This is a genomic window from Bacillus sp. FSL R5-0654, from assembly GCF_038008745.1.
Classification (GTDB): Bacteria; Bacillota; Bacilli; order Bacillales; family Bacillaceae; genus Bacillus; species Bacillus safensis.
Genome location: NZ_JBBOZV010000002.1, coordinates 1 through 42,163 on the forward strand (window position 1 = coordinate 1; position 42,163 = coordinate 42,163).

Consider the following 42,163-nt stretch of genomic DNA (forward strand, 5'->3'; position numbering starts at 1 on the left):
AGATGACCGCAGCTGAAGCAAGTACCAGGGCAGCACGTGGCCGGAAAAGATGACCGCAGCTGAAGCAAGTACCAGGGCAGCACGTGGCCGGAAAAGATGGCCGCAGCTGAAGCAAGTACCAGGGCGCAGCACGTGGCCTTAAAAAGTGGCTGTAACTAGCTGTGTGAACATAAAAAAATTCTATCCATTTTTAATGAACAGAATTTAATGTCTATTTTCTTGTATCCAATCAGCATCATATGAATTATCACGTTTTGCAAAACGATGAACATATTTCAGAACATTTTCTAAGTCTTGAATAGAAGTATCTTTATCATTTATGGCTTTTTCAACATACTGACTATCATATAAGTCATCACGTTTAGCGAAACGATGTGCGTACTTTATTTTGTCTATTAAAGCATTATTCATCCTTATGTTCCTCTTTTCTTAACTCATCTAACTGATAATTAAAGAACTCTCTTTCTTTTTCGCTTAATTTATTTGTTACATAAAAATCGAGAAGAATCTCGATCAACTCATATTGTTTAACATCCTTCACCTTCATCAAAGCCTTCAGTTTGTTAAAGATGGGTTCAGTTAATTTTATATTTTTTCTGAAATCGTTTTTTTTCATAAAATTCAACTCCTTCTAATCAGCAAAAATATTATATCACATCCCACTTACCCAAAAAAGGGATAAGTGGGATAATTTATTTTTTTAAAAATTTTTACCCTGGATGTAGTCGGCTGCTTTTTGTGCATGTTGTGCAGCTTGTACGATTAGGGTGTGATCATTTTCTAAAGCACTCAACCATGATTTTATGTATGCGGCATTGTTGTCTATGGTGTGGTTTTCTATTTCAGTTAACCCACATAACATTGCTGCCCCTAGCTCTGCTATTAGTTCCTCTTTGCTGTAACTTTCTGTACCAAAACCGTTTGTCTCTAAGTTTACAATGCCTGGCCTATTTAATCGGTCTTTATGTCCTGTGCTGTGTATCAGTTCATGAAAGAACACCGAGTAATAATGATGTATGTTGTCAAAGTCTTTCATTGGTGGCACATTGACAACATCGGAATTTTTTCTATAATAGGCTCGTCTGCTGTCGTGTGTGACAGTAGGAGGATTGTTGTATCCTTTAATGATTGCTTCAGCCTGTTCTATTGGGTTCAGTTCACTTTCTTTTTTTAGAATCCGTTTAGGCCTTATTCCTTCTGTTTGTTCTCCTACCTTAAATACTTTGTAGTATCTAAGTAGGGGGATTTTTTTCTTGTTTTCTTGGTTTTCTTGATCCTCTTCAACAAACTCTAATATCTTCCAAAATACTACGAACTTCCCTTTTGCACCTTTCTTAACAGATCCGCCAGCATCTTGTATTTGCTTATAAGTCGCATATTCGCCACTTTCTAGAAGCAATAGGTTAATGCCTCTATATGGTTTTTGAGTAAGCCAGTTTACAGGGAAACCGTTGGTAAATGGATTTCTCCAGGGGATTGTCCCCTGTTCAAGCTTTTGGATGATTTGGTTTGTAATCATTGCGTAAATTTTTTTGCTCATTTTGTTCCCTTCCTCTCATGTGTTAGAATGAAGGGGCAAAGGGTGTCGAAGTTCTTTGCCCTGGGGTCGATTGTTGGTAGCAATCGGCCTTTCCTTTATACTCTAATTATAACATTTTATCCCCTTTAAGTAAAGGGATAAATGGGATAAAAAATAGAGACGGGTTGATTTAAAGTCAATATGAATATATACTGAATGTACATAGAATAACTATCCACTTTGAAGTATATAATAAAAAAGTCGGTAGATGCGCCAACATCATACCGACAAACAATAGCATAGCTCCTTCTTAGGAGTCAGCTTCACAGCTTATAACGAGTTAAACGAGTAAGATCGCCTTAGTTTCCAAGCCGAGGACGGTCTTACTTTTTTTTGTTTGATGACATGATCGCCACAATAAGAATGCCAAACGTTAGCATTAGTTGAAGTGCGCTTTCTACTGCCATGCTCTCACCTCCTCTCTATAAGAAGGTGAGCCGACCGCCCTGAAGAAGCTGATTCTATTGTCATTAATAACCTTACCTAAAGTCTTCAAAAAAAACAAGATTATTAGGGTTTAAAAACCACAAACTTTGTCCATCCTTTAACCAGGAGGGATATTATATGAATTGTAAGCATTGTAAAAAGAATGTGAGATCGAAAGTTAAATATTATGAGCAACAAAAGATGTGTAGCAGCTGTTTTAAAGCATTCAAAAAAATTGGGGAGACTTGGGGTAACTAGTACATAATACGGCCTTGAATTTTGACCGGGATCACTCTGTAGTTGTCGTTGGTATTGTATTTTGATTGAAACCAGTTAATAACGGATTCATTGTTTAAGGCCATCTCAATAATTTCGGCAGCTAGCATCGTTTTAGTCATTTCACATGAGACGGCCAACTTTTTCAGTTTTTCATGAGTGTCATAATCAACTGAAGGATTAACACGAGTTTTTTTATCAGATCGTACTTTTCGGTTTGGTTGTTTGATTTTCATTGACTCTACTCCCCTTTTTGCGGTTTCCTTATCAAATTAAGCGCATTTAGCTCACTAACACTGTTAAGCTGTTACGGTGCTACATTGTTAAACTGTTACTATGTTACGCTGTTAATAGTGCTTATATGAATAAAAAAAGAGACAGCACATTCTAGCTGTCTCTTTTGTGTTTATGAAATTCCTTTTAATATACCTATCTCTATAATCTGATCGTTATTGAATGTTCTATAACTATCCCAAGACCACCGATCCTGAATAACTAAGTGGTTAGAAGAAACAGAATGTACATAACCCTCATACGTGATATTATCTGCATAGACGATACTTACTTTGTCTTTAAGGTGCAGACTATTAATGATCTTCTTCACATCCATTGTTTTCCCCCCTCAACTGTTAGAAATCAACGTCATAATCTTCCTCAATGCTTCCGATGACTTCTTCATCTGCTAATATTCCTTCTTTAATTTCTCGTGGGGTGCTGTCATTGGTGTGACCATGAGATAGATCAGAAGAAATCAACGTTTTCTGATCCACCTTTTTTCTTAAATCTCTAAACTCTCGCTTCATTTCGATCTGAAGTTCATGAACCAGGTCAAGAACATGCTTGTCCTTCTCTTTATCTTCAAGACTTTTTTGTTTGTCCATCATGTCTTTTTGGATCAACTCAAATGCATATTCCCGGAAAGTTTTTGATTCGGTTTCATCTATTCTTTGCACAACATGATTATACATTTCATCCGTCATTTTATCGGTCCGTACGTTTAATATCGGCTTTTTCATGACATCACCCTATTTTTTTTCTGCTTCTCTTTTCTTTTGCTCGGCCCTGCTTAATACTTCCAAGCCAAACAAATTCAACAGCCTAGCATCATCGGCCACAATATGATTAGATTCGGCGATTTCTCGTCCAAATTTTTCTTCTGCGACAATGCCAATCATTTCACTCAATACTTCCCCTACACCGCCAAAGTATACATATTTATAGCTTGTGTCTTTCGGTGGTGTAAATGCTTGTACACACTGGGAGATTTTGATTTCCGTAAATTCTTTCAGTGATTTCCGTATGATGTTAGTGAGATCGAATTTCTCCCCAGTGTTACCGTCTCTACGTTCTAGTTTTGACTTAGCGATGTTGGAGTAGATGAATTTTTCTAAATCCCTTACGTTGTCAAAGTGTTCTAGTAGTTTATCTTTTCTAAGGTTCTCTAAATGCAGTAAGAATGGCGCTTCTGTGTTCGCTACGAAGGACTCTCTGCTCTTTGGAGCTTTTAATCCTTCTGGCAAGAGTACCAGGTCATCAGTTCCGCCGCCTAAGTCACAAAGCACGACTTCGGAGTTTTGGAATTGTTTAGCCATTTCATTATCTGTTAATTCAAATGTTTTCTTAATGCCCCATCTTGCGACTTCTGATTCGATCCGGCAGGCCGCATCAAGTACATTGATTGTTAAGTCTTTTTCCATTCCGAAAGTGAGTACCTTCACGTGATGGGTTCCTTTAAATTTATTAGCCATCTGTTCTTGCATTTCACTGAACTTGTTAGTCTTTTTAAGCAGCCATATAGGCAGCATTGTTTGGAAGTAATCTATTTGCAATTCATTTTCTTCTTTTTCAACATTTTGAGGGTTTAAGGCATGATAGTAAGCTGTTGCAGCCAGGAACATGACTAAAGGAATATGAGAATCCACTTTATTATGTAATCTTCTAATGTGGTTATTCCCTAGAACTTCTTTCTGTGCAATTTCCCCAACTAAAAAGAAGCGGTTTTCGCCGTCTATTTCTGTGGAGATCATAAGGCGATCTTTTAAATCGTTTGGATCTTCTATGCTACTAGCAAACTTCCCTTCAGCAACATCTTCCTTTATTTCCACTACATTAGTAGGCATTTCAAAGAAATACCCATCCACCAAGTTCATGTACATGCTGTTGCCAAAATCGATGTTCATGCGAGAAATTTTCATTTTATTAACTCTCCTTTGTTTTCACTTTGTTACAATGTACCTCATTTTCAATAATAAATCAACTGTTTGTTTACAAAAAATAAATCAGTATTATCAAGGGTTTATAACGTTTAGTTGTTTTTCGTGTAAACAATGTAAACAAGAATTTTCTTGTTTTCAAGGGGGGGACTTTACTATGAAAAAAAAATCATGTATATTAAATTCAAAGAGTCAAACAGAAAGATTTGACAGCATTTTTTGACTCTAGTATTCTTGCATAGAAAAATCCCCGTTGTTTGCAGACAACGAGGATCGAAGAGTATTACATAAAATTGTGAAAATTCAATCATATAAAAAATGACATAAAAAAAGTGCCGATGTTGCAGCATCAACACTTTTACCTGTAAGCTCCTACACTTACAATCAATTATTAGCTGATTTCATTTTACCGAAAATACGTGTATACGTCAATAGTTTTCGGTTTCTTTCTGACGACAGTAAATGATTGTTTTGTGTAGCAGCAGACAATCATGTGCTGTCGTTTTTTGTATGCACCCAGCTGCCGTTAAGGGGTGTAAAAATAAACTGACGTCAGGAGTTGCCCCGTCCAACGCAAAAATACGGGGATATACCACAATAAGCGTTCCTTGCTGCGCTTGTGGTGAATGGCGGGAACGGCCATTAACGGTTCGGCAAACGTGTATATCACAAGGTTGGCTCGGCGCATTACGGTGCGGGTATCTTTGATCAACAATCCTTATTACAAGCAATAATAAAGTTGTCTTGTGTGAGAGAACACTAAACAAACTCTAAGGATTAGCATATTGGACGGGCATGATATGTAAAAAGATCAAAGCAAACGGAAGTTTGACGATAGCAAGGCACTACTGGAAACCTCAGACGTCTCTATGACGCTAGTAAGATCGGATACTTGTCACAGTCGTTTTTTATTTTTAGCGTCTGTGACAAGGTATCCGAATTTCGCCCCCTGTTTCCTAGAGCATCAGCTATTCTGCTAGTCAAAGGGCGTTAAAAGTCAAGTGAAAACTATTAATATAGCGAAATTCTTTAAAAACCATCAGGTTTTTAATTACCTTTTTGAAGGCCGTTTTATATAAAGAACGTTATTTAGTTTATTAGTATAGCTTTAAGGGTTGTTCAGATATTTGGTTAACTTCCTGTGAAGTTATTCTTTAAAGTGTGTGTGAACTGACGATAATATACCGGGGCGCAGATGTGGCCGGAAAAAGTGGCCGGGATCGATGCAAAGTACCAGGGCAGCACGTGGCCGGAAAAAGTGGCCGGGATCGATGCAAAGTACCAGGGCAGCACGTGGCCGGAAAATTGATATTATTCAGTTTACTTACTTTTCTATTTATGCAATACTTTTGTTGTGTATTGGAATGATTGTATATGGTTTACAAAAGGTCAGATATAGCTTAGTTGTTGCCAGGTCTTATTGTATTTTTTATCTCTAATTAGGAGGGGCAGGACTCATGGTAACCAAGAATAAAATAAGTTCACCAGAAATGGGGAACTTGCTAAATAAATGGCGAGATAGGATCAGAAGCGGTAATAAATTAACGTCTGAAGAGTTAAAAACGAAGGTTACTAGAGTACTGTCAGAATTGAAACCTAAAAGTGATTTTACTACAGAGTTAAGTAATTATTATCTTCTTTTGGACTATTGTCATTCTTTGATGAAGGGTGAAAACCCTGATAATAAAGAAGTTGTAGACATGATAAGTAAAGGCGATATTAATGCTACCGTTGATTATTACTATTACTTTTTTTCAGGCCATTATGAATTTTTTAGAAAGCAGTATGTTGCAGCCATTGCTTATTATCAAAAAGCAGAAAAGTTACTGTCTTTAATTTCTACTGGTGACGACACTTTTTTCGCAGAGTTTTGTTATGAATTAGCCCATGCGTATTATCGTATTGATCAACACTTATTTTCGATCAGTTATACCACGATGGCCCGACAGATTTTTCATTCTACACCTAATTATCAAAAAGAGGCTGTAGAATGTGGAATCTTATTAGGAGCTAATATGTATGATATGGATTTGAATTCTAAGGCCAAAGATTACTATATTGATGCATTAGAAGAAGCAACTAAACAAGGCTACACTAGGTTGTTGTCTAAGATTCATCATAACTTGGGTTTGATTTACTGGAAGATGGAGGAGTATGAAAAGGCAGAAGAATTTCTTATCAAAGCATATAATGATAAGAGTCATATGTCCTCACCTTATAGTGTTAATACTCCGTATATGTTGGCCTTAATTCAATACGAAACATCAGGTGAAAAAGCGGATGAGTGGTATGAAATTGCGTTAAAATACGCTAATGATAATAACGATGATGAATACAAAATCAAAGTGTCATTACTTTATCATGTGTATCAAAAGTTTGATGTTGATAAGATCAATCATGATCTTATAGAATTAGAGAGAATGAATCTGTGGCCAGATGTATATGCTATAACAAAAAGGATTTCAAAATTTCTAGAGGATGCAGGGGATATAAATTCTAGTTTTAGTTTCCTGAAAAGGGCATTAGAGGCCAAAGAGCAAATACCGAAAATATTGGAGGCGTTGAAATGATGAAAAAACTAATCTTGGCAAGTTTGATTTTGTTTACAGCTGTAACCGTAGGAGCTGCTGTCGGATCGGAACCAGTGCAAGTTGCTGAAAAGGCAATCATCTAAATAGACTGCCTTTACAAACCTTTATACAATCCTCGACTAATCACAATTGATTAGTCTTTTTTTTGTTTATATTTGTTTTTGATCTTCAGTAATTCAATATATTCCTCTATTTTGTGTATATCTTCATCTGTTAATTCAGTAATATCAAATTCTTTTGTCATCGCATTCGGGTTTTGTTTACTGTGAGGGGAACTGTCATCCTTTTTTTGCAGTTTGGCAATGTATTCGATGAGATTCATATATTCTTGGTGAGTAAATCTTAGTGGCTTGGCAAGTTTTTTTATAGTTGCAGCACTTGGTTTCCTTTCCTTTTTCTCTAAAAGAGAGATATAGGCAGGGGTTAAGCCGGTTTCCAGGGCAACTTCTTTTTGAGTCATATTTAAAGCGCGCCTTTTTTGTATCAAAAAATTGGCGAGATCAAAATTCTCAATCAAGCTAAACACCTCATATCGTCATTGGTTGTGGGATTAACTCGTTAATTCTGGTTAATTTAGCAAAAAAATTAACAAAAGTTGATTTTTGTTGTTTACTTCTGTTAATTTCAGTGCTACTATAATAATTGAAATTGCTTATTCAATAGACTTTATGCGATTTAGAATTAACAAATACATATTAACAATAGTTAATTATTTAAGGGCTATCATTTTTTTGGATGATTTGGTTTACATTAATAGAACGTTATTAGTGTAATCTTGTCCATGTTGTAAAGGTATACAACATTTAAACTATAAATTTCTTTCTTTGTATTGTAAAGAAATTTATAGTGTTGTATTTACAAAAAATGGTGGTGTCTATAATATGATACCACCATTTTTTTATAGAAAGGAGATTTTTTAGAGTGAAAAGATCAAAAAGAGTAAAATTACTTAACGTTGAGATGACCACCTATGATATTCGTTCTTTAGGATCTTCTGTGAAGATGTTTAATGGCAGCACATATGAAGTAATTGATTCAAGGTTATTCAATCCAATATCAAAGACGTTTATACGGATTGATGACCACAAGCGTAATATTAGGAATGTAAAAAATTCCAAAGGTCAAATTATTGCTAAAAGAACAAACGTAGGGTCTAAGTTGCTGCTTACATCAGCGGCATTCCTACGATCAGAAAACAATGCTTCCTGTGTTAGCAATCAAAACAGACCTTCTAAAGCAGCACCGAAGGCGTATCGCCCTGCAAAGTCAGGAAGAGCAAAAGAAGTAGGGGTTCTTTTGTCCGACACGAAAATGAGTGTTGACGAGTGCAAAGAAAAGTTGCTGAACAATGGGGCAAAGCAAGTTTATTTTTACGAAACGAAAGCAGGCACTGTTGTTGTATCTTCCCCATATAAAGTGTTGCATGATTTATTAGGCTAGTTAAAGTTTTATTTAGGGTTTGCATGTTTGTTAATGAAGCTCATTAACAAAATAAAAGAATATTAGGGTGCTCCCCCTCCAAAGGTATAACGGGCCATGTAATATCTTTGGGTGAAAATTCTTCTTGGTGCGAGATAGTAGACAGCAAGTTTGGCCTAGCATTGTCAGATTCATTATATGAATACTTGGCTGACATAGAGTTTGTGAGTGAACAACTGCTAAAAACTCACGATTAAGGAGATATTAGATTCGTTAGTAAACATGTAAACCCTAACGATGTATCCTTTTTTTAGCACTGGATGTAAAATATTATTAAAAAAGGTGTGAATAGGATGAAAAAGAAAAAGTGGGTAACAGTTATTGTGGCAGGGACGATTTTAATTGGTGGCGCAGGTGCGGCTTATTCTTTCCAGGCGAATGCTTCTGAAAAAGGGCGGGTAGATCGAGCTGAAAATGCTGTAACTGCAATCTACACTTCGCCTGAAGACTTGAATAAGAAAAATTACAAAGAAGCTGAATCATTTGTTAAAAAGATTAGTGATGATGAAAAGCGGGCGCAGCTGACGAAAAAACTATCTAATGCCTATACCATGCATAAAGCGATTCAGATGGTTGAGGGTGATATTCAAGATGGAGTGATAGTAGACGGGCTGAAAGCGCAGGAAGTAGAAGTCACCAAACAATATATTGAAAAAGTTAAGCCAATTGATTTAAGGCTATACAAGACCCTCTCAAAGAAAGCCGATAAGGCTTTAAAGCAGGTTATACAAATTGAAAAAACCAAGCAACTTTTCAGCAGATTAAATGATAGTCATGACTGGAAAACCTTTAAAAAGATAGAACGAGAAGCAAGAAAAGTATTAAATGAAAAAGAAAGCCGGAAGTTCCAAAAACAACTAGATCAGATGGAAAAACGCATTGAACAGAGTGAAAAAAGAAAAGAGAATATCAAGAGAGAAACCCAAGAATTAAGCAAAAACAATAATGATTCGAATACATCAAAGTCAAACAACACAGATACCAAAGCATCATCACCATCGACAGCAGCACCACAGGAAAAGAAACAACAAAACGTGTATACATCACCCAAGAAATATGTTCAGAAACAGCCGAATGGTTCAGGAAGCCAATCTAAACCGTCTAAAAGGCCGTCACAGCCTAGTAAGCCTTCAAAGCCAACTACACCACCGAAACAGTCACAGCCTTCTAAAAAGCCTTCTAAACCGTCAGGAAACAAGGATTTAGATGCTATTGGTAAGGATTTAGAGAATAAAGACTGGAACAGAACGGGTTCAGGTGAAATTGATAAGGGCGGTAATAGTTGGGAGTCATGGGATTAATGGATAGCGAAGATGTATTGAAATATATTGGGGTTTTTATGTTATCAGTAATCGTGCTTTCAATCGGGGTTTATGTTCACTATTTGTACTTTTTCTTTGATATTTGGTTAGCACCTACTATTTTTTGGGTGATTTTCTTTTCTGCTTTAATTGCTTATTCTGCTGTTAATGATTGATTATTTTTTTTAATCTCTATGTATACAAAAATACGCCTGAAAGGGAATTTAAACTATGAGTAATCACATGAGTATGATGATTTTTGTGATATGTAGTGCTTGGATAATTGTTATTTGTACATTAGATGCCCGCATTAGAAAAATGGTGTTGTTTTTTTTATTACCTTGCATCGTATTTAGCGCCGCATCTTTCATCGTAGTACCACATGTAATTAAAGGTTTTATGGACATTCTAAGAAACATACTCTCATGAAGATTTGATATGAAGAAGGTTAATCCAACCTTCTTTTTAATTTGAAGAAAAGGAGTGGTTTATCTTGAAAAGTTATTACCTGATCAATGAAACTCAATTTATTCGCAGCTTGAGGCATTTGGGATGTATGCACTTGTTAGATACATTTCGTGCTAATTTGGATGCGAAAATTCAGGAAGTATGGGTTTTTGAGGGGAATATATTTGAAGTGGCCGCACCTTTTCAGTATGTAGGAATGTTGGTAATAGCATCCTTTGAAGTTGTTAGATCGGACACTGCAACGATTGAAATAGAATTTAAAGATTTTATGTTTGTAAATGTGAAACGATCTGATTTAATGAGTGAGAGGATGTCAGAAATTTATGTTTAGCTTTTGGGATGTAAGCGTAATGTTATTAAAGTTTTTAATTTTAATTGGCTTATTTATAGGTGAAATCCACTTGTTACTTTATTTAATTGATATAGGACATATTCTAAGTTATATTGCAGTAGGGATAATTTCCTTTTTTACATTAGCCTTATTACTATGGATATTTCAAAGAACTATTTGATATTTAAAGTCACTTCTTAACGGAAGTGGCTTTTTTCTTTGGAGGGAACGTGTTGAAGCGAGCTGAGAACATTTTTAAAGCTGTATCTAAATGGTACTTGATAGGGATTCTTTTTGTATCTTATTCATTAGCGATTTTTCTGGTTATTAAAGAATACCAGGTAATTATTGATGATTATCGGAACGTGTTAAAGCCCTTTGCCATGACACTTTTACCATTTTTAGTTCTAGGCTTTATGCTCTGTTGGGGGATAAGTGAACTATCTGTTTTTGATAGTTTAAAAAAGGGATTCCTGGTAGGGTTATCTTTTTTTGTGTACTTGATGTCGTTTTTTGTAGTTAGTGAGTATTTCAATCAATACTTTCACCTGGCTTGTGTGGTAATGCTAATAATTCCTGTTTACTGGTTATGCTCGGTGTGGCTCATAATGTTGGGTAGATTAGTTATTAAATTAATACGTGTTTTTAAATAATGAGGTGTTTTGTAGATGTCTTTCAAAAGGGCTTTGCTGAAAGCTACATATGATTTTGCTAAAGCATTTGGAATACTATGCTTATGCTTATTATGTATTTGTTTAATTTTTACGGTGATTATCGTACTTCCATCTTTACTTTTATATATATCCATTTGGCTTATGATTATATATTACTTGATCCTAGCGATCTTTATTTATGCGGGTTATCTATGCTTTTTAAAAGAATAAAAGCAAAAGTAAAGACGGTATAGTGTAACAAATAATCATTAAAGGAGGTGAACGATTAGGACAGTTTTTACTAAAAGGAGGAATGAAAAAAAGAAATGAAAAAATTGTCTATTGTAAGTATCCTATGCCTTTCTATTATCATGATTTTTGGTTCACTCATTTCAAATGATATGAAAGCAGCTGCCCCTAAAGTTGAATACTTAGGTAAGATTCAGTACGGAGCATATATTGTGGGGAAGTTCAAGGTGAATGGAGAAATTGCCTTTTGCTTGGATCATGTAAAGCAGACACCACCTACAGGCGCACCTTATGCCAATGGTAATGCTTATAAAAATGAGCAAATACGAGCGATTCTATACTACGGCTACGGTGGCCCAGGAAATGAAATAGGAAACGGTGATACGGCTCTTGTCGCTACAACAATAGCTCTCGATAGTATCATGAACAATAACCACTCAACAGGGCGAGAAAGCATTCCAGGATACAAAAAGTTAATGGCACATGCAAAAGCTAAAGATGCACCATCTACAAGTATTGGTTTCAACAAAAAAGAAGTGACGAGTAAAGTTTCAGGTAATCTTCAAAAATCGGAAACAATCGTATTTAAAGCTGATCCAAAAAACTCAATTAAATTAAATGTTCCTAGTGAAGTAACCCTTTATAAAGACAATAAAAAATATTCGAGTAGCTCTGTGACAATCAAAGGTGGCGAAAGTTTTTATTTAACAGCACCTTTGGATTATGCAAAGCAATTAAACTTCAAGAATATTAAGCCATCACTTGGCAAGTATCAGTCGATTTTATTCACTTCGTCAAACTCAAAATATCAACGTTTAGGATCGGGTTTGCTTCTTGACCCTGAACCCGTAGAGAGTTTGTCAATAAAGTTCGAGAAACGGCAGCGCAATATTAAGGTCGTACACAAAGAGAAGTTTGAGGGAGAAATCCTTGAAACAGCAACAGAGACAAAAAATATCGGCACTAATTACAGTTATGCCCCAAAGGACAAGATTGTAAAAGGGGGAAAAACCTACGTCCCTGTTAAAAAGGACAAGAAAACAGGAACCCTGGGAACGAAAGATATAACTCTAGTGTTTGAATACGTGCTGCAAAGAAAAGTAACTGTCTTGCATAAAGATAATCGTGATAAATCATTGATTAAAGAAGATGTTTATACAAAAAAGCAGGGAGATAAATACACTTATAGCCCTCTTACAAGTTTGAAAAAAGGCAAGTATACTTATAGGCCTGTCTCTAAAAAAATTAGTGGAACAGTCGGGAAAGAGGATATTACATTAACCCTGTTTTATGATGTACCACTTATTGAGACTAGTCTTGAAAAATTACAAGTGTATACGGCGGCCGCAGACAAAGGATTACCTGTCAAAGTGGCACTATCCAAAACAAACGTATATAAAAATAATACGCCAGGAATGACTACAGCCAAAATAGACGTCAGTCTCTATGAGGGGAAAACTAAGCTTGATTCAAAGACATACACAGCGCAGTCTTTGCCAAAATCAATAAATTTCCTCGTCGATCCGAATACATTAAAGGTTAATACAAATAAAGCATATACAGTCAAGTTGGAAGGCTTTAATAAAAACGACTTTGACATTAGTATTGGATCAACATTAACAACAAAAGGATATACAAGCAGCGAGGAAAAAATATCAGTTAACATGAAAGACCTTGTTAAAAAGAAAGGCTCGATCAGTAGAGTCATAATGACAGAAGTAACACCGACAACTAAGATGAGAAGTTATTTTGAAACAGCAAATTTTTCAGGTGATTTATTGAAAAAGAGAAAGACGGGTTACGGTTTAGAACAAAATTTGATATTCGCTTATGAAAATATGCTGAATAAAAGTGATGATCACATCAGTTTTGACTTCAAAGTACCTTCACAGTTGTTAGATACTTATTTGAATTACAAGATAAATAAAGGGTTGGCCGCATTTCCTATGGATGTTGCAGCATCGAAGAAATCACAACAAGTAGACAAGATGATTCAAGAAATGACGTTTCAATTTCCACATGTCAATGTAGAAAGAGAGACAGGCAGCCTTTTCACTGATCAGCAGGTAGCTTCTAAAGACAAACGTATTAAACATGCTCTTAGAGATGGCGGAAACCGATTCTATACGCCTATATGGGCTGAATTGGGTGATTATGATGTTTCGTATGTCTCTAATCAAATAGGCGTAAATAAGGTCACAATAGAGATTAAGGACAACCTGAATTTGTATGCTTATATGTATGCTCATATGGATAGCGATACATTAGATCAAGACGAGATTCTTTTAACGCCCATCAATGCCGATGATCCCTTCCCTACTGGAATACCCAAAGGTTGGACTAAAGAAGATATTAATTGGCTAAGGAGTGAATGATCATGAAAGAGCTTGATCATGAAATTCATGCAGCAAGAATTGATTTTTTAATGACTTATTTAAATATGACGCCAGGTTGCCAATTTGATGAAAACGCATGTGAGCGATTGATTGAGGATTTGAAGAAAATTGGTTTGCGTCTGTACTAGAAATCTAAATAACAAAGGAAAAAGCTAACGGTGATGCCGTTAGCTTTTTTTTGAAAGGTGATGTGCTAATGCTAAATAGAGTTGTATTAACTGGAAGGCTAACAAAAGACCCCAATCTAAAATACACACCCAACGGACACGCTGTTTGCATGTTTACTCTAGCAGTTAACAGAAAGAAGGCAACCGAGAATGACAAGGCTGATTTCTTTAACTGTATTGTATGGAGAAAACAAGCTGAAGCAGCTGCAAACTATTTGTCAAAGGGTTCATTAATTGGAGTGGATGGCCGCCTTGAAACGAGAAATTATGAAAACCAGCAAGGGCAGCGTGTCTTTGTGACTGAAGTGCAAGTCGAAACAGTTCAATTTCTAGAGAGTAAAAAGGATAAGCCAGGATCAGATCAAGCACCAGTAGACGTCCATAATAATGTTTTCAATGACCCAGGTGCCGAAGATATACCATTTTAGAAGCGAGGTGTAACCACATGAAGGAATATAAAGAAGGTTTATGGCCGTATTCAATCAATGAAGCAATGAAAACTATATTGAATGTAAGAGAGAATGTATTGGTCGTAGGACAAACAGGATCGGGGAAGGCTGTGACCGAAAAATTGTTTGAGATTAAAAGTAGAGCAGCAAAAGAAGGCCAGGGGCGACTTTCATGTGACATGCATCAATTGAAAGACTTAAACGGTCAATGAGGTGAATTAGATGAAAGGATTGATTTTGGCTATAGGCATTCTTTATGCAGGCGGATATACGGTCCTGTTTAGTACGTCTTACTATACGGAATCATACCGTCATAATTCTATCATTATGACGATGACAGAAGCCGGGAAAATTGCAAGTGTTAACAGCGTAGATAAAAGCTCACGTATTCAAGATGGACAGGTAGAAATTACAGAAGCAGCCTTCAAGAAAAAATTCAGAGAAAAATTCGAGAAAAACAAGAATGTCAAGTTACAAGGCATTCAATATAAGTTCGCCTTTTTAAAGAATACTTCAGGTGGAATTAAGGCAGCTAGAGTAAAAATCACAGATGATCGAAAAAACGAGTACCAGGTGAGCTTTGTATCAAATATTGCGAAGGAGGATAAAAAGTGATTGCGGAATCTTTAGTTAAAACCATTTTTGATGATTTGAAGCGGAAAGACCCTGAGACCGTTCTAGCAGCCTTCACTGATAACGAAGCTAGAGACACCATGAGATACCTAATTAGAGAGAATCATGGCATTGTAGTTGATACTGAGGAAAAAGTAGAGTATCTCATTCAAGAAATGGTTGGTCTTGGTGTAATTGAGACCATTACTAAGAATGATGAAAATATAACGGACATTACCTATAATGGCCGCCACTTGGTCATAGAAAGTAGCGACAAAGCAGAGCCTTACATCTACACAGATAAATTAATTGATGATGATTATATTGTCTCGTTAGCTTCAAAGGTTGCCAATGTTACAGAAAAAGAATTCACCCCTAAAACGGACGTATTAGAAGCATCAATAGGCTATCTAAGATTTACATTTGTTCATAAAAGCAGATCAAATGGGATTGCCGGAAAGGTTACGACAATGGCTATTAGGGTGTCTCGGCCTAAGTTATCTTTGAATGATGATAACTTTATCGAGTTTGCCCCTTTAAAAATGAAAGATTACTTCAAGAATGCAGTGAAGCAAAGAAAGAACATCATAATTGGTGGAGAAACAGGATCGGGAAAGACTGCACTTCAGAAATATTTGGTTTCGTTTTTTGATTTTCGAGATAAAGCAATATGGATTGAGGATGTTGCTGAAGGGCACTTAGATGTTTTATTCGGTGATAGCAAAGACATATTTTCTTGGCAAACGGGTCCCAACACATCAATGACCAAGCTAATTAAGACAGCTTTGCGGTTCAACCCGACATGGATTTGTCCTACAGAAGCAAGGGGCGGTGAAGCAAATGAGATTATGGATGCTGTTTTATCAGATCATGGAGTAATCAGTACATGCCATACGCCAGGCATTAAAGAACTACCTCGACGATGGATTAACATGATGAAAAAAGAATACACCTTTGACGAACAAGCAATGCTAGAAGATATATATAATAACTTTGGCGTGGCCGTTCATGTAAAAAAAGGTGTTATAAATGGTAAAAATGTTCGCTATTTAAGCGAAGTAGGTTCTTATAATCCAGATGGATCAGTTAACTATATATTTAAGCAGAGATTGGTTAACGGAAAGCTAGAGTACAAAATATATGATCAATTAGAACCCATCACGATATAGGAGGGAATTTCATGAAAAAGAAGGTGTATACGCTTGATGAGCTTAACGCTTATAAAAAAGCGTATGGGAAACCTATAGAACGTGCTGAACTTATCTTGTCGCTTTTAAAGCCGTTTATAGTAGTGTTTGTATTCTCATATCTACTTTTACACTACTGGCTAGTTAGCGGCATTTTAGGAGTCTTGGCGATGTTTTATGGTTATCGTGTTATGATTCCGCAATCAATCAAAAGAGTTTATAATTCTAATGCATTTACAGAAAGGTACCATTTTATAACCTCTTTAACACAAATTTTAAGTAATCAAGATAAAACAATGCTTACAGCATTAAAAACTGTCGCAAAAAGGGCAAATGGCCAGTTCAAAAAAGATTTATTAGAACTTCAGCTTTCTTTAAAAGGTGCAACGTCTGAACAAATAGTCGAAGCCTTTGAGAAATTCTCAGAAAGATACAAAGATGATGTTATTTTTGACCTTTATGTTGAACAGTTGACAACGGCAACAATAGAAGGACGTACAAACATTGATACTATTAAAAGTATTAAGACTTTATACACTCAATTAAAAGCCAAACAAGAAGATTTTCTGAACAGAAAGAAACGTGCTACCTACGAGTTTCGATTTATCACAATGATTTCACTTGTCTTAGTGATTTCTATCTCTGTGTACCCTTTTGGTTTAGAACAGTTTGTGAACGTATATGCGCATCAACCAGTCGGGTGGATTACTAGCTCAATCTATTTAGCATTGTTTGGTCTGTTCTTCCACAGCTATCATAAACGATTGGGAGACGATGAAATTATGAAGGTGAAAATATGAATAAATTCTTGTCTAAAACTGCAGAAGCTAACTTATTTTCAATGTTAGAGCAATTAGAGTATAACCTTATTCAGTTTCAAAAAAGACGGCTGCTAAAGGCAATTTTTGCTCTAATTATTGGGGCGATCTTTGGTTCAATGTTAACTGGATGGGCTTTGCTTATTGGGCCAATACTAGCTTTATTTGTTTGGTGGAGAGAATATCAAAATGTCGTTAAAACATATAAGCAGTTCACCTATCTTAGAGAGATTGAATTTAACAAATTTTCAAGAATGTTAATTCCTTTGTTGCTAGAAAAAGGAGCAACTCTTTATAGCTCGTTAAACAAGATGGTGAAAAGGATAGAATCAGGACATGTTCAAGAGGCTTTGAAAAAGTTCTTAATTGAGTTAAATAAAAACCCAGATTCAGAGGAACCGTTTGAGCAATTTGCTAAAGCTGCAAGTGGATCAGATGAGGCTTTGCTTTTTCTAATGACATTATATGATTACCGAGAGAGTTCTTTCGATACTACCGTAATAGAAGAATTAGGGAGAAGCACAAGTGAGAAATTATTTGAGGGAGTCGATGATATCATTTTATTCAAAACTAGAAAGTTCAGTATGTTCCCAACAAAATTGACAATGGTTTCTTTTATACCTGTCATTGGTTATGCCATTGCCATGATTATAGATGCTACTTCAAAAATCCAATTATAAGAGAGGGGGTAAACTACAATGATGGAGGGTTCAATCACCGCCATTTTCAAAATGTATTTGTTCCTTTTGTGTATATTAGCGATCCTGTCGGTCGCTATTTTTTTTATTCAGGTCAATCAAATCAATGAATATAAACAAATTGTCAATTATCAAATAGAACGAAACGGCGGTCTAACATCTGAAGCGCTTAGCAAATTAAAAGACTATGATCAAAAACATTTTAGTGGCCGTTTTAACATCGAAAGTCCAATGCTTAACCAAAAGGTTAAGTACGGGGACGAGGTTGACTACACAGTACACTCAACTTTTGAAATTCTGTATTTTGAGATTCCAAACGTAAAAATTCCGATAAAAGGTTCTGCTTTATCTCTAACTAGATGAGATTTTTGCAGAGCCTTTTTGTGTGTCCTTTAAAGGAGGTGAGAAAACATGTTAGATCAAAACTCGGACCGAATTTATTGGGTCATCGGAGTGGTTGCGGTAGTAGGAACGATGATTCTGAAATCAGATACAGAAATTAACGGGCTGCTAGATTTGGTGTTTAGTGGCTTCAGAAGCAAGCTGTAAGGGCGTATCAAAGGGTACGTTCTTTTTCTTTGATAAAAGCGAGGTGAGAAAACATGTTAGATCAAAACTCGGACCGAATTTATTGGGTTATTGGAGTGGTTGCGGTAGTAGGAACGATGATTCTGAAATCAGATACAGAAATTAACGGGCTGCTAGATTTGGTGTTTAGTGGCTTCAGAAGCAAGCTGTAAGGGCGTATCAAAGGGTACGTTCTTTTTCTTTGATAAAAGCGAGGTGAGAAAACATGTTAGATCAAAACTCGGACCGAATTTATTGGGTTATTGGAGTGGTTGCGGTAGTAGGAACGATGATTCTGAAATCAGATACAGAAATTAACGGGCTGCTAGATTTGGTGTTTAGTGGCTTCAGAAGCAAGCTGTAAGGGCGTATCAAAGGATACGTTCTTTTTCTTTGATAAAAGCGAGGTGAGAAAACATGTTAGATCAAAACTCGGACCGAATTTATTGGGTCATTGGAGTGGTTGCGATAGTAGGAACGATGATTCTGAAATCAGATACAGAAATTAACGGGCTACTAGATTTGGTGTTTGATGGTTTTAAAGCGAAAATCCCGAAATTTTAGGGAGTTAGGAGGTACTTATATTGAATAGAAAGGATGCAGTTGTAACAGTTAATGCCACTGCAAAGCAATACCATGAGATTACAAATAAGAGGAAATTAAGGCTTCCTATCGGAAAAGCTTTGTTTGAAAAAGGGGCGAAGGTAGACGTTTATTGCCCTCAAGGCGGCAGCTTTCAGCAGCTTGTCGTAAAGAAATTTATCGTACTGAAAAATCATGTTTTAGTTGAATTTTGCAAGTAATAAAGAAAGTTCAGGTGAAAAATATGGCTTCAAAAGCAGAAAAGAAAGAATCAAAAGAATTTGCCACATTGTTGTTAAATGCACAAGGTGTCAACTATGATGACTGGTTGCATGACCAACATAAAGCATTAGAAGCTGAAAACAAAGATTTCATGAAAGAGATCATCAAGCAGCATTTACTAGATCAAAACAATTCATAGAATGGAAGGACTGACAATTTAATGGTTGAAAGTGTAGTTGGAATATTCGTTTTTCTTCTTAAGGCGGTTCAATTAGTAGCCGGTGCTTATGCTGGATTTAAACTTGCAACTTATGGCATTGGTTACATGACAAAAAACCACCAAAAAATTAACGAAGCCAAAGACGGGATGAAAAACGTTGCAGTCGGTATCGCTATTGTAGCAGGAGCACAAGTGGGTGTTTCATGGTTACAAGGTAATCTAGGATTTTAAAAAGGAGCTAATTTAATGATTCATGTTGTCATTAAAGGAGGACGAAGGTTTAAAGACGTTATTTCTCCTAAGGTTAAATATAGTGTTCCACAATGTAATTTGAAATTGGTGGAGCTAGAAAAATATGCTGAAGAGAATGGCATTTATGGTGACATTGAAATTATCATCTATGAGGATAAAAACATTCTTTTTAGAGATTCATATAATATCGGACAAGGGGTGTCTAGGAACCTTCTTCTTCTCGTCAACACGACATTAAATACAACTTTTAAAGACACCCCAAAAGCAGAGAAGGAATTGCTGATCAATAAACTCATGAAAGAGTTTGAAAAAAATGAAACGACACAAGGTGAGCTAAAAGAAAGAAGATCTACTTTTAAAGAAAAGTTCACTACATTACGGGAAAAAAGGAAAGCAAAGGCCAGGGCAGCAGCTGAAGCAAAAGCAGCTGAAGAAGCCAGGGCAGCAGCTGAAGCGAAAGCAGCTGAAGAAGCCAGGGCAGCAGCTGAAGCAAAAGCAGCTGAAGAAGCCAGGGCAGCAGCTGAAGCGAAAGCAGCTGAAGAAGCCAGGGCAGCAGCTGAAGCAAAAGCAGCTGAAGAAGCCAGGGCAGCAGCTGAAGCGAAAGCAGCTGAAGAAGCCAGGGCAGCAGCTGAAGCAAAAGCAGCTGAAGAAGCCAGGGCAGCAGCTGAAGCGAAAGCAGCTGAAGAAGCCAGGGCAGCAGCTGAAGCAAAAGCAGCTGAAGAAGCCAGGGCAGCAGCTGAAGCGAAAGCAGCTGAAGAAGCCAGGGCAGCAGCTGAAGCAAAAGCAGCTGAAGAAGCCAGGGCAGCAGCTGAAGCGAAAGCAGCTGAAGAAGCCAGGGCAGCAGCTGAAGCAAAAGCAGCTGAAGAAGCCAGGGCAGCAGCTGAAGCAAAAGCAGCTGAAGAAGCCAGGGCAGCAGCTGAAGCAAAAGCAGCTGAAGAAGCCAGGGCAGCAGCTGAAGCAAAAGCAGCTGAAGAAGCCAGGGCAGCAGCTGAAGTGCAGGCAGCCGAAGAAGCTAGCATGACAATGAGAAAAACACCAAGTACAGAAAAAGACCTTTATTTGCTAAAAGATGAAATCATAGAGGAAATTAAAAAAGAGAAGCTCGATTTGCAACAAACAATCGAGCTTCAAAAACTAAAACAACTTAAAGAAGAAAAAGAACAGAAAAAGCAGGATAAGTATTTAAGAAAATTAAAGAAAAAGCAAAATAAAGTCAATCCTAAACCTGTGAAATTTTTGTTCTTCATTGCGGTTATAATCCTATTGGTTTTATATATCGACCCAGACATAGTAAACCTATTTCCATTTCCAAGAGAATTTAATCCTTCAAAGGTAATTGAAAAAATAACTGGGCCATGAAAGGAAACAAGATGATTAAACACGAAGTCGATATTGACAAATTAGCATCGACCTTTTTGGTAGCTGCTAGACAGAATGTAATTGAAGGTAAACTGAATGCGGCAAAGAATTTAGAGAATACAGATAATCGTTTTAATAGGATTTTCAACTCTAAAAAAATCAGTGTACTAAAGGATCAATTTAATTTTTACGAATATACAGCAAAAGAGATCGACAAGACATTCAAAGAATTTGATTTTCATTTAGAATGGCTTCCTGATTCTAATATCAAGGGAGAATATTTTGTTGAGAAAATTGAATCGGCCATTAAATCATATTTTGAGGATCAAACTCAAAAATTGAATGTGGACAATGCTTGTGAGTTATTTTTAGATGTCAAAAGAAACTTATCTAATATGAATATGGCACAGAGAACTCTTGATATTTCACAGAGATACAGTTCAAATAATGAGCATGATTTGATTGCAGAAATAGAGCATTATAATGAGTTACAGGAGCTTAAAGCATATCAATTAGATTATGATGAGCCGGAGCATCTTTATTTTGCCGATATAAACACTATAGAATTAGAAAGAGAAAGTGAATTGTACATTAATGAGTATACGAAACAACTTTTGACGAACATGAAAGATAAAGCTCATTTGAAAAGTGACATTCCCAATCCGCAACTTTTAAAGAATTTGGAGAGAGACATTCAGAAGCATTTTAGTAAAGACCCTGAATATTCAATCATTCTATTGAGAACTATGGCCGTTCAAAGTTTGAATATGGATATATCCAATGCTGTAAATAATACGAATTGGTTATGTTCTCAATTTAATTCAAATTCGCCTTTGAAAAATCAGGAATTGTGTTGGCATCCTGAAGTTGATGGATCAAAAACATTGAGTTATGAAGCATTTAACTTTAACAAAAAAGAATATCTCGAACATTTCAATCGGGAAAATACAAAGACTGGTTCAGTGGTCATGATTAATGATCAATTCAAATCTAAAGGACAATCTAAAAAGTTCCAACAGAAACTGCAAGGTTTAGAAAGATGAAAAAAGGAAGCTACTTACTAGCTTCTTTTTTTTGATTTGAGGTGTTAATTTGCATAAAGAGTATAAGCAGTGGAAGAAAATACTAGCAAATAAATATTTGCTTACGGCATATGGATTTGGAATCTTTATTCTGATCTTTTTTGCAGTAAACTTCCTATTTCATTTCTTCGAGCGTATACCTGAAATGCTATCGAGTATAAAAAGTGCTGCTATAAATGGATCGCAGTCACAAGAAATTCCCTCTATGTTTGAAGGGGTTTCAATTCAATGGATATTTGATTTTAAGACCGAATATGCGCTTGTTTATTTATTGATTGCCTGCGCTGCTATTATCTTTATCTTACGTCACCTTTACAAGATAAGGATTGCATTTAGGGACTTAAACTTGCATACAAAAGGCAGTCAAAGGTGGACTACGATTAAAGAGATAAAGCAAACATATAAGGCTGTAAAAGACAATGATGAAGAATATGAAGGATCAGCAGGTATGCCTATTGTTCATCATAAAGATTCGTTGTATGTGGATACAAACAATACACATACGTTAGTAGTTGCATCGACACAATCAGGAAAAACTGAAATGTATTCATACCCTTACTTAGACGTGATCATGAGAGCTAAAAATAAAGACAGTGTCGTTATCACAGATGTTAAAGGAGATATGCTAAAAAATACGAAAGATCAGTTTGAGAAGTATGGTTATGATGTTCATGTTTTAAATTTAATTAATCCTAATTGGGGTATTGCATATAACCCACTAGAACTTATTAAAGAAGCGTATTTAGAAGGTGATTATGCAAAAGCTCAAACGTTATGTAACTCTTTCTCATATGCGCTGTATCATAAAGAAAAATCTAATGCTGATCCCATGTGGGAAGAAGCATCCATTGCTTTAGTAAATGCATTGATATTAGCAGTGTGTGATCTGTGTATACAGAATAATGAGCCTGAAAATATTACTATCTATACCTTAACAGTAATGCTGAATGAATTAGGCTCAAATCCTGACGAAGATGGATATACTCGATTAGATCATTTTTTTGGTAACCTACCACCAACAAGCCCGGCAAAATTGCAATATGGAACAATCCAATTTTCACAAGGTGTAACCCGTAGTGGAATTTACACAGGGACAATGGCAAAATTAAAAAACTTTACTTATGACACTATTGGTCGTATGACAGCCAAAAATGATTTTAGATTAGAAGATCTTGCTTATGGAGAAAAACCTATTGCTTTATTTATTGTTTATCCTGATTGGGATGATTCTAACTATGTGCTAATCTCAACATTCATTTCGCAAGTTAATTCTGTTCTATCAGAAAAGGCAACTTTATCAAAGGATAGCAAGTTACCAAGAAAAGTACGACATCTATTTGAAGAAGTCGCTAATGTTCCACCATTACCAGGCATGAGTCGGGCAATGGCATTAGGTTTAGGTAGAGGGCTTCTCTATACGCTAGTTATTCAAAATAGACCACAGTTAGCAGACGTGTATGGAGAAAATATGGCAAAGGCTATTATGGGTAACTGTGGTATTCAAATATATATTATGAGTGACGAGATGGAAGATGCAGAAGAGTTTAGTAAAAAACTAGCATCGAAGACTATCATTGTAAACGATAGACAAGGGCCGTTAATGGGTACAGACAAAACATATGGAGAAAGAGAAGAAGAACGCCCCTTATTGCGACCAGATGAACTAAGGCGGTTGAAAAAAGGTGAATGGGTCGTGTCGAGGACGAAGAAAAGGGAAAATTTGATGGAAGAAAGGATTGAAGCATTTCCGATTTTCGCATCAATTAAAAATGGAACGCAAATGTTACACAGGTACGAGTATTTAATGCACCGATTTGATAATAAAGTGGCTTTAGGAGATATGGATATTAAGGGATCGCATCAAAACATTGATTTAAATAGCTTGATCATTGAATTTAAAATGCTAGATTCTGATAGTGAGAAAGCAGCAACGAAAGCTCCTAAACAAACGCAGGATGAGACTGGTGATATGCCCGGTCAAATTGAGTCATTATTAGAATCAATCGCCGAATATGAAGAATCAAGTGATGAAGAACTTGAAGTATCGGAAAGTGAGGGTATTATGGATTCTTTAGAAGAGGTATATAGCACAGAGACACCAATACTAGATGCCATGAGTGAAGATTCATATTTCTATATTCAACAAGTTGCAAAAAGTTTATTGAGCGAAGATGAGTTCAACTATTTCTTAAATCTCGAAACGATTGAAGAATTGCGGAGTTTCTTTCAAACTCCTGAAAAGCATGAAATATACACTGTAGTTGAAAAACATCTACTTCAAGGAGTTTAAAGATGACAGAAGAAGAGATTATAAAAATTCTCATACGTTTTCATGAATACTTGTCGTTATCGAACGTTTTTATTGCCGTCCTGCGTACAGTAGGATGGTATTTTTTAATTGGACTAGCAGAGTGTGTTGATGCCCTTTCAGGTGGAGTTTCATCTATTTATGAGCTAATCAACTTCTATGATAGTCCCGCAATAGATGATTTTTTGACTAAATATATGCCAGTAATATTTAGTATGGCGGCTTTGGCTCTTGGGTTTCTAGGTTGGAAAATCATCATTAAAAAGCAAACAGATTATAGCAAAATTATAACATCGTCTATTGTTGCCCTTACTATTTTTCTAGTATTACCCTGGGGGATGCAGAAAGCATCTGATTTGGTAAGTCTAGGGCGTGAGAGTTTAGAAAGTGAAAATCTAACTGTATCTACGAAAATTTTTCAAAATAACATCACAGATGTTTATAAGATTGATCAAGCAGGTTGGTCATTAAAAGAATTAGACAAAATGAAACGACAAAATAATATTCGAGATAAAACGGATGTTCACTTTGTAGACATAAACGAGGTGGTTGATACAGGAGGTCTATGGAAAAAAAGCCCTCTAACTGAAGATGGTAAAGCTATACTGACTAAAAAAGTCAGTGACGCTTCAGGAAAGAGAACACTCGAAGATTTACAATCTCGTTGGATTAGTGATGATGAAGCGTATAACCGATATTCATGGCATCCGTGGTACATCTTTTTTGAATTGGTTACTATCGGGATAGTTTTGTTTATGACAATGTTTAGAACTGCTCAAATGATAATGGAGCTTGGTATTCTTAAAATCTTTTCTATGGGAACAGCCTTTACTGATTTGGAATCGGGGCAACGCAATAAGCGAATCATTGAAAAGATAAGGAATACATTCATTGTAATGTTTGCGATGGTTCTAATTCTCGAATGTTTTATTATCTTCACAGATTTTGTGGGGCAATCCAGTTTAAATGGGGCAGTAAAAATCGTTGCATTATTTGCAGCCGGTATTTTAACTATAGATGGCCCGGCTTTTATTGATGAATTGTTTGGTATTGATGCAGGAGTTAAAAGCATCGGTCGTTCATTATTAGGAGCATTTGCATTAGGTAGAAGTGCAAAAGGTGCAGCTGCATTTGCTGGTGGATTAGCATCTAAAGCAGCTAAGACGGGCATGAAAATAGGAAAGAAAACGGCAGGCGGAGCCTTAATGACGGCAGGAGCTACTAAAGGGTTACTAGATGGATATAAAGAAAGAGGGCAACAACAAGGAACTTCATCAGCACCAGGTGGTTCGTCACCACTTTCAAAAACAAAAGCAACAGCGCCGTACAATGTATTAAATAGTGATAAATTGAAGGATGCATTGAACGGTGAAGAAACAGGCCAAAACGGAGCACCAGGCAAGCCAGGAGGCGAAGAAACACCACTAGGCGGAGACGGAGCACCAGGCAAGCCAGGAGGCGAAGAAACACCACTAGGCGGAGACGGAGCACCAGGCAAGCCGGGAGGCGGAGAAACACCACTAGGCGGAGACGGAGCACCAGGCAAGCCGGGAGGCGGAGAAACACCACTAGGCGGAGACGGAGCACCAGGCAAGCCGGGAGGCGGAGAAACACCACTAGGCGGAGACGGAGCACCAGGCAAGCCGGGAGGCGGAGAAACACCACTAGGCGGAGACGGAGCACCAGGCAAGCCGGGAGGCGGAGAAACACCATTAGGCGGAGACGGAGCACCAGGCAAGCCGGGAGCCGGAGGAACACCATTAGGCGGCAGCGCACCACTGAACGCAGCACCAAGAAGCAATAGTGGCAGCAGCGCACCACTGAACGCAGCACCAAGAAGCAATAGTGGCGGCAGCGCACCACTGAACGCAGCACCAAGAAGCAATAGTGGCGGCAGCGCACCACTGAACGCAGTACCAAGAAGCAATAGTGGCAGCAGCGCACCACTGAACGCAGTACCAAGAAGCAATAGTGGCAGCAGCGCACCACTGAACGCAGCACCAAGAAGCAATAGTGGCGGCAGCGCACCACTGAACGCAGGCGGTCATATCAGTAAAAACAACATCACTCTACCTAAACATGCCAATATCGCAAGAGTGAAGCTAAAAGATCACATAAAGGGTCAACCAACCACAACAGACACAGTAAAAGATGTTGTGGTCAATAAATATGCCAATTTAGCTGAAAAAGCGCACAATTCAAAACCTATCAAAAACGCAAGAAAAGCCTATGACGTAGCCAAAAACACTGTATTAGATGAAAGGAATGATAATCAGTGAGGCAGAGTATTCCTTTTTCTGAAAACATCCAGGCGCAAGCAAAATGGAACACACTAACTGTACTTGATGGATTTATCATCATTGGGAGTATAGGCGTAGGGTTTGTTTTTAAATCCTTTGTTTATGAACCACTACAACTGTTTTTTGTAGCTTTTGTAGCTTTGGCAACAACCTATTTTGTATATCCATCTATCGATTCTCCTAATAAAAAGAATTACCAGTTAACGTGGATGTTATTTAGAAAAGATAATAATGTCTATGTAGCTAGTAGACCAGAAATAAAGGTGAATGATCATGTTTGATGCTTTAACGGAAAAAAAGAAAAAAACAAATAAGAAACAAAAGAAATTGCAAAAAGAGTTAAACCAAATTAATAAAGTTTATCCTGTCACTGGCTGTTATACAGAAGAAGGGTTTATAAAAACAAAGATTGGTTTTAAAGAAGGATGCTTTGAGATTATGGATGTTAAGCATTTTGATACTAATATTTTTGATGAAAAGCAGTTTGACTATGTAACAGAATCACATTGGAATTTGCAAAAATTGTACAGCGAATCATTGAAAGAAATACATTTGAATTTGCCTGAAGATAATCAGGCTCAACAGGATTATTTACGTCATAAAATTGAAAGAACTACTAATTTAAAGCAACTAGAGTTACTAAACAATGAATTAAATAAATTAAAACACATTGAAAAATTTTATAAAAAAAGGCGAACATATATTGCGATATATGGTGATACTATTGATGAATTACATGAACGTATAGAAATGTTCAAGAATGCTAGTGGATTTTTAGAGCCACGTGCATTAACAATAAAGCAAAAAGAAAAGGTTCTATTTGCTTTAAATAATTTCTTCTAGGAGGAAGCACAAGTGAACCAAATTGAAAAAGATTTAGATTTTGTTTATGCCACCCAACCAATGGGTGGCATTTCTTTTAAAGATGAATTTTATTACCGAACAGGAGACGGTTATTCAGCTTGTTTAAATGTTTATGGATACCCTGACAATTTCACGTCTCATTGGCTTAATCAGATCACAAGTAATCATAATACAATCGTTACAGTTGATACTTATACCGATAAAAATATCAACTATAAGAAAAAAGTGAAACACTCCACAAATGAGCTGAAAAGTCGTAGAGACGGAGCAAATACGCAAACAGATTATGATTTAGCCGATGTAGAATTTCAACATTTAAGAGAATTAGGTGTATCACTTTCAAGAGCCGGGGAAGTAATCAAGCAAGTAAGGGTTAGAATTTTTTTGCAAGCACCTACCCAGGATGAACTCGAAAAAAGGGTACGAGAAGTACAAAAGAAACTTGATGCCGATGGCTATAAATCAAAGGTTTTTTTGGCTGAAAATAAAGAAGATTGGCAGTCCTTATTTTTAGATTATAAATCGCAGATGTATTTACCTAATCGTAGAATAGGACAGGATATACCAGCAGAAGTATTGGGTCTAGGTTTTTCCTATGATCAAACGAGTTTAAATGACCCTACAGGGCTATATTATGGCTATACGTGGACTAAAGGTACTGTTTATTGGGATATGTTTCATAAGACGGCCAAACGGCTTTATTATAATGTGTTTGTATCAGGTGATATGGGATCGGGTAAATCGACATTATTGAAAAAGATTCAGCGTGCTAATGCAACGGTGGGTAACTTTATTCGCGGATTCGACAAGTCGGGTGAATTTCATTCTTTAACATCCGATTTAGGAGGCAAAACTATCAATTTAGATGGATCGCAAGGAAGAATCAATTTAATGCATGTTTTCCCTACTGTCACTGTAAAAAATGATGATAATTTAGAGGTGGATGAAGCTGCATCTTTTAGGCAGCACGTGTCGAAGTTAAACATGACCTATCGGATACTTGACCCAAAAGCTAAAACAAGCGTATTAAATCAATTTGATGAATTGGTTTATGACTTTTATGAAGCGATTGGACTTTGGGGGAAAAATGCATCAGCTAATATAACCCAATTAGAAAATGAAGATTACCCGACGTTAGGGCAATTCCAAAAGTATATTGATGAAAGATATAATGTTGAAAAAAACTCCCAATTCAAGCAGAGTATTGGCGAGATAAATCAGACTATACGCAATTTAATCACACAATTTAGTGACTTATTTGATGGTATCACGACAATACCTGACTTTCAGAATGAGCAAATTGTTTTTTATGATATTGGTACACTTTCTCAATTAAAAGATGAGATTTTTGATATACAAATCTTTAATTCTTTAACTCAAATTTGGGCCAATATGATGTGGATTGGAAAGAGAGAAAAAGAAGCCTTTGATAAAGGGCAAAAACATTGGTTTGATTTGACTAGGTTCATAGTAATGATTGACGAGTGTCATAACCTATTAAGTCTGAAAAAAGCATTTACGGCAGATTATGTGGTCACGCTAATGTCTGAAGCTAGAAAATTCTTAACAGGTATTGTACTTGCTACACAACGTGTAGAACGAATGTTTCCTAACTCAAATTCATCAGATCCTGAAATGGCTCTTGCTGCTAACAAATTAAATGAAATTTTTGGTTTAACACAATATAAGTTTCTCTTCAAACAGGATCAGACTAGCATGAAAGCAATGAGGAACCTATTTGAAGATCAATTAACAAGCAATGAATACTCGTTACTTCCAAAACTTGAAACTGGCAGCTGTATCATGGCGATTTCAGGTGATCAAAATTTGGTCATGAATGTTGAAGTCACACAAGAAGAACTGGAATTGTTCGAAGGAGGTGCTTAATTTGGATTCTTCTGCAAAGGAAAAACGGCAGAGTCAAATTAAGCTCCTTTTTTTAATGGTTATTATACTGGGGGCAGCAATGGTATTGTACTTTACTATGCCGTCGGAAGCTGAAGATAAAAGCTCACAAAGTGAACCTGCTCAAGAAGTGTTTATTGATCATGAAAAAGAAAATACTCTTAAAAGTGATAGGTTGATCAATGAACATGACATAGAAGATGCAGAGAAAGAAAAAATTCAGAGAGTCTCTAAAAAATTTATAACGGAATATTACTCATACGACCACAAAAAAAATGATAATTTAGCCAAAGCAAAAAACTATCTCACTCCTGAATTTTATGCCGAATTAAAAAACGGCGAAGAAAAAGTAGGCTTTGCATATAGAATAATTGACGATATATCTTTCAGGAATTTCGAAGTAAACAACGGTATCCCTAGACTTCAAATATATGTAGAGACAAGTCAATTAAATGAAAAAAAACAGATTGTGAGAACTGTTGATGTACAGTTTGATATTGATTTATTGCGACAAAAAAATGATTGGAAAGTGTCTTATTTCTCTGTGATTGGCAAAGGAATTAAAGAACATGAGTAACATCGGTAACAGTTTAAAAGATGGGATGCAGTCGCTTATAAAAAAGCATTTGCAAAAGAAAGCGATTATGTGGTTTCTAGGCTCATCTGTTGGCCTAATCATACTCATTGGGTTGCTTGTACTAGTCATGGTTATAGGTGTGATTGCAAGCCTGGGAGGCGAAACCGAGCCAAGTAATGACAACATAGGCTCAACTATAAATATTAGTCCTGAAGTTGAGAAATACCGTTCAGCTGTGCAAAAAGAAGCTGCGGCCAATGGTATTCCTGAACTAACAAACCTCATACTTGCTCTTATCATGCAGGAGTCAGGAGGAAGGTATTTAGATATAATGCAAGCGTCAGAGTCACTTGGTCTGCCACCAAACACCATTAGTAACCCGTACGAGTCAATTAGAGTGGGAGTCGCCAATTTTGCGGCCACGTATAGACTAGCTGAAAAGGCCAAGATGAACGTAACTGAAACGGCTTTACAAGGTTACAATTTTGGTAGTGGATTTATAGGTTGGTCTATCAAAAGAGATGGAGGATGGACGCAAAAAAACGCTATTGAATTTTCTCGAATATACAGTAAAGGTGTTAAGCGACCAAATGGGACTTGGCGATACGGTGATCAGTATTATGTTGATCACGTTATGAGATATTTACAACCCGGACCAGGTGATAATAACAATGGTCAATCTCCCATTAAAGGGGGTAATAAGGTAATAGAAGCAGCCATTAAAGCAGGATCAACTTATATAGGTAGATCAAGTTATATTATGGGTGGCGGACGTAACCAAAGAGATATTGCCAAAGGCATATTTGATTGTAGCAGCTTTGTACATTACGCATTTAAACAAGCAGGCGTTTCTTTAGGAAATCTTTCATCTACCACTACTGACACAATTGTAGTTCAAGGGAAAAAGGTTTCATACGCCAAAGCGAAAAGAGGCGATTTAGTCTTTTTTGATACTTATAAAAAAAATGGACATGTAGGTATTTATTTAGGTGACGGTACATTTTTAAACTGCCAAAACAGCTACGGTGTAAGCATAGCTTCAATGAGTAACACGTATTGGAAAAGTAAATTTAACGGAGTAGTTGTGAGAATCGTTCAATAACAAAGGAGACGGTCAGTTGGTAAACTTAAAAATCAAAAAGAAAGGTACAAAATATAAGGTGGCAGCAATCGCTATATGTAGCGTATTGCTGTTTTTTTTATCGAGTAAAATCATTTTCAATGCGCCTGACGAGGAAAAATTTACGCCACTTGGCACACCAATAAATTTTAATTTTGGATCAGCAAAAATGACTGATCACATTTTCTTTTCAGAAGATAACATCTTAGAGATAGACTTCACACTGGAACAAGGTACGAGCGATATGCCACCAAAAATCACATCAATTATTAAAGAAAAAACAAACCAAAAGAAGCAATATAACCCGGAATTAATAAAAGTTAAAGACAGTTTTTATATCCTCTTTATCAAAGGACTTCCGAAGAATTGGAAGACAGTATCTATTGAATTGAAAGATGAAAATACGGATCAATCAGTACAGCAAAAGAAATTTTATGTAACTGCAAATAAGGTAAAAAATAAGAGCGTATTCGTGAAAAAAACAAAGGATTTTTACGAAGAAAAATTTATTCAAGTACAGGTGAAAGATGCACATACATTGATCGAAAATGAAATTGAAAAACAAAAAAAATTAAGTAATGATATTGCAATTATTAAAGCGCAAAATCAGTCGTTAAAAGAAGAGATTGAATATCAAATTTCAGATGAAAAGCGCCAAACAGAAAGTAAAATTCAATCCAATAATTCTAAGATAGATACGAAAGAAAAAGAAGTGAGTGAGTCTAAAAGTTTGACATCAGAACTTCACGAAAAGATAAGGCTGCTAGAGAAAAGGAAGTCCGAATTAGTTGTAAATTGACAATATATGGTGTGTCAGAAATTGAATTTCATACACATTCGTTGTTTAATCACCTAAAAAATGGTGTGTCAGGAATTGAGTTTCATACACATTTAAAGCAAAAAGCGCAACCACCAAGAAATAAACCGCACTGCGGTTTCAACCATGTAATGGTTGCAATTTCCCCTTATGCTCTTTCCTTTCCTCCTCCTCATTTCCTAACGGAATTGAGGAGTGAGAGAAAGGAAACTATTTTCTCGAAAAAAGTAAACAGAAGAAAGGGAGTGAACAACAAATAAAATGCCAAATATAACGATTAAAGGCCTGTCTTTAAACACAAAAAACAGGCTGACAGACCTTGCAAAAAAATCAGGAGTATCTGAACAAAAGTACTTAAAAATGCTCCTGGATAAACACGTATTAGCGGAAGATATAGAGGGCGTACAAAGCACGTATGAAGAACTATGTAAGATGACTCTAGCGCTAATCAAAGAGAATACCGAAGTGATGAACGAGTTTATAAAAATTATGAAGGATGAGTGATTTAATTATGCATAGAATCAACACTAGATTGAGTGACTCGGCCTACAATTATATCAACGATGAAATGAAAAAAAGGGACAGTAAGTTCATTAACAACACGATAGAACAGATATGCGCCGAACATGCGGAAATGAAACAAAGATTGTTTGATGAAGATGCCTTAGTTGAAAAAATTTTTCGGCGCTTTAAAACAACTTTAGATGTGATTAGAGTTCGGGCGGGTCATGCAGATAAAAACGGTCAAGTAAACCTTGAATTGTGGAATGCTTATTTGTTAGAAAATCCAATGGCTCTGACAATTTTAACAGATGCACGTATTGCTGATCCAGTGCGGAAAGCACAAGATAAAGTGACCGGAGACATTGCGAAATACAAACTCTTAAAAGACCAAAAAAATAAAGATGATCAAGAAGGAAATGACCAATAGTGACAAATGCAGGGGTTGTTTTAGTATCAAAATTTGTATCAGGTGGGTCAACGAAGTTTGCAAAGTATGTAAACTATATTGATCGAGAAGAAGCAGTGAGAACGGATAAATTCCAAGTGTATAACATCAACAATTTTGATGGTTATAACAATTATATGGGAAACCCTGAAAAGAGCAGTGGAATCTTTACGGCCAATAAAGATAAATTGACAGCCCAGGAAAAAGAAAAGTTGAAAAATTTGTTTAAGACAGCCCAGGAAAACGATTCGGTTATGTGGCAAGATGTCATTAGTTTTGATAACAAATGGCTAGAAGAACATGGCATCTACAACTCGAAAAATGGGTGGGTCAATGAAAGCGCAATTCAACGATCAATCAGGAAAGGGATGGATGTTCTTCTGAAAGAGGAACAGATACAAAATAGTGCCGTATGGTCAGCGGCCATTCATTTCAATACTGATAACATTCACGTGCATGTTGCAATTGTAGAACCGAATCCAACAAGGGAATACAGAACGTATGAGAATAAACAAACAGGGGAAATGTATCAGGCCAGGCGTGGCAGCAGAAAGTTAAAAACGTTGGATAGAATGAAAAGTGCGGTCGCTAATAAATTGCTGGATAGAGATAAATCCCTAGCGAAAATTACTCAACTTATTCACTCTCAAATAGCGCCAAAAGATTTGGACTTTAAGCCAAACTTAGATTTTAAAATGTTAAAAATGTATCAGCGGATTTATAATAATCTCCCATCTGATCGGCGGCTTTGGAAGTACAATAACAATGCACTAGCTGAAGTTAGGCCGCAGATCAACCGTTTTATTGATCATTATATCGAGAAATACCATTCTAATGATTTTAAAGACTTACTTGCATCCCTAAAAGATGAAGCCGAGTTCAGAAAGTCAGTGTACGGGAATGGCGAAAAGCACGTAGAAAGGTACAAAGATTACGAGAAGAACAAGGTTAAAGAATTGTATGCTAAGTTGGGTAATAGCTTGCTGAAGGAAATGAACAGACAGTCAAGAGAATTTGACCCGGAATTAAAGAAAAAACATGCTCACTCTGCGAGTCATCAAGAGAAGTATAAAAAATTTAATCGGGCTGATCTAAAGAATATAAAGAAAATTTTCGCCGAAGATTTTGAGCGTTATAAAGCGAAAAGGAAGTATCAAGAATTACAACGTGATATGGAGTATGAAAGGTAACAAGTCCACCAGGGTAACTGGTGGGCTTATTTGTGTTTTCAAACAGAAAAGGGGTGCAATATGGCTATCAGCAAGTCTCTTATAGAGAAAGCCGCAGCGGTTGATATTGTAGATTTTTGTGAAGCGAACAATTATGCAATTGAAAAGGTAAATGAAAAATATTATCGAGGTGTGGATCATGATAGTTTGATGATCAACAGGAGAAAGAACAACTTTCAGTGGTACTCTAGGGGCGAATATGGCAACTCTATAGACTTTGTGAGGATATTCTTTAACAAAGACTTTAAAGAAGCTGTAGCAATGTTAACTAATAATGAATATGAAAGAGCATCTGAAGTAAAAATCGAAGAAAAAAAGGAATTTGTCTATGATGTGGAACATGCAAATAATACGAACGCTGTTCAACGATATTTGATTGAAGAAAGAGGAATTGACAGTGATATTGTTCATGCTTTGATTAAGAAAGGATTAATTCGCCAAGATGTAAAGCAAAACTGTGTGTTCGTTTGGGGTGAGACAGGAAAGCGTGTCGGTGCCGATTTACAAGGAACTAGAAAAATTCAATATAAGGGTAAAGAAACCACCTTCAAGCAAATTTTGAAGAATTCTAAAGAAAATTACGGGTTTAACATCTCTCTAGGTACACCGAAAGAAATCTATTTTTTTGAAAGCCCAATAGACCTGCTTAGTTACTGGTCATTAAACAAAAAAATGACGGACTGTCGGCTAGTTTCTATGAATGGGGTTAAAGAACAAACTGTCATGAATTTTATAAAGCATACGGCAGTTTCAAGAGGGGTTGTACCTAGTAATGCATATATTGGTGTAGACAATGACAAAGCAGGCCAAATGTTTTTAGATAAGATAAAACAATACAATTTTACAACGAATATTAATTTCAAGAATCTAATTCCGAATGACAACCATATACCTGAAAAACAGTTGTCGATGTATCAAAAAGTTGCAAATGTTTATGAGTTAGATTGGCGTTTATTGGCTGCAATTCACAAAGCAGAAACGAATCTAAGTTTGACCAATGATGCAACCAATTACTATGGGTATGGGAAGTTTTTTGGTCGTAAATTAGCACCAAAAGAACAACCGCAGGAGATAGACTTAAATGCTGCTTTACATCAATGTGCGGCTGAACTGGTAGCAAAGGAAGATTTATGGAATGCTATGAAAAGCCAGGATGTAGACATAAGCAAAAGTTTGCAGATGTATGAAAAAACAAAGGAATACTATGAAAATTATTGTGATTTAGGTTACTTACCTGTCTATAGAGTAGAAAAAGATTGGAACGATAAATTAAAAGCAACTTCTTCTAAACAGCCGAATAAAACTAGAACAACGTATGTAAAAAAACAAACAAAAGCCTATGCCCGCGACTGAAGCAAATGCCAGGGCGCGGACGTGTCCGGAAAAGATGGCCACAGCTGAAGCAAATGCCAGGGCGCACGTGTCCGGAAAAGATGGCCACAGCTGAAGCAAATGCCAGGGCGCAAGACGTGTCCGGAAAAGATGGCCACAGCTGAAGCAAATGCCAGGGCGCGGACGTGTCCGGAAAAGATGGCCGCAAATGCTGAAGCAAATGCCAGGGCGCGACGTGTCCGGAAAAGATGGCCACAGCTGAAGCAAATGCCAGGGCGACGTGTCCGGAAAAGATGGCCGCGGCTGAAGCAAATGCCAGGGCGCGACGTGTCCGGAAAAGATGGCCACAGCTGAAGCAAATGCCAGGGCGCGGACGTGTCCGGAAAAGATGGCCGCGGCTGAAGCAAATCAGGGCGCAAAGACGTGTCCGGAAAAGATGGCCGCGGCTGAAGCAAATGCCAGGGCGGCACGTGTCCGGAAAAGATGGCCACAGCTGAAGCAAATGCCAGGGCACGTGTCCGGAAAAGATGGCCACAGCTGAAGCAAATGCCAGGGCGACGTGTCCGGAAAAGATGGCCGCGGCTGAAGCAAATGCCAGGGCGAAGACGTGTCCGGGATCGTTGCAAAGTGTAAGAGAATTAAAATTGTGTTAAAATATGCTTAGAAAGGACGTGTTATCATGGATAATACACCTAAGAACGCTAAACAAGCTCAAAAAGTAATAGAATCATTAATTAAAGACAAAAATTATAAAGAGCCGGAAAGATCATCAGAAGGGAATATTCTTCTCGATGAAGAAAACTGGCTACACAAGGAAATAAAATAAGTGGATAGAACGAAATTAGAGTTAGGCAACATATATTTAGCAATAACGGAATTTAGAGATGGGACAGGTCGGAAAGCTCGACCTGTCCTTATTTTAGGTTCAAGACTAGAGGAAAATCAAAAAGTCTTAATTGGTTATATCACTTCTAAAAACGATAATAAAGAATTTGAGAAATACAAATACCCGATTATTGACTGGAAGGTCATGGGATTAAATAAACAGTCCTGGGTTGTCTTTGCAAGAAAGAGAATTACAATGGATGGATGTAAACCTCGATTTGCATAAACATGTTGGACTGTTGACCGAAAGAGATATTTTGGGTGTCTTAAAAAAGTTCGTTTATTTAAGGGATCAGGAAAACAAACAGCAACAATCTAGGGACAATCTTCAAATAGATAAGAAAAATATAAACGTCGTTAACTCGAAGTCTAAGAATAAAGGGAGATCGAGATAAAGAGCCAATCAGGCTCTTTTTTTATTAAATATTTGTTCAAATAGGGTACACTCTATGAGTACAATTGAAAAGTCAGCTATAATAAAGGGTGTATTGTTCAAATAGGGTTGTTCATTAGAAAGGTGGAAATAAAATGATTTTTGGGTATGCTCGCGTTAGTTCCGTTGATCAAAATTTAGATAGACAGGTGAAAGAATTAGAGAATTATGGGTGTGATAAAATTTTTCAGGAAAAACGGTCGGGGAAAAACTTTGATCGGCCTGTATATAGAGAGATGCGGTCTAAAATGCGTTTTCATGATGTGCTTGTGGTTCATGATCTGTATAGATTTGGTAGGAACAAGGAAGAAATCAGAAACGAATGGAAACGTCTAATTGATGAAGAAATTGATATTGTGGTCTTAAACATGCCGATACTCAATACCAGGCAATATAAAGAGCTTCCAGGTGCAGGGCAATTGGTATCAGATCTTGTTCTGACTTTGCTCTCTTGGCTGGCTGAAGATGATCGTAAGAGAATTTTACAGGCGCAGAAGGAAGGTATAGCTTTAGCGAAGCAAAAAGGTGTCTACAAAGGAACGGAGAAAAAATATCACCCTGAAGCTAAAGGGAAGATAAAGTGATTTATGATGAGATTGTAAGGTCTTTAAATAATAAAGAGCCTGTAATGAGCATTCATAAGCGTGTCGGAGTGGCAAGGAATACAATATACAAAATCAAAAGAGAATTAAATCTATGACTATTAAACGCTTTTCATGGGCTTGTATCATATTAATACTGTTATTAAACATCACTGCTTGCCAACAAGATGAACAGATCGTCAAATATGATCTTGCTGTTTTAAGAGTGATAGACGGTGATACGATTGAGGCAAAAATAAAAGATGATGTTGAAAGAGTTCGCCTAATTTTAGTAGATACCCCTGAGACAGTTCATCCTAAAAAGAAAATTGAACCCTATGGAGTAGAGGCATCAAATTACACAAAGAGAAGGCTGAAGAATAAAGAGGTAAAGTTAGAATTAGATAAAGAGACAAGGGATAAGTATGGTCGGCTATTAGCATATGTGTATGTAGATGATCGAGAAGTGTCATTTAATGAAGAATTATTGATTAAAGGTTATGCCCGTTTAGCGGTATATCCCCCCAATACACGTTATGTAAAGGAATATGCGGAGTCAGAGAAAAAAGCCAAGAATGAGAAAATAGGTCTTTGGAAAGTAGATTAAATAAAGAAAAGAAGTTAGTACAATTAAACAAAGCTCTCCTTTTGAGGGAGAGCTTTAACCGTAGTTAAATTCTTTTAATATTTTTATCCTTATTAATAGCCATAAAGTGTTCTACAAATTTATTAGCTTCATCCCTACTTTGATAATTAACAATGGGTAAATCATTTATGGTTACTTGCCAATAGCCTATTACCATTTCATGAATTTCAACAACAAACACTTTTTGCTCTTTTGGCATAATAAGTTCTCCATTCTTTTCTCTTTAGTTCTCATTCTAGTTCTTTAAGTTCTTCTAGCACTTCTTCAACATCTTCAGGATGGTTCACAAGATACTTTAAATCGTTTAGGAAGCTGATCATGTCTTGTTCTTTTATGACGCTGTATTCGAATTTCTGTCCATCTGCTAGGATATGGAGAACAGTTCTGTTCCCTTCCCTCTCTACTCTCCTCCTGCTTCGTTATTTAATACATCATAACATTTTTTTACATGGGGCCGTCTTATTATTAAAGTGAATAATTTCACACTTTTCTAACACAACCCCATCAGATTCGGCCATAGACAAAATCTCTTTGGAATCATCCCAAATATAAGAGGATTGAAAATCCTCTGTATCTTTATAACCAAGCTGTTTCACAATTTTGCAAAGCCAAGATTGTGGAACAAAATACATTTTTTCAGATAGATCACAATCACCATAAGTCCAAAGTGCTATTTTACTATGAGATACAAAAGCCATTAAAACATCTCCTTTTAGGGATAAATGGGATAATTTATTATATTTTAATTATACAACGTCGGCTCGAATTAATCAAGGGATAAATGGGATAAATTAAATTTAATGTGTGGTAGTAGCATAAACAAAATATCAGGGCGGCACATGACATAAAAAAAGCTCTCCTTTTAAGGAAAGCTCTTAAAAAATGCTTACATGTATAATATTTGAGAAATCAATAAGATTGGTATCACCCACATTGTCTTTCACATGAAATCTTTTTTTAATGTGATCTACATGTACGACTCTCCCCGAAACTACCCTAACAAATCCATTGTCAAATAACTCAAATTTAAGAGATGTGTCATCACTTATAGCAGTAGTAATAGTATATTCAATTTCTTCAATTTGTTCCTCGCTCAATTCAGGACGTTCTATTTTATGTTTCGCAAGATGTAATTGTCGTAGGGCTTCTCTGTGTTCAGGTAAAATAATTTTCATCTTCCATCTATTCTGATCCTTTTCCTCATTCCACATGTGCGCCACCTCCCAATACAGTATATAAGAATATATGTTCTGTGTCTAAGTGGCCGCGGCTGAAGCAAGTACCAGGGCGCAAGACGTGGGCCGGAAAAAGTGGCCGGGCTGAAGCAAAATACCAGGGCAAGACGTGGCAGGAAAAAGTGGCCGTAGCTGAAGCAAATACCAGGGCGGACGTGGCCGGAAAAAGTGGCCGCGGCTGAAGCAAATACCAGGGCGAAGACGTGGCCGGAAAAAGTGGCCGCAACTGAAGCAAAGTACCAGGGCGGCACGTGGCCGGAAAAAGTGGCCGCGGCTGAAGCAAAGTACCAGGGCGGACGTGGCCGAAAAAAGTGGCCAGGCTGAAGCGAAGTACCGGGGCGCAACTGATAGAAACAAAATGCCCTATCCAACTTAATGGATAGGGCATTTTACTAGTCTATTCTTTTAGACATTTCAATCCACGCACCCACATGAGGTGCGACCTACATATATAATACTATTGTAAACAAATTATGTCAATTTCAATCATATCCTTCTCCAGGCAATACCGTAGTGCTTTTTATAACATTCGGTTTTTTTGTGTTATAAACAAAAAATCTCTCCGCACAATAAGCCCGTGGAAACTCACTTTCTACAATATTTATATTGACACCTATCATGTATTCTTCATCTTTGATCAGTTCATAAATATTCTGATCAAGATGTATTTCTGGGAATACACCTTCCCAATCATTTAACAATTGATGTATAAAATCCGAAAGTGATTCGATAAACTGAGCATCTGTAAGTATATCAACATCATGTTTAAATTCACTTAAATCAATGCTTGGGTGTTCGCTAAACACCACGATCTTCCGTTCTCTTTTGTTATATTGATGCATCTTGTGACTATTAACCAACAATCTTTGGGGTGTTGTTAGTCGTAATAGGTCTAAACTGGTTGCCGATCCATCCTCCCATATAACCTCTCCGACAGGATTCACCGGATTCAGTATTTTAAAGGTGGCGCAGATTAATTCTGCGATTTCTGCATTTTCTCTATCTTGATAATATTCATCAAAGTTAATTATGAACAAGGTATATTCCCCTTCCTCGGATCGAATGACCACTGATCCAGCCCAACGGTCATCTTCATATTTAACTTCTCCTATCCGAGACGCACTTTTTAACCTTGCGTCTTTTGCGGATTCTACAGCAGTCTCTAGATCAGGTAATTCAAAGTTGCTGAATGACAAACTGCTGATATAATCCCCAATGATCTGATAACATGTCAGAAACGGATCATAATAACAAATTGGGATAATTATTTGGCGTGGTACGTTGTACTGGCTAATTACTCTGTAGTCATAACTCAAAAAACTCATTTAAAACAACTCCTTATAGGGATAAATGGGATAACTTATAGTTTAATTATATATGATTAGCCTAGAATAAACAAGGGATAAATGGGATAAATTTAAAAATATATAAGGAGGCCGCAATGACTGAAGCAAAATACCAGGGCGGCACGTGGCCGGAAATTGAAGCGAAGTATCGGGTTCAGCACTTGTCGTAAAAAGATGGTCGGTGCTTTTTATGACTCTTAAATACATGTAAACGATTATATGCAAATAGGCAGGTTTAATTTTATTGAAGCACTGCTTTTTTACTAAACTGTTCTTTTATAATAGGTTATTTTTAACTATGGAAATTAATGTATGTTCTAAGTTATGCTTGATGGGATTAAAAGGGGGAGGTTTTGATTTGAATAAAAAATGGATAAGAAGAACATCTTTGTCCATTGTAGTTGCTTTGGGTATCTCCTGTACGCTTGGAGAGTTTGCAGAGGCAAAAGAGAACAACACAACTAATCAGATAATACATAACACGACATCAGATTCATTTACTATGAACGATCCTGAATTATATCAAGACGCGTTAGACCTCGGTCTTACTGACAATGATATCTTTACACTAGATAGCCTTTTTGACAAAGAAAACAAAGCCACAGTGCAAAACGTATTTCTTGTAGCGATGGGTATAATCACAGGCATGGCGGCGGTTGTTGGCACAGGTTATGGTGCTGGCCGTTATATTGCAAAGCGACTACATAAACGCAAACAGCTTAGTAAGAAATATTACAAAAAACATAGATGGAAATTCAGAGCCGCATTGGTACCGGTCATCGGTATTGTCGCTACTTTTGGCTTTGATGACTACTATATGGACATTTGAATATGTTTGAATATATTTTGATTTTACTCATACTAGCAACTTTGTTATTTACAGTCGTTGAGGTTTCTAAGATCAAACGAGAAAATAAATCTCTCAAAAATGAAATTGAGGATTTAAAGAAAAACATTAACAAATGACATTTATCAGCCGTCCACGTGGGCGGCTTTTTTATTTAGGCACAGCACGTGGCCGGAAAAAGTGGCCGGGCTGAAGCAAATACCAGGGCGCACGTGGGGTAAAAAGATGGCCGGGCTGAAGCAAATACCAGGGCGAAGACGTGGGATAAAAAGATGGCCGGGCTGAAGCAAATACCAGGGCGCAAGACGTGGCCGGAAAAGATGGCCGCGGCTGAAGCAAAGTACCAGGGCGCAAAGACGTGGCCGGAAAAGATGAACGCGGCTGAAGCAAGTACCAGGGCGACACGTGGGGTAAAAAGATGGCCGGGCTGAAGCAAAATACCAGGGCGCGACGTGGCCGGAAAAGATGGCCGGGCTGAAGCAAAATACCAGGGCGCGGCAAGACGTGGCCGGAAAAGATGGCCGCAAGCTGAAGCAAAGTACCAGGGCGCACGTGGCCGGAAAAGATGACCGCGGCTGAAGCAAGTACCAGGGCGAAAGACGTGGCCGGAAA

Annotated in this window: 53 protein-coding genes and 1 pseudogene; 41 read left to right on the forward strand and 13 right to left on the reverse strand. The window is 36.9% G+C overall.

The genetic code is table 11. The annotated features are described in order from the left end of the window. Positions 1 to 204: 204 nt before the first annotated feature. The 7 genes from NSS76_RS19335 to NSS76_RS19360 form a co-directional block, all read right to left on the reverse strand. Positions 205 to 411, reverse strand: coding sequence for a hypothetical protein (locus tag NSS76_RS19335; RefSeq protein WP_341082768.1), 207 nt, complete (start codon positions 409 to 411; stop codon positions 205 to 207). Next, a complete protein-coding gene (locus NSS76_RS19340; protein ID WP_165379321.1) occupies positions 404 to 616 on the reverse strand; it encodes a hypothetical protein in 213 nt (70 codons plus the stop codon). The genes NSS76_RS19335 and NSS76_RS19340 overlap by 8 nt, the downstream gene beginning before the upstream one ends. Positions 617 to 700: 84 nt before the next feature. Next, positions 701 to 1,540, reverse strand: a complete 840-nt coding sequence (locus NSS76_RS19345) for an ArdC family protein (RefSeq protein WP_341082771.1) — start codon at positions 1,538 to 1,540, stop codon at positions 701 to 703. 362 nt (positions 1,541 to 1,902) lie between these two features. After that, positions 1,903 to 1,986 carry a putative holin-like toxin gene (locus tag NSS76_RS19705; RefSeq protein ID WP_220396317.1) on the reverse strand — a complete coding sequence of 28 codons (84 nt, stop codon included), beginning with the start codon at positions 1,984 to 1,986 and terminating at the stop codon, positions 1,903 to 1,905. A gap of 273 nt (positions 1,987 to 2,259) precedes the next feature. After that, entirely contained in the window at positions 2,260 to 2,517 is a 258-nt protein-coding gene (locus NSS76_RS19350; protein ID WP_047947274.1) for a hypothetical protein, read from the reverse strand. Positions 2,518 to 2,910: 393 nt separating this feature from the next. Next, positions 2,911 to 3,297 (reverse strand): hypothetical protein, encoded by a 387-nt coding sequence (locus tag NSS76_RS19355; protein WP_047947276.1) that lies wholly within the window; start codon positions 3,295 to 3,297, stop codon positions 2,911 to 2,913. Positions 3,298 to 3,306: 9 nt separating this feature from the next. After that, the gene (locus NSS76_RS19360; protein ID WP_105928605.1) at positions 3,307 to 4,476 is read right to left on the reverse strand and encodes an Alp7A family actin-like protein; all 1,170 of its coding nucleotides are present in this window, start codon (positions 4,474 to 4,476) and stop codon (positions 3,307 to 3,309) included. A gap of 1,475 nt (positions 4,477 to 5,951) precedes the next feature. Here NSS76_RS19360 and NSS76_RS19365 point away from each other — a divergent pair. After that, complete coding sequence (locus tag NSS76_RS19365; RefSeq protein ID WP_341082774.1) at positions 5,952 to 7,064, forward strand: response regulator aspartate phosphatase; 1,113 nt, start codon at positions 5,952 to 5,954, stop codon at positions 7,062 to 7,064. A 154-nt stretch (positions 7,065 to 7,218) separates the two neighbouring features. On the opposite strand, the gene NSS76_RS19370 is transcribed toward NSS76_RS19365, so the two are convergent. Then, a complete protein-coding gene (locus NSS76_RS19370) occupies positions 7,219 to 7,602 on the reverse strand; it encodes a helix-turn-helix domain-containing protein (protein WP_341082776.1) in 384 nt (127 codons plus the stop codon). A gap of 404 nt (positions 7,603 to 8,006) precedes the next feature. Here NSS76_RS19370 and NSS76_RS19375 point away from each other — a divergent pair, with 404 nt between their 5' ends. The 39 genes and pseudogenes from NSS76_RS19375 (at position 8,007) to NSS76_RS19565 (ending at position 38,084) form a co-directional block, all read left to right on the forward strand. Next, complete coding sequence (locus NSS76_RS19375; protein WP_341082777.1) at positions 8,007 to 8,525, forward strand: hypothetical protein; 519 nt, start codon at positions 8,007 to 8,009, stop codon at positions 8,523 to 8,525. Between the two features lie 332 nt (positions 8,526 to 8,857). Beyond that, positions 8,858 to 9,865 (forward strand): hypothetical protein, encoded by a 1,008-nt coding sequence (locus NSS76_RS19380; protein WP_341082779.1) that lies wholly within the window; start codon positions 8,858 to 8,860, stop codon positions 9,863 to 9,865. Further along, positions 9,865 to 10,041 (forward strand): hypothetical protein, encoded by a 177-nt coding sequence (locus tag NSS76_RS19385; RefSeq protein WP_335363827.1) that lies wholly within the window; start codon positions 9,865 to 9,867, stop codon positions 10,039 to 10,041. The genes NSS76_RS19380 and NSS76_RS19385 overlap by 1 nt, the downstream gene beginning before the upstream one ends. 317 nt (positions 10,042 to 10,358) lie before the next feature. Further along, the gene (locus NSS76_RS19390; protein ID WP_341082783.1) at positions 10,359 to 10,664 is read left to right on the forward strand and encodes a hypothetical protein; all 306 of its coding nucleotides are present in this window, start codon (positions 10,359 to 10,361) and stop codon (positions 10,662 to 10,664) included. Positions 10,665 to 11,643: 979 nt separating this feature from the next. Next, positions 11,644 to 13,941 (forward strand): thioester domain-containing protein, encoded by a 2,298-nt coding sequence (locus NSS76_RS19395; RefSeq protein ID WP_341082785.1) that lies wholly within the window; start codon positions 11,644 to 11,646, stop codon positions 13,939 to 13,941. Between the two features lie 2 nt (positions 13,942 to 13,943). Continuing rightward, complete coding sequence (locus NSS76_RS19400; RefSeq protein WP_161796771.1) at positions 13,944 to 14,090, forward strand: hypothetical protein; 147 nt, start codon at positions 13,944 to 13,946, stop codon at positions 14,088 to 14,090. 68 nt (positions 14,091 to 14,158) lie between these two features. Beyond that, positions 14,159 to 14,488, forward strand: a pseudogene (locus NSS76_RS19405) (single-stranded DNA-binding protein); the annotation flags it as partial. 86 nt (positions 14,489 to 14,574) lie between these two features. Next, positions 14,575 to 14,790, forward strand: coding sequence for a hypothetical protein (locus tag NSS76_RS19410; protein ID WP_341082791.1), 216 nt, complete (start codon positions 14,575 to 14,577; stop codon positions 14,788 to 14,790). Positions 14,791 to 14,800: 10 nt separating this feature from the next. Continuing rightward, complete coding sequence (locus NSS76_RS19415) at positions 14,801 to 15,193, forward strand: hypothetical protein (protein ID WP_341082793.1); 393 nt, start codon at positions 14,801 to 14,803, stop codon at positions 15,191 to 15,193. Beyond that, on the forward strand, positions 15,190 to 16,359 hold the full coding sequence (locus tag NSS76_RS19420; RefSeq protein ID WP_341082795.1) for an ATPase, T2SS/T4P/T4SS family: 1,170 nt from the start codon (positions 15,190 to 15,192) through the stop codon (positions 16,357 to 16,359). Before NSS76_RS19415 ends, NSS76_RS19420 begins: the two co-directional genes overlap by 4 nt. An 11-nt stretch (positions 16,360 to 16,370) precedes the next feature. Beyond that, a complete protein-coding gene (locus NSS76_RS19425; protein ID WP_144500369.1) occupies positions 16,371 to 17,177 on the forward strand; it encodes a hypothetical protein in 807 nt (268 codons plus the stop codon). Beyond that, the gene (locus tag NSS76_RS19430; protein ID WP_144500368.1) at positions 17,174 to 17,875 is read left to right on the forward strand and encodes a hypothetical protein; all 702 of its coding nucleotides are present in this window, start codon (positions 17,174 to 17,176) and stop codon (positions 17,873 to 17,875) included. The genes NSS76_RS19425 and NSS76_RS19430 overlap by 4 nt, the downstream gene beginning before the upstream one ends. An 18-nt stretch (positions 17,876 to 17,893) precedes the next feature. Beyond that, positions 17,894 to 18,256, forward strand: coding sequence for a hypothetical protein (locus NSS76_RS19435; protein WP_144500367.1), 363 nt, complete (start codon positions 17,894 to 17,896; stop codon positions 18,254 to 18,256). 48 nt (positions 18,257 to 18,304) lie between these two features. Continuing rightward, positions 18,305 to 18,442 carry a hypothetical protein gene (locus NSS76_RS19440; protein WP_186305429.1) on the forward strand — a complete coding sequence of 46 codons (138 nt, stop codon included), beginning with the start codon at positions 18,305 to 18,307 and terminating at the stop codon, positions 18,440 to 18,442. Between the two features lie 53 nt (positions 18,443 to 18,495). Then, positions 18,496 to 18,633 carry a hypothetical protein gene (locus NSS76_RS19445; protein WP_186305429.1) on the forward strand — a complete coding sequence of 46 codons (138 nt, stop codon included), beginning with the start codon at positions 18,496 to 18,498 and terminating at the stop codon, positions 18,631 to 18,633. Positions 18,634 to 18,686: 53 nt separating this feature from the next. Continuing rightward, positions 18,687 to 18,824 carry a hypothetical protein gene (locus NSS76_RS19450; RefSeq protein WP_186305429.1) on the forward strand — a complete coding sequence of 46 codons (138 nt, stop codon included), beginning with the start codon at positions 18,687 to 18,689 and terminating at the stop codon, positions 18,822 to 18,824. Positions 18,825 to 18,877: 53 nt separating this feature from the next. Next, positions 18,878 to 19,024, forward strand: coding sequence for a hypothetical protein (locus NSS76_RS19455; protein WP_186305428.1), 147 nt, complete (start codon positions 18,878 to 18,880; stop codon positions 19,022 to 19,024). A 20-nt stretch (positions 19,025 to 19,044) separates the two neighbouring features. Continuing rightward, on the forward strand, positions 19,045 to 19,263 hold the full coding sequence (locus NSS76_RS19460) for a hypothetical protein (RefSeq protein WP_017359459.1): 219 nt from the start codon (positions 19,045 to 19,047) through the stop codon (positions 19,261 to 19,263). A gap of 23 nt (positions 19,264 to 19,286) precedes the next feature. After that, on the forward strand, positions 19,287 to 19,463 hold the full coding sequence (locus tag NSS76_RS19465; RefSeq protein WP_165379316.1) for a hypothetical protein: 177 nt from the start codon (positions 19,287 to 19,289) through the stop codon (positions 19,461 to 19,463). A 21-nt stretch (positions 19,464 to 19,484) separates the two neighbouring features. Further along, complete coding sequence (locus NSS76_RS19470) at positions 19,485 to 19,715, forward strand: hypothetical protein (protein WP_122630961.1); 231 nt, start codon at positions 19,485 to 19,487, stop codon at positions 19,713 to 19,715. A gap of 15 nt (positions 19,716 to 19,730) precedes the next feature. Continuing rightward, complete coding sequence (locus NSS76_RS19475) at positions 19,731 to 21,095, forward strand: hypothetical protein (RefSeq protein WP_341082805.1); 1,365 nt, start codon at positions 19,731 to 19,733, stop codon at positions 21,093 to 21,095. Between the two features lie 11 nt (positions 21,096 to 21,106). Next, on the forward strand, positions 21,107 to 22,138 hold the full coding sequence (locus NSS76_RS19480) for a hypothetical protein (protein ID WP_341082808.1): 1,032 nt from the start codon (positions 21,107 to 21,109) through the stop codon (positions 22,136 to 22,138). Between the two features lie 49 nt (positions 22,139 to 22,187). After that, positions 22,188 to 24,467: a VirD4-like conjugal transfer protein, CD1115 family gene (locus NSS76_RS19485; RefSeq protein WP_341082811.1), complete on the forward strand. Its 2,280-nt coding sequence runs from the start codon at positions 22,188 to 22,190 to the stop codon at positions 24,465 to 24,467. A gap of 2 nt (positions 24,468 to 24,469) precedes the next feature. Beyond that, positions 24,470 to 26,764: a pLS20_p028 family conjugation system transmembrane protein gene (locus NSS76_RS19490; protein ID WP_341082812.1), complete on the forward strand. Its 2,295-nt coding sequence runs from the start codon at positions 24,470 to 24,472 to the stop codon at positions 26,762 to 26,764. Next, the gene (locus tag NSS76_RS19495) at positions 26,761 to 27,066 is read left to right on the forward strand and encodes a DUF5592 family protein (RefSeq protein ID WP_047947254.1); all 306 of its coding nucleotides are present in this window, start codon (positions 26,761 to 26,763) and stop codon (positions 27,064 to 27,066) included. The genes NSS76_RS19490 and NSS76_RS19495 overlap by 4 nt, the downstream gene beginning before the upstream one ends. Then, positions 27,059 to 27,628 carry a hypothetical protein gene (locus NSS76_RS19500; RefSeq protein WP_095357124.1) on the forward strand — a complete coding sequence of 190 codons (570 nt, stop codon included), beginning with the start codon at positions 27,059 to 27,061 and terminating at the stop codon, positions 27,626 to 27,628. Before NSS76_RS19495 ends, NSS76_RS19500 begins: the two co-directional genes overlap by 8 nt. A gap of 12 nt (positions 27,629 to 27,640) precedes the next feature. Then, a complete protein-coding gene (locus NSS76_RS19505; protein ID WP_234898361.1) occupies positions 27,641 to 29,536 on the forward strand; it encodes a VirB4 family type IV secretion system protein in 1,896 nt (631 codons plus the stop codon). 1 nt (position 29,537) lies between these two features. Then, entirely contained in the window at positions 29,538 to 30,131 is a 594-nt protein-coding gene (locus NSS76_RS19510) for a hypothetical protein (protein ID WP_341082815.1), read from the forward strand. Next, positions 30,124 to 31,233 (forward strand): bifunctional lytic transglycosylase/C40 family peptidase, encoded by a 1,110-nt coding sequence (locus tag NSS76_RS19515; RefSeq protein WP_144500389.1) that lies wholly within the window; start codon positions 30,124 to 30,126, stop codon positions 31,231 to 31,233. The genes NSS76_RS19510 and NSS76_RS19515 overlap by 8 nt, the downstream gene beginning before the upstream one ends. Positions 31,234 to 31,249: 16 nt before the next feature. Then, complete coding sequence (locus NSS76_RS19520) at positions 31,250 to 32,050, forward strand: hypothetical protein (protein WP_341082816.1); 801 nt, start codon at positions 31,250 to 31,252, stop codon at positions 32,048 to 32,050. Between the two features lie 279 nt (positions 32,051 to 32,329). After that, positions 32,330 to 32,572, forward strand: a complete 243-nt coding sequence (locus tag NSS76_RS19525) for a hypothetical protein (protein WP_047947258.1) — start codon at positions 32,330 to 32,332, stop codon at positions 32,570 to 32,572. Positions 32,573 to 32,579: 7 nt separating this feature from the next. Continuing rightward, complete coding sequence (locus tag NSS76_RS19530) at positions 32,580 to 32,999, forward strand: hypothetical protein (protein WP_335363810.1); 420 nt, start codon at positions 32,580 to 32,582, stop codon at positions 32,997 to 32,999. Next, entirely contained in the window at positions 32,999 to 34,207 is a 1,209-nt protein-coding gene (mobP2, locus tag NSS76_RS19535; RefSeq protein WP_341082817.1) for a MobP2 family relaxase, read from the forward strand. Before NSS76_RS19530 ends, mobP2 begins: the two co-directional genes overlap by 1 nt. A gap of 60 nt (positions 34,208 to 34,267) precedes the next feature. Beyond that, positions 34,268 to 35,599: a DUF3991 and TOPRIM domain-containing protein gene (locus NSS76_RS19540; protein ID WP_341082818.1), complete on the forward strand. Its 1,332-nt coding sequence runs from the start codon at positions 34,268 to 34,270 to the stop codon at positions 35,597 to 35,599. 658 nt (positions 35,600 to 36,257) lie between these two features. Then, positions 36,258 to 36,404 (forward strand): hypothetical protein, encoded by a 147-nt coding sequence (locus NSS76_RS19545; protein WP_161796767.1) that lies wholly within the window; start codon positions 36,258 to 36,260, stop codon positions 36,402 to 36,404. After that, positions 36,405 to 36,689 (forward strand): hypothetical protein, encoded by a 285-nt coding sequence (locus NSS76_RS19550; RefSeq protein WP_341082820.1) that lies wholly within the window; start codon positions 36,405 to 36,407, stop codon positions 36,687 to 36,689. 302 nt (positions 36,690 to 36,991) lie between these two features. Further along, entirely contained in the window at positions 36,992 to 37,480 is a 489-nt protein-coding gene (locus NSS76_RS19555; RefSeq protein WP_341082821.1) for a recombinase family protein, read from the forward strand. Positions 37,481 to 37,524: 44 nt separating this feature from the next. Next, a complete protein-coding gene (locus tag NSS76_RS19560) occupies positions 37,525 to 37,596 on the forward strand; it encodes a hypothetical protein (RefSeq protein ID WP_341082830.1) in 72 nt (23 codons plus the stop codon). After that, positions 37,593 to 38,084 carry a thermonuclease family protein gene (locus NSS76_RS19565; protein ID WP_341082822.1) on the forward strand — a complete coding sequence of 164 codons (492 nt, stop codon included), beginning with the start codon at positions 37,593 to 37,595 and terminating at the stop codon, positions 38,082 to 38,084. The genes NSS76_RS19560 and NSS76_RS19565 overlap by 4 nt, the downstream gene beginning before the upstream one ends. A gap of 64 nt (positions 38,085 to 38,148) precedes the next feature. On the opposite strand, the gene NSS76_RS19570 is transcribed toward NSS76_RS19565, so the two are convergent. The 4 genes from NSS76_RS19570 to NSS76_RS19585 all read right to left on the reverse strand — a co-directional run bounded on the left by NSS76_RS19570 (position 38,149) and on the right by NSS76_RS19585 (position 40,683). After that, positions 38,149 to 38,322 carry a hypothetical protein gene (locus tag NSS76_RS19570; RefSeq protein ID WP_341082823.1) on the reverse strand — a complete coding sequence of 58 codons (174 nt, stop codon included), beginning with the start codon at positions 38,320 to 38,322 and terminating at the stop codon, positions 38,149 to 38,151. A 232-nt stretch (positions 38,323 to 38,554) separates the two neighbouring features. After that, on the reverse strand, positions 38,555 to 38,821 hold the full coding sequence (locus tag NSS76_RS19575; protein ID WP_341082824.1) for a hypothetical protein: 267 nt from the start codon (positions 38,819 to 38,821) through the stop codon (positions 38,555 to 38,557). 177 nt (positions 38,822 to 38,998) lie between these two features. Further along, complete coding sequence (locus NSS76_RS19580) at positions 38,999 to 39,334, reverse strand: YolD-like family protein (RefSeq protein WP_330547201.1); 336 nt, start codon at positions 39,332 to 39,334, stop codon at positions 38,999 to 39,001. Positions 39,335 to 39,840: 506 nt separating this feature from the next. After that, entirely contained in the window at positions 39,841 to 40,683 is an 843-nt protein-coding gene (locus NSS76_RS19585) for a hypothetical protein (RefSeq protein ID WP_341082827.1), read from the reverse strand. Positions 40,684 to 41,062: 379 nt separating this feature from the next. On the opposite strand from NSS76_RS19585, the gene NSS76_RS19590 reads away from it, so the two are divergent. Continuing rightward, positions 41,063 to 41,533, forward strand: a complete 471-nt coding sequence (locus NSS76_RS19590; RefSeq protein WP_341082828.1) for a hypothetical protein — start codon at positions 41,063 to 41,065, stop codon at positions 41,531 to 41,533. Between the two features lie 168 nt (positions 41,534 to 41,701). Here the strand turns inward: NSS76_RS19590 and NSS76_RS19595 are convergent. After that, on the reverse strand, positions 41,702 to 42,163 hold a 462-nt coding region (locus NSS76_RS19595; protein ID WP_341082829.1), incomplete at its 5' end, for a hypothetical protein.

Excerpts from the sequence above, each read along its gene's own strand:
- NSS76_RS19335 (WP_341082768.1), bottom strand. The coding sequence starts at position 411 with ATGAATAATGCTTTAATAGACAAAATAAAGTACGCACATCGTTTCGCT.
- NSS76_RS19340 (WP_165379321.1), bottom strand. The coding sequence starts at position 616 with ATGAAAAAAAACGATTTCAGAAAAAATATAAAATTAACTGAACCCATC.
- NSS76_RS19345 (WP_341082771.1), bottom strand. The coding sequence starts at position 1,540 with ATGAGCAAAAAAATTTACGCAATGATTACAAACCAAATCATCCAAAAG.
- NSS76_RS19705 (WP_220396317.1), bottom strand. The coding sequence starts at position 1,986 with ATGGCAGTAGAAAGCGCACTTCAACTAATGCTAACGTTTGGCATTCTT.
- NSS76_RS19350 (WP_047947274.1), bottom strand. The coding sequence starts at position 2,517 with ATGAAAATCAAACAACCAAACCGAAAAGTACGATCTGATAAAAAAACT.
- NSS76_RS19355 (WP_047947276.1), bottom strand. The coding sequence starts at position 3,297 with ATGAAAAAGCCGATATTAAACGTACGGACCGATAAAATGACGGATGAA.
- NSS76_RS19360 (WP_105928605.1), bottom strand. The coding sequence starts at position 4,476 with ATGAAAATTTCTCGCATGAACATCGATTTTGGCAACAGCATGTACATG.
- NSS76_RS19365 (WP_341082774.1), top strand. The coding sequence starts at position 5,952 with ATGGTAACCAAGAATAAAATAAGTTCACCAGAAATGGGGAACTTGCTA.
- NSS76_RS19380 (WP_341082779.1), top strand. The coding sequence starts at position 8,858 with ATGAAAAAGAAAAAGTGGGTAACAGTTATTGTGGCAGGGACGATTTTA.
- NSS76_RS19385 (WP_335363827.1), top strand. The coding sequence starts at position 9,865 with ATGGATAGCGAAGATGTATTGAAATATATTGGGGTTTTTATGTTATCA.
- NSS76_RS19395 (WP_341082785.1), top strand. The coding sequence starts at position 11,644 with ATGAAAAAATTGTCTATTGTAAGTATCCTATGCCTTTCTATTATCATG.
- NSS76_RS19400 (WP_161796771.1), top strand. The coding sequence starts at position 13,944 with ATGAAAGAGCTTGATCATGAAATTCATGCAGCAAGAATTGATTTTTTA.
- NSS76_RS19410 (WP_341082791.1), top strand. The coding sequence starts at position 14,575 with ATGAAGGAATATAAAGAAGGTTTATGGCCGTATTCAATCAATGAAGCA.
- NSS76_RS19415 (WP_341082793.1), top strand. The coding sequence starts at position 14,801 with ATGAAAGGATTGATTTTGGCTATAGGCATTCTTTATGCAGGCGGATAT.
- NSS76_RS19425 (WP_144500369.1), top strand. The coding sequence starts at position 16,371 with ATGAAAAAGAAGGTGTATACGCTTGATGAGCTTAACGCTTATAAAAAA.
- NSS76_RS19430 (WP_144500368.1), top strand. The coding sequence starts at position 17,174 with ATGAATAAATTCTTGTCTAAAACTGCAGAAGCTAACTTATTTTCAATG.
- NSS76_RS19435 (WP_144500367.1), top strand. The coding sequence starts at position 17,894 with ATGATGGAGGGTTCAATCACCGCCATTTTCAAAATGTATTTGTTCCTT.
- NSS76_RS19440 (WP_186305429.1), top strand. The coding sequence starts at position 18,305 with ATGTTAGATCAAAACTCGGACCGAATTTATTGGGTCATCGGAGTGGTT.
- NSS76_RS19445 (WP_186305429.1), top strand. The coding sequence starts at position 18,496 with ATGTTAGATCAAAACTCGGACCGAATTTATTGGGTTATTGGAGTGGTT.
- NSS76_RS19450 (WP_186305429.1), top strand. The coding sequence starts at position 18,687 with ATGTTAGATCAAAACTCGGACCGAATTTATTGGGTTATTGGAGTGGTT.
- NSS76_RS19455 (WP_186305428.1), top strand. The coding sequence starts at position 18,878 with ATGTTAGATCAAAACTCGGACCGAATTTATTGGGTCATTGGAGTGGTT.
- NSS76_RS19465 (WP_165379316.1), top strand. The coding sequence starts at position 19,287 with ATGGCTTCAAAAGCAGAAAAGAAAGAATCAAAAGAATTTGCCACATTG.
- NSS76_RS19470 (WP_122630961.1), top strand. The coding sequence starts at position 19,485 with ATGGTTGAAAGTGTAGTTGGAATATTCGTTTTTCTTCTTAAGGCGGTT.
- NSS76_RS19475 (WP_341082805.1), top strand. The coding sequence starts at position 19,731 with ATGATTCATGTTGTCATTAAAGGAGGACGAAGGTTTAAAGACGTTATT.
- NSS76_RS19480 (WP_341082808.1), top strand. The coding sequence starts at position 21,107 with ATGATTAAACACGAAGTCGATATTGACAAATTAGCATCGACCTTTTTG.
- NSS76_RS19490 (WP_341082812.1), top strand. The coding sequence starts at position 24,470 with ATGACAGAAGAAGAGATTATAAAAATTCTCATACGTTTTCATGAATAC.
- NSS76_RS19500 (WP_095357124.1), top strand. The coding sequence starts at position 27,059 with ATGTTTGATGCTTTAACGGAAAAAAAGAAAAAAACAAATAAGAAACAA.
- NSS76_RS19515 (WP_144500389.1), top strand. The coding sequence starts at position 30,124 with ATGAGTAACATCGGTAACAGTTTAAAAGATGGGATGCAGTCGCTTATA.
- NSS76_RS19525 (WP_047947258.1), top strand. The coding sequence starts at position 32,330 with ATGCCAAATATAACGATTAAAGGCCTGTCTTTAAACACAAAAAACAGG.
- NSS76_RS19530 (WP_335363810.1), top strand. The coding sequence starts at position 32,580 with ATGCATAGAATCAACACTAGATTGAGTGACTCGGCCTACAATTATATC.
- NSS76_RS19540 (WP_341082818.1), top strand. The coding sequence starts at position 34,268 with ATGGCTATCAGCAAGTCTCTTATAGAGAAAGCCGCAGCGGTTGATATT.
- NSS76_RS19545 (WP_161796767.1), top strand. The coding sequence starts at position 36,258 with ATGGATAATACACCTAAGAACGCTAAACAAGCTCAAAAAGTAATAGAA.
- NSS76_RS19555 (WP_341082821.1), top strand. The coding sequence starts at position 36,992 with ATGATTTTTGGGTATGCTCGCGTTAGTTCCGTTGATCAAAATTTAGAT.
- NSS76_RS19565 (WP_341082822.1), top strand. The coding sequence starts at position 37,593 with ATGACTATTAAACGCTTTTCATGGGCTTGTATCATATTAATACTGTTA.
- NSS76_RS19570 (WP_341082823.1), bottom strand. The coding sequence starts at position 38,322 with ATGCCAAAAGAGCAAAAAGTGTTTGTTGTTGAAATTCATGAAATGGTA.
- NSS76_RS19575 (WP_341082824.1), bottom strand. The coding sequence starts at position 38,821 with ATGGCTTTTGTATCTCATAGTAAAATAGCACTTTGGACTTATGGTGAT.
- NSS76_RS19580 (WP_330547201.1), bottom strand. The coding sequence starts at position 39,334 with ATGTGGAATGAGGAAAAGGATCAGAATAGATGGAAGATGAAAATTATT.
- NSS76_RS19585 (WP_341082827.1), bottom strand. The coding sequence starts at position 40,683 with ATGAGTTTTTTGAGTTATGACTACAGAGTAATTAGCCAGTACAACGTA.